General features: G+C 62.6%; 59 protein-coding genes, 4 tRNA genes, 2 rRNA genes and 1 pseudogene (1 of these 66 running past the window's edge). 62 read left to right on the forward strand and 4 right to left on the reverse strand.

The window, feature by feature from the left end; all coding sequences use genetic code 11:
- The 53 genes and pseudogenes from CFB35_RS01250 to dsbD all read left to right on the forward strand — a co-directional run.
- Positions 1-239 (forward strand): 23S ribosomal RNA (locus CFB35_RS01250); the annotation flags it as partial.
- A 227-nt stretch (positions 240-466) separates the two neighbouring features.
- Positions 467-579, forward strand: a 5S ribosomal RNA gene (gene rrf / locus CFB35_RS01255).
- A gap of 608 nt (positions 580-1187) precedes the next feature.
- Positions 1188-1674, forward strand: a pseudogene (locus CFB35_RS01260) (transposase); the annotation flags it as partial.
- A 42-nt stretch (positions 1675-1716) separates the two neighbouring features.
- Positions 1717-2187, forward strand: a complete 471-nt coding sequence (locus CFB35_RS01265) for an N-acetyltransferase (protein WP_081066464.1) — start codon at positions 1717-1719, stop codon at positions 2185-2187.
- Between the two features lie 591 nt (positions 2188-2778).
- Positions 2779-2864, forward strand: a tRNA-Tyr gene (locus CFB35_RS01270).
- A gap of 43 nt (positions 2865-2907) precedes the next feature.
- A tRNA-Gly gene (locus CFB35_RS01275) sits at positions 2908-2981 on the forward strand.
- 22 nt (positions 2982-3003) lie between these two features.
- Positions 3004-3078: transfer RNA gene (locus CFB35_RS01280), tRNA-Thr, on the forward strand.
- A 66-nt stretch (positions 3079-3144) separates the two neighbouring features.
- The gene (tuf, locus tag CFB35_RS01285) at positions 3145-4335 is read left to right on the forward strand and encodes an elongation factor Tu (protein ID WP_034209732.1); all 1191 of its coding nucleotides are present in this window, start codon (positions 3145-3147) and stop codon (positions 4333-4335) included.
- Positions 4336-4394: 59 nt separating this feature from the next.
- A tRNA-Trp gene (locus CFB35_RS01290) sits at positions 4395-4470 on the forward strand.
- A gap of 42 nt (positions 4471-4512) precedes the next feature.
- Entirely contained in the window at positions 4513-4893 is a 381-nt protein-coding gene (secE, locus tag CFB35_RS01295; RefSeq protein WP_006482892.1) for a preprotein translocase subunit SecE, read from the forward strand.
- 1 nt (position 4894) lies between these two features.
- Positions 4895-5452 carry a transcription termination/antitermination protein NusG gene (nusG, locus tag CFB35_RS01300; RefSeq protein WP_006400672.1) on the forward strand — a complete coding sequence of 186 codons (558 nt, stop codon included), beginning with the start codon at positions 4895-4897 and terminating at the stop codon, positions 5450-5452.
- Positions 5453-5593: 141 nt separating this feature from the next.
- Positions 5594-6025 carry a 50S ribosomal protein L11 gene (gene rplK, locus CFB35_RS01305; protein ID WP_006477201.1) on the forward strand — a complete coding sequence of 144 codons (432 nt, stop codon included), beginning with the start codon at positions 5594-5596 and terminating at the stop codon, positions 6023-6025.
- Positions 6026-6724, forward strand: a complete 699-nt coding sequence (gene rplA / locus CFB35_RS01310) for a 50S ribosomal protein L1 (protein WP_006482906.1) — start codon at positions 6026-6028, stop codon at positions 6722-6724.
- Positions 6725-7031: 307 nt separating this feature from the next.
- On the forward strand, positions 7032-7529 hold the full coding sequence (gene rplJ, locus CFB35_RS01315; RefSeq protein WP_006482916.1) for a 50S ribosomal protein L10: 498 nt from the start codon (positions 7032-7034) through the stop codon (positions 7527-7529).
- 63 nt (positions 7530-7592) lie between these two features.
- Positions 7593-7967 carry a 50S ribosomal protein L7/L12 gene (gene rplL, locus CFB35_RS01320; RefSeq protein ID WP_006482911.1) on the forward strand — a complete coding sequence of 125 codons (375 nt, stop codon included), beginning with the start codon at positions 7593-7595 and terminating at the stop codon, positions 7965-7967.
- A 381-nt stretch (positions 7968-8348) separates the two neighbouring features.
- Positions 8349-12455 carry a DNA-directed RNA polymerase subunit beta gene (gene rpoB, locus CFB35_RS01325; protein WP_034209726.1) on the forward strand — a complete coding sequence of 1369 codons (4107 nt, stop codon included), beginning with the start codon at positions 8349-8351 and terminating at the stop codon, positions 12453-12455.
- Between the two features lie 21 nt (positions 12456-12476).
- On the forward strand, positions 12477-16718 hold the full coding sequence (gene rpoC, locus CFB35_RS01330; RefSeq protein ID WP_060009381.1) for a DNA-directed RNA polymerase subunit beta': 4242 nt from the start codon (positions 12477-12479) through the stop codon (positions 16716-16718).
- A gap of 277 nt (positions 16719-16995) precedes the next feature.
- Positions 16996-18843, forward strand: a complete 1848-nt coding sequence (recQ, locus tag CFB35_RS01335; protein WP_060315563.1) for a DNA helicase RecQ — start codon at positions 16996-16998, stop codon at positions 18841-18843.
- A gap of 225 nt (positions 18844-19068) precedes the next feature.
- Positions 19069-19449, forward strand: a complete 381-nt coding sequence (gene rpsL, locus CFB35_RS01345; RefSeq protein ID WP_006400662.1) for a 30S ribosomal protein S12 — start codon at positions 19069-19071, stop codon at positions 19447-19449.
- A 172-nt stretch (positions 19450-19621) separates the two neighbouring features.
- Positions 19622-20092, forward strand: a complete 471-nt coding sequence (gene rpsG, locus CFB35_RS01350) for a 30S ribosomal protein S7 (protein WP_006477195.1) — start codon at positions 19622-19624, stop codon at positions 20090-20092.
- 123 nt (positions 20093-20215) lie between these two features.
- Positions 20216-22318 carry an elongation factor G gene (gene fusA / locus CFB35_RS01355; RefSeq protein WP_059535572.1) on the forward strand — a complete coding sequence of 701 codons (2103 nt, stop codon included), beginning with the start codon at positions 20216-20218 and terminating at the stop codon, positions 22316-22318.
- Positions 22319-22360: 42 nt separating this feature from the next.
- Complete coding sequence (gene tuf, locus CFB35_RS01360) at positions 22361-23551, forward strand: elongation factor Tu (RefSeq protein ID WP_034209732.1); 1191 nt, start codon at positions 22361-22363, stop codon at positions 23549-23551.
- A gap of 287 nt (positions 23552-23838) precedes the next feature.
- Positions 23839-24150, forward strand: coding sequence for a 30S ribosomal protein S10 (gene rpsJ, locus CFB35_RS01365; RefSeq protein WP_004199280.1), 312 nt, complete (start codon positions 23839-23841; stop codon positions 24148-24150).
- 178 nt (positions 24151-24328) lie between these two features.
- Complete coding sequence (rplC, locus tag CFB35_RS01370) at positions 24329-24979, forward strand: 50S ribosomal protein L3 (protein WP_006482922.1); 651 nt, start codon at positions 24329-24331, stop codon at positions 24977-24979.
- Complete coding sequence (gene rplD, locus CFB35_RS01375) at positions 24979-25599, forward strand: 50S ribosomal protein L4 (RefSeq protein ID WP_006477192.1); 621 nt, start codon at positions 24979-24981, stop codon at positions 25597-25599. The genes rplC and rplD overlap by 1 nt, the downstream gene beginning before the upstream one ends.
- Positions 25596-25910, forward strand: coding sequence for a 50S ribosomal protein L23 (gene rplW / locus CFB35_RS01380; protein WP_004199275.1), 315 nt, complete (start codon positions 25596-25598; stop codon positions 25908-25910). Before rplD ends, rplW begins: the two co-directional genes overlap by 4 nt.
- Positions 25911-25912: 2 nt before the next feature.
- Positions 25913-26740, forward strand: coding sequence for a 50S ribosomal protein L2 (gene rplB / locus CFB35_RS01385; protein WP_034209733.1), 828 nt, complete (start codon positions 25913-25915; stop codon positions 26738-26740).
- 10 nt (positions 26741-26750) lie between these two features.
- A complete protein-coding gene (rpsS, locus tag CFB35_RS01390; protein WP_004199273.1) occupies positions 26751-27026 on the forward strand; it encodes a 30S ribosomal protein S19 in 276 nt (91 codons plus the stop codon).
- 12 nt (positions 27027-27038) lie between these two features.
- Positions 27039-27368 carry a 50S ribosomal protein L22 gene (rplV, locus tag CFB35_RS01395; RefSeq protein WP_004199272.1) on the forward strand — a complete coding sequence of 110 codons (330 nt, stop codon included), beginning with the start codon at positions 27039-27041 and terminating at the stop codon, positions 27366-27368.
- Between the two features lie 11 nt (positions 27369-27379).
- The gene (gene rpsC / locus CFB35_RS01400) at positions 27380-28180 is read left to right on the forward strand and encodes a 30S ribosomal protein S3 (protein WP_006482899.1); all 801 of its coding nucleotides are present in this window, start codon (positions 27380-27382) and stop codon (positions 28178-28180) included.
- A gap of 2 nt (positions 28181-28182) precedes the next feature.
- Positions 28183-28599, forward strand: coding sequence for a 50S ribosomal protein L16 (rplP, locus tag CFB35_RS01405; protein WP_006482873.1), 417 nt, complete (start codon positions 28183-28185; stop codon positions 28597-28599).
- A gap of 9 nt (positions 28600-28608) precedes the next feature.
- Positions 28609-28803, forward strand: coding sequence for a 50S ribosomal protein L29 (gene rpmC, locus CFB35_RS01410; protein ID WP_006400652.1), 195 nt, complete (start codon positions 28609-28611; stop codon positions 28801-28803).
- Positions 28800-29072, forward strand: a complete 273-nt coding sequence (rpsQ, locus tag CFB35_RS01415) for a 30S ribosomal protein S17 (protein WP_006477189.1) — start codon at positions 28800-28802, stop codon at positions 29070-29072. The genes rpmC and rpsQ overlap by 4 nt, the downstream gene beginning before the upstream one ends.
- 309 nt (positions 29073-29381) lie before the next feature.
- Positions 29382-29750: a 50S ribosomal protein L14 gene (rplN, locus tag CFB35_RS01420; RefSeq protein ID WP_006482918.1), complete on the forward strand. Its 369-nt coding sequence runs from the start codon at positions 29382-29384 to the stop codon at positions 29748-29750.
- A gap of 9 nt (positions 29751-29759) precedes the next feature.
- Positions 29760-30068, forward strand: coding sequence for a 50S ribosomal protein L24 (rplX, locus tag CFB35_RS01425; RefSeq protein ID WP_006477187.1), 309 nt, complete (start codon positions 29760-29762; stop codon positions 30066-30068).
- A gap of 16 nt (positions 30069-30084) precedes the next feature.
- Complete coding sequence (gene rplE / locus CFB35_RS01430; RefSeq protein ID WP_006482882.1) at positions 30085-30624, forward strand: 50S ribosomal protein L5; 540 nt, start codon at positions 30085-30087, stop codon at positions 30622-30624.
- Between the two features lie 7 nt (positions 30625-30631).
- A complete protein-coding gene (gene rpsN, locus CFB35_RS01435) occupies positions 30632-30937 on the forward strand; it encodes a 30S ribosomal protein S14 (protein WP_006482884.1) in 306 nt (101 codons plus the stop codon).
- Positions 30938-30951: 14 nt separating this feature from the next.
- Entirely contained in the window at positions 30952-31347 is a 396-nt protein-coding gene (gene rpsH, locus CFB35_RS01440; RefSeq protein WP_006477185.1) for a 30S ribosomal protein S8, read from the forward strand.
- An 18-nt stretch (positions 31348-31365) separates the two neighbouring features.
- Entirely contained in the window at positions 31366-31896 is a 531-nt protein-coding gene (gene rplF, locus CFB35_RS01445; RefSeq protein WP_006477184.1) for a 50S ribosomal protein L6, read from the forward strand.
- Between the two features lie 12 nt (positions 31897-31908).
- Positions 31909-32274 (forward strand): 50S ribosomal protein L18, encoded by a 366-nt coding sequence (rplR, locus tag CFB35_RS01450; RefSeq protein WP_006477183.1) that lies wholly within the window; start codon positions 31909-31911, stop codon positions 32272-32274.
- A 14-nt stretch (positions 32275-32288) separates the two neighbouring features.
- Entirely contained in the window at positions 32289-32807 is a 519-nt protein-coding gene (gene rpsE, locus CFB35_RS01455; protein WP_006482895.1) for a 30S ribosomal protein S5, read from the forward strand.
- A gap of 15 nt (positions 32808-32822) precedes the next feature.
- Complete coding sequence (gene rpmD, locus CFB35_RS01460) at positions 32823-33005, forward strand: 50S ribosomal protein L30 (protein WP_006400644.1); 183 nt, start codon at positions 32823-32825, stop codon at positions 33003-33005.
- Between the two features lie 26 nt (positions 33006-33031).
- Positions 33032-33466, forward strand: coding sequence for a 50S ribosomal protein L15 (gene rplO, locus CFB35_RS01465; RefSeq protein ID WP_006482880.1), 435 nt, complete (start codon positions 33032-33034; stop codon positions 33464-33466).
- A 42-nt stretch (positions 33467-33508) separates the two neighbouring features.
- Positions 33509-34858, forward strand: coding sequence for a preprotein translocase subunit SecY (gene secY / locus CFB35_RS01470; protein ID WP_006482915.1), 1350 nt, complete (start codon positions 33509-33511; stop codon positions 34856-34858).
- Between the two features lie 7 nt (positions 34859-34865).
- Positions 34866-35084: a translation initiation factor IF-1 gene (gene infA / locus CFB35_RS01475; protein ID WP_004521905.1), complete on the forward strand. Its 219-nt coding sequence runs from the start codon at positions 34866-34868 to the stop codon at positions 35082-35084.
- 20 nt (positions 35085-35104) lie between these two features.
- On the forward strand, positions 35105-35221 hold the full coding sequence (rpmJ, locus tag CFB35_RS01480) for a 50S ribosomal protein L36 (protein ID WP_004199844.1): 117 nt from the start codon (positions 35105-35107) through the stop codon (positions 35219-35221).
- Between the two features lie 38 nt (positions 35222-35259).
- A complete protein-coding gene (rpsM, locus tag CFB35_RS01485) occupies positions 35260-35625 on the forward strand; it encodes a 30S ribosomal protein S13 (RefSeq protein WP_006400641.1) in 366 nt (121 codons plus the stop codon).
- 28 nt (positions 35626-35653) lie between these two features.
- A complete protein-coding gene (rpsK, locus tag CFB35_RS01490; RefSeq protein WP_004197937.1) occupies positions 35654-36055 on the forward strand; it encodes a 30S ribosomal protein S11 in 402 nt (133 codons plus the stop codon).
- A 154-nt stretch (positions 36056-36209) separates the two neighbouring features.
- The gene (rpsD, locus tag CFB35_RS01495) at positions 36210-36833 is read left to right on the forward strand and encodes a 30S ribosomal protein S4 (protein WP_059577365.1); all 624 of its coding nucleotides are present in this window, start codon (positions 36210-36212) and stop codon (positions 36831-36833) included.
- Between the two features lie 124 nt (positions 36834-36957).
- The gene (locus CFB35_RS01500; RefSeq protein ID WP_006477176.1) at positions 36958-37935 is read left to right on the forward strand and encodes a DNA-directed RNA polymerase subunit alpha; all 978 of its coding nucleotides are present in this window, start codon (positions 36958-36960) and stop codon (positions 37933-37935) included.
- A gap of 149 nt (positions 37936-38084) precedes the next feature.
- Complete coding sequence (gene rplQ, locus CFB35_RS01505) at positions 38085-38480, forward strand: 50S ribosomal protein L17 (RefSeq protein WP_006477175.1); 396 nt, start codon at positions 38085-38087, stop codon at positions 38478-38480.
- A 201-nt stretch (positions 38481-38681) separates the two neighbouring features.
- Positions 38682-39008, forward strand: a complete 327-nt coding sequence (gene cutA, locus CFB35_RS01510) for a divalent-cation tolerance protein CutA (protein WP_059640232.1) — start codon at positions 38682-38684, stop codon at positions 39006-39008.
- On the forward strand, positions 39001-40848 hold the full coding sequence (gene dsbD / locus CFB35_RS01515) for a protein-disulfide reductase DsbD (RefSeq protein ID WP_060009382.1): 1848 nt from the start codon (positions 39001-39003) through the stop codon (positions 40846-40848). Before cutA ends, dsbD begins: the two co-directional genes overlap by 8 nt.
- A 131-nt stretch (positions 40849-40979) precedes the next feature.
- Here dsbD and hemB read toward each other — a convergent pair whose 3' ends face one another.
- Positions 40980-41978: a porphobilinogen synthase gene (hemB, locus tag CFB35_RS01520; protein WP_050013164.1), complete on the reverse strand. Its 999-nt coding sequence runs from the start codon at positions 41976-41978 to the stop codon at positions 40980-40982.
- A gap of 253 nt (positions 41979-42231) precedes the next feature.
- Positions 42232-42891 (reverse strand): ribosome biogenesis GTP-binding protein YihA/YsxC, encoded by a 660-nt coding sequence (yihA, locus tag CFB35_RS01525; protein WP_059577356.1) that lies wholly within the window; start codon positions 42889-42891, stop codon positions 42232-42234.
- A gap of 214 nt (positions 42892-43105) precedes the next feature.
- Between yihA and CFB35_RS01530 the strand changes: the two genes are divergently transcribed.
- The 5 genes from CFB35_RS01530 (at position 43106) to msrQ (ending at position 49248) form a co-directional block, all read left to right on the forward strand.
- The gene (locus CFB35_RS01530) at positions 43106-43759 is read left to right on the forward strand and encodes a cytochrome c (RefSeq protein WP_059609112.1); all 654 of its coding nucleotides are present in this window, start codon (positions 43106-43108) and stop codon (positions 43757-43759) included.
- 218 nt (positions 43760-43977) lie between these two features.
- Positions 43978-46191, forward strand: coding sequence for a cytochrome c biogenesis protein ResB (locus CFB35_RS01535; RefSeq protein ID WP_059577348.1), 2214 nt, complete (start codon positions 43978-43980; stop codon positions 46189-46191).
- Positions 46192-46195: 4 nt separating this feature from the next.
- Positions 46196-47386: a c-type cytochrome biogenesis protein CcsB gene (gene ccsB, locus CFB35_RS01540; protein ID WP_059577345.1), complete on the forward strand. Its 1191-nt coding sequence runs from the start codon at positions 46196-46198 to the stop codon at positions 47384-47386.
- A gap of 159 nt (positions 47387-47545) precedes the next feature.
- Positions 47546-48541: a protein-methionine-sulfoxide reductase catalytic subunit MsrP gene (msrP, locus tag CFB35_RS01545; protein WP_059577410.1), complete on the forward strand. Its 996-nt coding sequence runs from the start codon at positions 47546-47548 to the stop codon at positions 48539-48541.
- Positions 48542-48561: 20 nt separating this feature from the next.
- Positions 48562-49248 carry a protein-methionine-sulfoxide reductase heme-binding subunit MsrQ gene (gene msrQ, locus CFB35_RS01550; RefSeq protein ID WP_059577342.1) on the forward strand — a complete coding sequence of 229 codons (687 nt, stop codon included), beginning with the start codon at positions 48562-48564 and terminating at the stop codon, positions 49246-49248.
- 81 nt (positions 49249-49329) lie between these two features.
- On the opposite strand, the gene CFB35_RS01555 is transcribed toward msrQ, so the two are convergent.
- Positions 49330-49608, reverse strand: coding sequence for a lipoprotein (locus CFB35_RS01555; RefSeq protein WP_081066463.1), 279 nt, complete (start codon positions 49606-49608; stop codon positions 49330-49332).
- Between the two features lie 36 nt (positions 49609-49644).
- On the opposite strand from CFB35_RS01555, the gene cyaY reads away from it, so the two are divergent.
- Complete coding sequence (cyaY, locus tag CFB35_RS01560; protein ID WP_059577339.1) at positions 49645-49971, forward strand: iron donor protein CyaY; 327 nt, start codon at positions 49645-49647, stop codon at positions 49969-49971.
- An 80-nt stretch (positions 49972-50051) separates the two neighbouring features.
- Here the strand turns inward: cyaY and CFB35_RS01565 are convergent, their stop codons facing one another.
- Positions 50052-52445, reverse strand: a complete 2394-nt coding sequence (locus CFB35_RS01565; RefSeq protein ID WP_059577336.1) for a penicillin-binding protein 1A — start codon at positions 52443-52445, stop codon at positions 50052-50054.
- 220 nt (positions 52446-52665) lie between these two features.
- Here CFB35_RS01565 and CFB35_RS01570 point away from each other — a divergent pair, with 220 nt between their 5' ends.
- The 3 genes in view from CFB35_RS01570 to CFB35_RS01580 are tightly spaced (each overlapping or abutting the next) and all read left to right on the forward strand, a layout consistent with a single transcriptional unit that may run on beyond the window.
- Positions 52666-53589: a hypothetical protein gene (locus tag CFB35_RS01570; RefSeq protein ID WP_059577333.1), complete on the forward strand. Its 924-nt coding sequence runs from the start codon at positions 52666-52668 to the stop codon at positions 53587-53589.
- Positions 53589-54242 (forward strand): hypothetical protein, encoded by a 654-nt coding sequence (locus CFB35_RS01575; protein ID WP_060009385.1) that lies wholly within the window; start codon positions 53589-53591, stop codon positions 54240-54242. Before CFB35_RS01570 ends, CFB35_RS01575 begins: the two co-directional genes overlap by 1 nt.
- Positions 54239-54698 carry the 5' portion of a hypothetical protein gene (locus tag CFB35_RS01580; protein WP_059577329.1) on the forward strand. 407 nt of this gene lie beyond the right edge of the window, so 460 of the gene's 867 nt are visible here — the first part of the coding sequence; it begins with the start codon at positions 54239-54241; its stop codon lies beyond the right edge, outside the window. The genes CFB35_RS01575 and CFB35_RS01580 overlap by 4 nt, the downstream gene beginning before the upstream one ends.

Raw genomic sequence — 54698 nt, forward strand, 5'->3', positions numbered from 1 at the left:
CCGGAGTGGACGAACCTCTGGTGTACCGGTTGTCACGCCAGTGGCATCGCCGGGTAGCTATGTTCGGAAGAGATAACCGCTGAAAGCATCTAAGCGGGAAACTCGCCTTAAGATGAGATATCCCTGGAGGCTTGACCTCCTTGAAGGGTCGTTCGAGACCAGGACGTTGATAGGTCGGGTGTGTAAGCGCAGTAATGCGTTCAGCTAACCGATACTAATTGCCCGTAAGGCTTGATCCTATAACAAGTCTGCCTTGTCGATGATCGTTAGTGCTTCAGCACTTACGAGCATCCCACGCAGAGCGTCGAGCAGCGAAGCTGATCGATGCGGCGCGCCGGTTGAAGTACCGGTGACCTGCGTAGCAAGACGAGACAAGTTGAATTCTCGTGTGTGATACACACAACCTAAATTACTGCTTCTTCCCAGATTGGTTCTGTTGGCGACGCCAGCAGAACAACCCCCTTTGCCTGATGACCATAGCGAGTCGGTCCCACCCCTTCCCATCCCGAACAGGACCGTGAAACGACTCTACGCCGATGATAGTGCGGATTCCCGTGTGAAAGTAGGTAATCGTCAGGCTCCCTAAGCCAGAAACCCCCGCCCGACAAGGCGGGGGTTTTTGCATTTCGGCCGGCGAAAACAACGTCTCCATGGCAATGGCAAGAGCGGACAGGATGTCGCCGCTCCCGGCTCCCTTGCCGCATGTTCCTCGCGACTGTACTGCTCCGCCACAAGAGCCGCGACATTATTATCAAACGCCATTTTCGATCCAGCTCGCCGCATCTCGCCCTAAAGAGCCCTATCGGGGCGCGGCGCACGCTTGGCTTGCGGCAAGAAGCGAATCGACCCACGGGCCCGCTGTGCCGTGCGCGTATTGCGTGTCTGACAGGATCAACAATCGGCGCGATTCTTTTCGACGGTCGCTCGTTGGACCGTCCCGTACCGAGTAAATTTCTTCGATGAGCGAATAGGCGCTGTCGCCTACGCGGCCACCCATCGCAGGGATGTGTTCCCGTGTCGGCGCGTGCCGTATTCGGATCGCCGATCAGAGAGCTCCGCAAGGGAAGGTCGGCGTACCATGCTTCGCTCTTGAATCGCCGCTTCAGCTCAAGTTGCCGGGCAGCGCGCGTCGGATGTCGATGCACCGGCGCCATATATCGGCTTTATAACGACTTCGTAAGCGCGAGGTGGGAGTGGCTACGCAGCCGATGATCAATTTGATGCGCGACGCGCTGCTCGAGTCGGACGTGATCTACGGCGACGAGACAACCTTCCAAGTGCTGAAGGAGCCAGGACACAGGCGAAGAGTTATCTGTGGGCGCAGGTCAACGGCGCTAGGCCACAGTACGGATGTTCTCGTACTCGCAGGGCCGCGGCGCCCAGCACGCGCAGAAGCTCTATGCCGGCGTGCAGCCTGGCACCGTGCTGATGATTGACGGGTACGAGCTCTATAACGGCATCGCCCACGATCATCAACTCGTGCATCTGGGTTACTGTTCGTTGACACGGTTGCCCAGTGCGCAAGCCAGCGCCAACCTGTACTCTCTCGTCGAAACGTACAACGCGAACGGCATCAATCCGTATCGATATCTCGTCTGGCTATTTGCCAGGCTGCCGTTGGCCGAGACTGTCGATGACTACGCCGAGCTACTGCCTTGGAAATTATTGCCCTGACCTAAACTGAGCGATCGTACCGCTTACGAGCTTACATCCCTGATGAATGACAGTCTGGTGAACAGGGTCGCGCTGGTCCCCTTCGAAGAAAGCGCAACTGAAACGCAGGAGCTCTTCGCGCAATATGAGGCTGCGCTGCGCGATCACATCGATTCCGCGTTCGGTTGGGATGATGAGTTTCAACGGCGTCGATTTATAGAGTCTTACACTCGCTCTGATATACGATTGGTCAGAGTTGGCGCCAATACAGCAGGTTACGCGGTCGTCAGGATGCTAGACGACGCTATTCACCTGTCGCTTCTGATACTGAAACCAAGCTTCCAGCGACAGGGGATTGGAAAAGACGTTCTGACATCGCTGATGTCAGAGGCCGCGCGGACCGGAAAGGCCATCACACTGTCTTGCCTCCGCTCAAATTCGGAGGCTGTTGCGTTCTACGAATCGATGAAATTTCAAGTCACGTCTACCGAGGAACACTTCGTAAACTATCGATTTCCAAAACCTACCAAGTAGTTTCATCCGACGAAGCTGACTCCGGGTCGTGCGCACCTGCTGCGTTATTAGATGACCGCTTACGGTGCAACCACAAAAAGTGTCGTTCCAGAGAGGCGGGTGCATGGAGGTCTTTACCTGGGGTAGGCGGGCGACTCGAGACGGCCTCATGCCTTGTGGTGAAGCCGGCGAACGCAGCAGTAGTCGAAACCGGCGACGGAGCCGACAGCAATCGTCAGAAGGGGTGCGTCGTCGTCGGCTGCAGAGCCTTTATTTCACTCCGGAGGCACCGCGCCCAACCTCCAGGAGCAACCACCAGCCGGCTCGCCAAACTCGCCCGGCACGAAATTTGCGGAAAATTTGCGTCTACCCGCTTGGCATTGTGCGAAAGAGGCCGTATGATGGCGGTCTTTCGTTTTTAGCGCAGATGCAGATCGGCGCTGAAGGCGGAGTCTGACGAAGATGTGGTGCCGGTCGGCAACATCTCGCGCTTGCCTTAGCCGGGCAAGGGCGGCGATCGGCGGGAAGCAGAGGTCGGGAAGAAAGTGAAAATAATCTTCCGGATATGCTTGACAGGAGTGCGATGCACCCCCATAATCGTCAGTTCTCTACGGAGGGGTGCCCGAGTGGCTAAAGGGGGCAGACTGTAAATCTGTTGGCTTACGCCTACGTTGGTTCGAATCCAACCTCCTCCACCAAGATATCAGCGCAGTGAGCGGCAAGGAATCGTTAGTGGCCCGTGCGGGTGTAGCTCAATGGTAGAGCAGAAGCCTTCCAAGCTTACGACGAGGGTTCGATTCCCTTCACCCGCTCCAGACCGCTAAGTTGAAGCGTAGCGCCCATGTGGCTCAGTGGTAGAGCACTCCCTTGGTAAGGGAGAGGTCGGCAGTTCGATCCTGCCCATGGGCACCAGCAGTAAAAAGTCAGTGTCTTGTTTGCGCGCGGCGCAACCTGTGAAATTCCTTTTGGGAGTTGAAAATGGCCAAGGAAAAGTTTGAGCGGACCAAGCCGCACGTGAACGTTGGTACGATTGGTCACGTTGACCACGGCAAGACGACGCTGACGGCAGCGATCACGACGGTTCTGACGAAGAAGTTCGGCGGCGAAGCGAAGGCGTACGACCAGATCGACGCGGCACCGGAAGAAAAGGCGCGCGGCATCACGATCAACACGGCACACGTCGAGTACGAAACGGCTAACCGCCACTACGCACACGTCGACTGCCCGGGCCACGCTGACTACGTGAAGAACATGATCACGGGCGCGGCGCAGATGGACGGCGCGATCCTGGTTTGCTCGGCAGCAGACGGCCCGATGCCGCAAACGCGTGAGCACATCCTGCTGGCGCGTCAGGTTGGCGTTCCGTACATCATCGTGTTCCTGAACAAGTGCGACATGGTTGACGACGCGGAACTGCTCGAGCTGGTCGAGATGGAAGTTCGCGAACTGCTGTCGAAGTACGACTTCCCGGGCGACGACACGCCGATCGTGAAGGGTTCGGCGAAGCTGGCGCTGGAAGGCGACACGGGTGAGCTGGGCGAAGTGGCGATCATGAACCTGGCAGACGCACTGGACACGTACATCCCGACGCCGGAGCGTGCGGTTGACGGCGCGTTCCTGATGCCGGTGGAAGACGTGTTCTCGATCTCGGGCCGCGGTACGGTGGTGACGGGTCGTGTCGAGCGCGGCATCATCAAGGTCGGCGAGGAAATCGAAATCGTCGGTATCAAGCCGACGGTGAAGACGACCTGCACGGGCGTGGAAATGTTCCGCAAGCTGCTGGACCAAGGTCAGGCAGGCGACAACGTGGGTATCCTGCTGCGCGGCACGAAGCGTGAAGACGTGGAGCGTGGCCAGGTTCTGGCGAAGCCGGGTTCGATCACGCCGCACACGCACTTCACGGCTGAAGTGTACGTGCTGAGCAAGGATGAAGGCGGCCGTCACACGCCGTTCTTCAACAACTACCGTCCGCAGTTCTACTTCCGTACGACGGACGTGACGGGCTCGATCGAGCTGCCGAAGGACAAGGAAATGGTGATGCCGGGCGACAACGTGTCGATCACGGTGAAGCTGATCGCTCCGATCGCGATGGAAGAAGGTCTGCGCTTCGCGATTCGCGAAGGCGGCCGTACCGTCGGCGCCGGCGTCGTCGCCAAGATCATCGAGTAAGCCAGTTATTCGTTGATCGACAGTTTTGGGGCTGGCAGCAGCCGGCCCCAACATGGTTTAGGGGTATAGCTCAACTGGCAGAGCGTCGGTCTCCAAAACCGAAGGTTGGGGGTTCGATTCCCTCTGCCCCTGCCAAAAATCGCCACGTGTCCCACGTGGCATTTGTTTTAAGGTGTTATGGCGAATCCATCCGTCGAAACTGTAAATACCTCCGGCGATAAGCTGATGCTGGCCCTGGGCGTATTGCTGGTGTTGGCCGGATTCGTGGGCTTCTTCTGGCTGGCCAATCAGCAGTGGTATGTCCGCGGTGCCGCGTTGGCGGTAGGTATCATCGCCGGCGTGGCCGTCGGGCTGATGTCCGCCCCTGGCAAGAGCCTCATCGCGTTTGCCAAGGATTCGTACAAGGAAGTCCGGAAGGTCGTATGGCCCACCCGCAAGGAAGCAACGCAAACCACACTCGTCGTGTTCGGTTTCGTGCTCGTGATGGCGATTTTCCTCTGGTTGAGCGACAAATCGATCGAATGGGTGATTTTCTCGGCGATTCTGGGTTGGAAATGATATGAGCGATACTCCGGCATCCCCGAGCGGAAAGCGTTGGTACGTCGTGCACGCCTACTCCGGTATGGAGAAGAGCGTGCAACGCGCGCTTCAAGAGCGCATCGAACGTGCTGGCATGCAGGACAAATTCGGTCAGATCCTGGTTCCGACCGAAGAAGTGGTCGAAGTCAAAGGCGGCCACAAGGCTGTGACCGAACGTCGTTTCTTCCCTGGCTACGTGCTGGTGGAAATGGAAATGACGGACGAAACGTGGCACCTCGTGAAGAACACCGCGAAGGTCACTGGTTTCGTCGGCGGTGCGCGTAACCGCCCGACCCCGATTTCCCCGAAGGAAGTCGAGAAGATCATGTCGCAGATGCAGGAAGGCGTCGAAAAGCCGCGCCCGAAGACCCTGTTCGAAGTCGGCGAGATGGTGCGTGTCAAGGAAGGCCCGTTCACGGACTTCAACGGCACCGTCGAAGAAGTCAACTACGAGAAATCGCGCGTGCGTGTGTCGGTCACCATCTTTGGCCGCTCGACCCCCGTCGAACTCGAGTTCGGTCAGGTCGAAAAAGTTTGATCCCGATTCGGTGGGCAGCCTCGGCTGCCCACCTTCGCGCTTACGGCCCGCGTCATGGCCGTTGAGGAGCGTCAGTAGCCAGCGGCGAAAGCGCGTTATCACTCACCGAACGCCTTCTCCGGCGTTCCAATGAGGTTTCAAATGGCAAAGAAGATTATCGGCTTTATCAAGCTGCAGATCCCTGCAGGTAAAGCCAACCCGTCGCCGCCGGTTGGTCCGGCACTGGGCCAGCGCGGCCTGAACATCATGGAGTTCTGCAAGGCGTTCAACGCGCAGACTCAAGGCATGGAGCCGGGTCTGCCGGTGCCGGTGGTCATCACGGCATTCGCTGACAAGAGCTTCACGTTCGTGATGAAGACGCCGCCGGCGACCGTCCTGATCAAGAAGGCGGCGAAGGTGGACAAGGGCTCGAGCAAGCCGCACACCGACAAGGTCGGTTCGATCACGCGCGCTCAAGCCGAAGAAATCGCGAAGACCAAGATGCCGGACCTTACGGCAGCTGATCTGGACGCAGCCGTTCGCACCATCGCTGGTAGCGCACGCTCGATGGGTATCACTGTGGAGGGCGTGTAAATGGCTAAGATCTCCAAGCGCCGTCAGGCATTTGCCGCCAAGGTCGACCGTCAGAAGCTGTACGCGATCGAAGACGCACTGAGCCTCGTGAAGGAATGCGCGAGCGCGAAGTTCGACGAGTCGATCGACGTCGCAGTCCAGCTCGGCATCGATGCGAAGAAGTCGGACCAGGTCGTTCGTGGTTCGGTCGTTCTCCCGGCAGGTACGGGCAAGTCGGTTCGCGTTGCCGTGTTCGCGCAAGGCGAAAAGGCCGAGCAAGCTCGTGCAGCCGGCGCGGAAATCGTCGGTATGGAAGACCTGGCCGAGCAGATCAAGGCTGGCCAGATGGACTTCGACATCGTGATCGCTTCGCCGGACACGATGCGTATCGTCGGTACGCTCGGCCAGATCCTCGGCCCGCGCGGCCTGATGCCGAACCCGAAGGTCGGTACGGTCACGCCGGACGTCGCAACCGCCGTCAAGAACGCGAAGGCTGGTCAGGTGCAATTCCGTGTCGACAAGGCCGGTATCATCCATGCGACCATCGGCCGTGCATCGTTCGAGCCGACCGCGCTGCGTTCGAACCTGTCCGCGCTGATCGAAGCGCTGCAGAAGGCAAAGCCGGCAACGAGCAAGGGCGTGTACCTGCGCAAGATCGCACTGTCGAGCACGATGGGCGTCGGCGTGCGCGTCGACCAGGCTACGCTGGCAGCACAGTAAGCAAGTATTCGGGCCGCTTCGCTCGCGAAGCGGTCCACATGGGCTTTGGGCGGTTGTTCGTGCAGCAGGGCGGGCAACCGGTTATCAAAGACCGTTGGTGGGGCGCAGCAGTCAGGTGATCCCTTAATTCAAGCCAACGCAGATGGCGAACCCGAAAAAGTTTTGCAGTGGTGAAGCCGCAGGCCGCGAAGCGATTCGCGGCATGAGGTGGAAATACTCCTAACGAGGTCGGACGCCGTTGTTGAACGAGGTACGTGAGGTTTCGCCATACCGGCAAGGCCGAACGTATCGTTTCTGGAGGCTAACCGTGCCGCTTAATAGAGAAGACAAGCAAGCCGTCGTCGCTGAGGTTTCCGCGCAAGTCGCGAAGGCCCAGACCGTTGTGCTGGCTGAGTATCGTGGAATTGCGGTTGGCGATCTGACCAAGCTGCGCGCGCAAGCGCGTGAGCAAAAGGTTTACCTGCGCGTGTTGAAGAACACGCTGGCGCGTCGCGCTGTCGAAGGTACGCCGTTTGCTCCGCTGGCAGAGCAGATGACTGGTCCGCTGATCTACGGCATCTCGGAAGATGCAATTGCCGCTGCTAAGGTCGTCAACGACTTCAGCAAGAGCAATGACAAGTTGGTCATCAAGGCTGGTTCGTTCGATGGCAAGGTGATGGACAAGGCTGGCGTGCAAGCGCTGGCAAGCATCCCGAGCCGCGAAGAACTGCTCTCGAAGCTGCTGTTCGTTATGCAAGCGCCTGTTTCGGGCTTCGCGCGTGCTCTGGCCGCGCTGGCCGAGAAGAAGCAAGCGGAAGCTGCGTAAGCGAACGTGCATCAGCGTCATTGATCGCTGGCTGTATCCGAATTCAATTTAGGAGTATTTCAAATGGCAATCGCAAAAGAAGACATCCTGGCAGCAGTCGAAGGGATGACCGTTCTGGAACTGAACGAACTGGTCAAGGCATTCGAAGAGAAGTTTGGCGTGTCGGCAGCTGCAGTGGCAGTCGCTGGCCCGGCAGGCGGCGGCGCTGCTGCTGCTGCAGAAGAGAAGACCGAATTCACGGTCGTCCTGGCTGAAGCCGGCGCCAACAAGGTTTCGGTCATCAAGGCCGTTCGCGAACTGACGGGCCTGGGCCTGAAGGAAGCGAAGGACCTGGTTGACGGTGCACCGAAGCCCATCAAGGAAGGCGTCGACAAGGCTGCTGCTGAAGAAGCCAAGAAGAAGCTGGAAGAAGCTGGCGCGAAGGTCGAAGTCAAGTAAGTTTCGGCGCGCTGTGCGAAGGCTGGCGGTATTTTCACCGCCGGCCTTTTTGTGCTTTGTGGGGACGTTATTCTGGCACTCATTCGGGAGCCCGAATAATCGGCCCCAGAAGCCAAAGAAAACCGCCTGATCGTTGTGATGCATCACTCACGATTGGCGGTTCTCTTTGTCTTCTGAAGCGACTGCAGAAGGCAAGTTTGGTCGGGTAGCGGGCAACACAGGCATCCGCTGCCGTCAGCCAGCGGTTGGTAGCGGCCAACCACCAAGCTTCTCGGCTCGTTCAAGCCGTCGAACGGCCATCGGGTCTCAGTCGGTGAACACTCGGGTTTGAAACGTCCAGGTATTCCGCCTCGATAGCACCCGCCGTGATTCGGAGATCGTATGCAATATTCCTTCACCGAGAAGAAGCGCATTCGCAAGAGTTTCGCGAAGCGCCCCATCGTTCACCAAGTTCCGTTCTTGCTGGCTACTCAGCTTGAATCATTCAGCACGTTTCTGCAAGCCGATGTGCCCGCGACGCAACGTAAGCCCGAGGGTTTGCAGGCCGCGTTCACGTCGGTATTTCCCATTGTTTCGCACAACGGTTTCGCGCGCCTCGAGTTCGTGAGCTATGCGCTGTCGTCGCCGGCATTCAACATCAAGGAATGCCAGCAGCGCGGCCTGACGTACTGCTCCGCGCTGCGCGCGAAGGTCCGCCTCGTCATCCTCGACAAGGAATCGCCGAACAAGCCGGTCGTCAAGGAAGTGAAGGAGCAGGAAGTGTACATGGGCGAAATTCCGCTCATGACGCCGACGGGCTCGTTCGTCATCAACGGCACCGAGCGTGTCATCGTCTCGCAGCTGCACCGTTCGCCGGGCGTGTTCTTCGAACACGACAAGGGCAAGACGCACAGCTCGGGCAAGCTGCTGTTCTCGGCACGGATCATTCCGTACCGCGGCTCGTGGCTCGACTTCGAATTCGATCCGAAGGACATCCTGTATTTCCGCGTCGACCGTCGCCGCAAGATGCCGGTCACGATCCTGCTGAAGGCCATCGGCCTGACGCCGGAACAGATCCTCGCGAACTTCTTCGTGTTCGACAACTTCACGCTGATGGACGAAGGCGCGCAACTCGAGTTCGTGCCCGAGCGCCTGCGTGGCGAAGTCGCGCGCTTCGACATCACGGATCGCGACGGCAAGGTCATCGTCCAGAAGGACAAGCGGATCAACGCGAAGCACATTCGCGACCTCGAAGCCGCGAAGACCAAGTTCATCTCGGTGCCGGAAGACTATCTGCTCGGCCGCGTGCTGGCGAAGAACGTCGTCGACGGCGACACCGGCGAAGTGATCGCGAGCGCGAACGACGAAGTCACGGAAAGCGTGCTCGAGAAGCTGCGCGAAGCGGGCATCAAGGACATCCAGACGCTTTACACGAACGATCTGGACCAGGGTCCGTACATCTCGTCGACGCTGCGTGTCGACGAAACGACCGACAAGACGGCCGCGCGCATCGCGATCTACCGCATGATGCGTCCGGGCGAGCCGCCGACCGAAGAAGCGGTCGAGGCGCTGTTCAACCGGCTGTTCTACAGCGAAGAAGCGTACGACCTGTCGAAGGTCGGCCGCATGAAGTTCAACCGCCGCGTGGGCCGCGACGAGATCGTCGGCCCGATGACGCTGCAGGACGACGACATCCTCGCGACGATCAAGATCCTCGTCGAGCTGCGTAACGGCAAGGGCGAAGTGGACGACATCGACCACCTCGGCAACCGTCGCGTGCGTTGCGTCGGCGAACTGGCGGAAAACCAGTTCCGCGCCGGTCTCGTGCGTGTCGAGCGCGCGGTCAAGGAACGCCTCGGCCAGGCCGAAAGCGAAAACCTGATGCCGCACGACCTGATCAACTCGAAGCCGATTTCGTCGGCGATCCGCGAGTTCTTCGGTTCGTCGCAGCTGTCGCAGTTCATGGACCAGACCAACCCGCTGTCGGAAATCACGCACAAGCGCCGTGTTTCCGCACTGGGCCCGGGCGGTCTGACGCGCGAGCGTGCAGGCTTCGAAGTCCGTGACGTGCACCCGACCCACTACGGCCGCGTGTGCCCGATCGAGACGCCGGAAGGTCCGAACATCGGCCTGATCAACTCGCTCGCACTGTATGCGCACCTGAACGAGTACGGCTTCCTCGAGACGCCGTACCGCAAGGTCGTGGACGGCAAGGTGACCGATCAGATCGACTACCTGTCGGCGATCGAGGAAGGTCGCTACATGATCGCCCAGGCGAACGCCGCGATCGACGAAGACGGCCGACTGATCGACGAACTCGTGTCGTCGCGCGAAGCCGGCGAAACGATGATGGTCACGCCGGACCGGATCCAGTACATGGACGTCGCGCCGTCGCAGATCGTGTCGGTGGCAGCGTCGCTGATCCCGTTCCTCGAGCACGACGACGCGAACCGCGCACTGATGGGTTCGAACATGCAGCGTCAGGCCGTGCCGTGTCTGCGTCCGGAAAAGCCGGTCGTCGGTACGGGCATCGAGCGCACCTGCGCGGTCGACTCGGGTACGACGGTTCAGGCGTTCCGCGGCGGTGTGGTCGACTACGTCGACGCAGGCCGTATCGTGATTCGCGTGAACGACGACGAAGCGGTCGCGGGTGAAGTCGGTGTCGACATCTACAACCTGATCAAGTACACGCGTTCGAACCAGAACACGAACATCAACCAGCGTCCGATCGTGAAGATGGGCGACAAGGTCTCGCGCGGCGACGTGCTGGCCGACGGCGCCTCGACGGACCTGGGCGAGCTCGCGCTCGGCCAGAACATGCTGATCGCGTTCATGCCGTGGAACGGCTACAACTTCGAGGATTCGATCCTGATCTCGGAGAAGGTCGTCGCGGACGATCGCTACACGTCGATCCACATCGAAGAGCTGAACGTCGTTGCACGCGACACGAAGCTCGGGCCGGAAGAAATCACGCGCGACATCTCGAACCTGGCGGAAGTCCAGCTCGGCCGTCTCGACGAATCGGGCATCGTGTACATCGGTGCGGAAGTCGAAGCAGGCGACGTGCTGGTCGGCAAGGTCACGCCGAAGGGCGAGACCCAGCTGACGCCGGAAGAGAAGCTGCTGCGCGCGATCTTCGGCGAGAAGGCTTCGGACGTGAAGGACACGTCGCTGCGCGTGCCGTCGGGCATGAGCGGGACGGTGATCGACGTCCAGGTGTTCACGCGTGAAGGCATCCAGCGCGATAAGCGTGCGCAACAGATCATCGACGACGAACTGAAGCGCTACCGTCTCGACCTGAACGACCAGCTGCGCATCGTGGAAGGCGACGCGTTCCAGCGTCTCGCGCGCATGCTCGTGGGCAAGGTCGCGAACGGCGGTCCGAAGAAGCTCGCGAAGGGCACGAAGATCGACCAGGCTTACCTGGAAGACCTCGACCATTACCACTGGTTCGACATCCGCCTCGCGGACGACGAAGCGGCGGCGCAGCTCGAAGCGATCAAGAACTCGATCGAAGAGAAGCGTCACCAGTTCGACCTCGCGTTCGAAGAGAAGCGCAAGAAGCTCACGCAAGGCGACGAACTGCCGCCGGGCGTGCTGAAGATGGTCAAGGTGTACCTCGCGGTGAAGCGCCGTCTGCAGCCTGGCGACAAGATGGCGGGCCGTCACGGTAACAAGGGTGTCGTGTCGAAGATCGTCCCGATCGAAGACATGCCGTACATGGCCGACGGCCGTCCGGCAGACGTCGTGCTGAACCCGCTCGGCGTGCCGTCGCGGATGAACGTGGGTCAGGTTCTGGAAGTGCACCTCGGCTGGGCCGCGAAGGGCCTCGGCTGGCGTATCGGCGAAATGCTGCAGCGTCAGGCGAAGATCGAGGAACTGCGCGCGTTCCTGACGAAGATCTACAACGAGTCGGGCCGCCAGGAAGATCTGGAAAGCTTCACCGACGACGAGATCCTCGAACTCGCGAAGAACCTGCGCGAAGGCGTGCCGTTCGCGACGCCGGTGTTCGACGGTGCAACCGAGGAAGAAATGGGCAAGATGCTCGACCTCGCGTTCCCGGACGACATCGCCGAACAGCTCGGCATGAACCCGTCGAAGAACCAGGTCCGCCTGTACGACGGCCGCACGGGTGAAATGTTCGAACGTCGCGTGACGCTCGGCTACATGCACTACCTGAAGCTGCACCACCTGGTCGACGACAAGATGCACGCGCGTTCGACCGGCCCGTACTCGCTCGTCACGCAGCAGCCGCTGGGCGGTAAGGCGCAGTTCGGTGGCCAGCGTTTCGGTGAAATGGAAGTGTGGGCACTCGAAGCGTACGGCGCGTCCTACGTGCTGCAGGAAATGCTGACGGTGAAGTCGGACGACGTGACCGGCCGGACGAAGGTGTACGAAAACCTCGTCAAGGGCGATCACGTGATCGATGCAGGCATGCCGGAATCCTTCAACGTGCTCGTGAAGGAAATCCGCTCGCTCGGTATCGATATCGATCTCGACCGCAATTAATCGGACTACGGAGAGAAAGCAATGAAAGCTCTGCTCGATCTATTCAAGCAAGTCCAACAGGAAGAAGTTTTCGACGCGATCAAGATCGGTCTGGCCTCGCCCGACAAGATCCGTTCGTGGTCGTTCGGCGAAGTGAAGAAGCCGGAGACCATCAACTACCGTACGTTCAAGCCGGAACGCGATGGTCTGTTCTGCGCGAAGATCTTCGGGCCGATCAAGGACTACGAGTGCCTGTGCGGCAAGTACAAGCGTCTGAAGCACCGCGGCGTGATCTGCGAGAAGTGCGGCGTCGAAGTGACGCTGGCGAAGGTGCGTCGCGAACGGATGGGCCACATCGAGCTGGCCTCGCCGGTCGCGCACATCTGGTTCCTGAAGTCGCTGCCGTCGCGTCTGGGCATGGTGCTCGACATGACGCTGCGCGACATCGAACGCGTGCTGTACTTCGAAGCCTATGTGGTCATCGAACCGGGCATGACGCCGCTGAAGGCGCGGCAGATCATGACCGAAGAGGATTACTACAACAAGGTCGAGGAATACGGCGACGAATTCCGTGCCGAAATGGGCGCGGAAGGCGTGCGTGAACTGCTGCGCGCGATCAACATCGACGAGCAGGTCGAGACGCTGCGCACCGAGCTGAAGAACACCGGCTCGGAAGCGAAGATCAAGAAGTACGCGAAGCGCCTGAAGGTCCTCGAGGCATTCCAGCGCTCGGGCATCAAGCCCGAGTGGATGATTCTCGAAGTGCTGCCGGTGCTGCCGCCGGAACTGCGTCCGCTCGTGCCGCTGGACGGCGGCCGTTTCGCGACGTCGGACCTGAACGACCTGTATCGCCGCGTGATCAACCGAAACAACCGGTTGAAGCGTCTGCTCGAGCTGAAGGCGCCTGAAATCATCGTCCGCAACGAAAAGCGGATGCTGCAGGAAGCCGTCGACTCGCTGCTCGACAACGGTCGTCGCGGCAAGGCGATGACGGGCGCGAACAAGCGTCCGCTGAAGTCGCTCGCCGACATGATCAAGGGCAAGGGCGGTCGTTTCCGTCAGAACTTGCTGGGCAAGCGCGTCGACTACTCGGGCCGTTCGGTCATCGTGGTCGGCCCGACGCTGAAGCTGCACCAGTGCGGTCTGCCGAAGCTGATGGCGCTCGAGCTGTTCAAGCCGTTCATCTTCAACAAGCTGGAAGTGATGGGCGTCGCCACGACCATCAAGGCTGCGAAGAAGGAAGTCGAGAACCAGACGCCGGTGGTGTGGGACATCCTCGAAGAGGTGATCCGCGAGCACCCGGTGATGCTGAACCGTGCGCCGACGCTGCACCGTCTCGGTATCCAGGCGTTCGAGCCGGTGCTGATCGAAGGCAAGGCGATCCAGCTGCACCCGCTCGTCTGCGCGGCGTTCAACGCCGACTTCGACGGCGACCAGATGGCCGTTCACGTGCCGCTGTCGCTCGAAGCGCAGATGGAAGCGCGCACGCTGATGCTCGCGTCGAACAACGTGCTGTTCCCGGCCAACGGCGATCCGTCGATCGTGCCGTCGCAGGATATCGTGCTGGGTCTGTACTACGCGACCCGCGAAGCGATCAACGGCAAGGGCGAAGGCCTGTCGTTTACCGGCGTGTCGGAAGTGATCCGCGCGTACGAGAACAAGGAAGTCGAGCTGGCCTCGCGCGTCAACGTCCGGATCACCGAAATGGTCCGCAACGAAGACACGTCGGAAGGCGCGCCGGAATTCGTGCCGAAGATCACGCTGTACGCGACGACCGTCGGTCGCGCGATCCTGTCGGAGATCCTGCCGCACGGCCTGCCGTTCTCGGTGCTGAACAAGCCGCTGAAGAAGAAGGAAATCTCGCGCCTGATCAACACGGCGTTCCGCAAGTGCGGTCTGCGTGCGACGGTCGTGTTCGCCGACCAGCTGATGCAGTCGGGTTTCCGTCTCGCGACGCGTGCCGGCATCTCGATCTGCGTGGACGACATGCTCGTGCCGCCGCAGAAGGAAACGATCGTCGGCGACGCCGCGAAGAAGGTGAAGGAGTACGACCGCCAGTACATGTCGGGTCTCGTCACCGCGCAGGAACGCTACAACAACGTGGTCGACATCTGGTCGGCAACGTCGGAAGCGGTCGGCAAGGCGATGATGGAGCAGCTGTCGACGGAGCCGGTGATCGATCGCGACGGCAACGAGACGCGCCAGGAGTCGTTCAACTCGATCTACATGATGGCCGACTCGGGCGCCCGGGGTTCGGCGGTTCAGATTCGTCAGCTGGCCGGCATGCGTGGCCTGATGGCGAAGCCGGACGGCTCGATTATCGAGACGCCGATTACCGCGAACTTCCGCGAAGGTCTGAACGTGTTGCAGTACTTCATCTCGACCCACGGTGCACGTAAGGGTCTGGCTGATACGGCACTGAAGACCGCGAACTCGGGTTACCTGACGCGTCGTCTCGTCGACGTCACGCAGGATCTGGTCGTGGTGGAAGACGATTGCGGCACGTCGAACGGCGTGGCGATGAAGGCGCTCGTCGAAGGCGGTGAAGTCGTCGAAGCGCTGCGTGACCGTATCCTCGGCCGCGTCGCGGTGGCGGACGTCGTGAACCCGGAAACGCAGGAAACGCTGTACGAATCGGGCACGCTGCTCGACGAAACGGCGGTCGAGGAAATCGAACGCCTCGGCATCGACGAAGTGCGCGTGCGCACGCCGCTGACCTGCGAAACGCGTTACGGTCTGTGCGCAGCCTGCTACGGCCGCGACCTTGGCCGCGGCTCGCTCGTGAACGTCGGCGAAGCGGTCGGCGTGATCGCCGCGCAGTCGATCGGCGAGCCGGGCACGCAGCTGACGATGCGTACGTTTCACATCGGTGGCGCGGCGTCGCGTGCGGCAGTGGCCTCGTCGGTCGAAGCGAAGAGCAACGGTATCGTCCGCTTCACGGCGACGATGCGCTACGTCACGAACGCGAAGGGCGAGCAGATCGTCATTTCCCGTTCGGGCGAGGCGATGATCACCGACGACTTCGGTCGCGAGCGCGAGCGTCACAAAGTGCCGTACGGCGCGACGCTGCTGCAGCTCGACGGCGCGATCATCAAGGCCGGCACGCAGCTCGCCACGTGGGATCCGCTGACGCGCCCGATCATCACCGAGTACGGTGGTACGGTGAAGTTCGAGAACGTCGAGGAAGGCGTGACCGTCGCGAAGCAGATCGACGACGTGACGGGCCTGTCGACGCTGGTCGTGATCGACGTGAAGCGCCGCGGTTCGCAGGCGTCGAAGAGCGTGCGTCCGCAGGTGAAGCTGCTCGACGCGAACGGCGAGGAAGTGAAGATTCCGGGCACGGAGCACGCAGTGCAGATCGGCTTCCAGGTCGGCGCACTGATCACCGTGAAGGATGGCCAGCAGGTGCAGGTCGGTGAAGTGCTCGCACGTATCCCGACGGAAGCGCAGAAGACGCGTGACATTACCGGCGGTCTGCCGCGGGTGGCGGAACTGTTCGAAGCGCGTTCGCCGAAGGATGCCGGCATTCTCGCGGAAGTCACCGGTACGACATCGTTCGGCAAGGACACGAAGGGCAAGCAGCGTCTCGTCATCACGGACCTCGAGGGCAACCAGCACGAGTTCCTGATCGCGAAGGAAAAGCAGGTTCTGGTTCACGACGCCCAGGTCGTCAACAAGGGCGAAATGATCGTGGACGGTCCGGCCGATCCGCACGACATCCTGCGTCTGCAGGGTATCGAGGCGCTGTCGCGCTACATCGTCGACGAAGTGCAGGACGTGTACCGTCTGCAGGGCGTGAAGATCAACGACAAGCACATCGAGGTGATCGTTCGCCAGATGCTGCGTCGTGTGCAGATCACCGACAACGGCGATACGCGCTTCATCCCGGGCGAACAGGTCGAGCGTTCCGACATGCTGGACGAGAACGATCGCATGATCGCCGAGGGCAAGCGCCCGGCTTCGTACGACAACGTGCTGCTCGGTATCACGAAGGCTTCGCTGTCGACCGACTCGTTCATCTCCGCGGCATCGTTCCAGGAAACGACCCGCGTGCTGACCGAAGCGGCGATCATGGGCAAGCGCGACGATCTGCGCGGCCTGAAGGAAAACGTGATCGTCGGCCGTCTGATTCCGGCCGGTACGGGTCTCGCGTTCCACAAGGCACGCAAGGCGAAGGAATCGTCGGATCGCGAGCGTTTCGACCAGATCGCAGCGGAAGAGGCATTCGACTTCGGCACGCCGAGCGCGCCGGCGGAAGAGCCGCAACACCCGGCAGCCGAGTAAGCGCGGGGCGGCGAAAGCCGCGTTGCCTTGCTATCATCGCTGTCACCGAAACCGCCCGGTTCTGCCGGGCGGTTTTTTTTCGTCCTTCGTTCACGCGCATGACGTGCCTGTGCCGCGCCGGCGCATGCCTCGCGGTCGCCTTCGGCATGGCGGCGACAGGCTCGTGATGCACGTGAAAGAACCCTGACCGAATGGCCAACATCCTGCGATTCGCCACGCGTCGCGCGAGCGGGTTGTTAAAATTGCGGTCATCGCTCAGCCGTCCCTGGTCTCATTCATGTCCCGCGCCCTCGAAATACTCGACGAAGTCTTTGGTTATTCCGCCTTTCGCGGCCAGCAGGGCGAGATCGTCGAGCACGTCGCCGGCGGCGGCGATTGCCTCGTGCTGATGCCCACGGGCGGCGGCAAGTCGCTGTGCTACCAGATCCCCGCGCTGCTGCGCCGCGAGGCCGGGCAGGGCGCCGGCATCGTCGTGTCGCCGCTGATCGCGCTGATGCAGGATCAGGTCGCCGCGTTGAGCGAAGTCGGCGTGCGCGCGGCCTACCTGAATTCGACACTGTCGGGCGCCGAGGCGGCAGCCACCGAGCGCGCGCTGCGCGAAGGTGAAATCGACCTGCTGTACGTCGCGCCGGAGCGGTTGATGACGGGGCGCTTCCTCGACCTGCTCGAGCGCGCGAAGATCGGGCTGTTCGCGATCGACGAAGCGCACTGCGTGTCGCAATGGGGGCACGATTTCCGTCCGGAATACATCCAGCTGTCGGTGCTGCACGAGCGCTTCCCGTCGGTGCCGCGCATCGCGCTGACCGCCACGGCCGACGCGATCACGCGCGACGAGATCATCCATCGGCTCGCGCTCGATGACGCACGCGTGTTCGTGTCGAGCTTCGACCGCCCGAACATCCGCTACCGGATCGTCGAAAAGGACAACGCGCGCTCGCAACTGCTCGACTTCATCCGCGCCGAACACACGAATGCCGACGGCACGACGGATGCGGGCGTCGTCTACTGCCTGTCGCGCCGCAAGGTCGAGGAAACGGCCGAATGGCTGAAGGCGCAGGGCGTGCGCGCGCTGCCGTATCACGCGGGGATGGAGTTCGAGGTGCGGCAGAAGCACCAGGAAATGTTCCAGCGCGAGGAGGGCATCGTGATGTGCGCGACGATCGCGTTCGGCATGGGTATCGACAAGCCCGACGTGCGCTTCGTTGCCCACCTCGATTTGCCGAAGAGCGTCGAAGGCTACTATCAGGAGACCGGCCGCGCGGGCCGCGACGGGATGCCCGCGAACGCGTGGATGGCGTATGGCCTCGGCGACGTCGTCCAGCAGCGCAAGATGATCGACGAGTCGGATGCGGACGACGCGCACAAGCGCGTGCAGACGTCGAAGCTCGACGCGCTGCTCGGATTGTGCGAGACGATCTCGTGTCGCCGCGTGCGGCTGCTGAACTACTTCGGCGAGGCGAGCCAGCCGTGCGGCAACTGCGACACGTGCCTGGAGCCGCCCGATTCATGGGACGCGACGCGCGAGGCGCAGATGGCGCTGTCGTGCGTGTTCCGCGCGCAGCGCGCGAGCGGCTTCAACTTCGGCGCGAGCCATCTGATCGAGATCCTGCGCGGCGGCCGCACCGAGAAGGTGCTGCAGCGCGGCCATGACCAGTTGAGCACGTTCGGTATCGGCGCGTCGCTGTCCGAGCCCGAGTGGCGCGCGATTTTCCGGCAACTGGTCGCGTACGGCTACCTGGCGGTCGACCATGGCGGCTTCGGCGCGCTGGTGCTCACCGAGGCCGCGAAGCCGGTGCTGAAGAACGAGGAAAAGGTCACGCTGCGCCGCTACGTGAAGCCGCAGCGCACGCGCCAGTCGTCGAGCCGCAGCGGCACGCGGGTCGACCCGACGGCCGGCATGGGCGCGCGTGAGCGCGCACGCTGGGACGCGCTGCGTGCGTGGCGCGCGGAAACCGCGAAGACGGACGGCGTGCCGGCCTACGTGATCTTCCACGACGCGACGCTCGCCGAAATCGCGCGCAACGCGCCGGAGACGATCGACGACCTGCGTCACATTCCCGGCATGGGCGTGCGCAAGCTCGAGCGCTTCGGCGACGAGATCATCGACGTCGTCGAATCGGCTTGACACTGGGTCCCGACCCCTTCCATAGACTGCGCGGTCGGCCGGCAAATCACGCAAGCCGTTGACTTCGTTGGTATTTCCGGAATATCATGTTGGGTTCCGGTATTCGGAGGCCGCGTCGCGTTCGAAAGTTCGCGCCCGATCCGCCGGTTCGGAAGTCAACTGTGCGTCGATTCTCGCTTTGCCCGAAATCGATGTGCAGATTTTGTTCAATTTCAGGAATAAACAATGCCAACCATCAACCAACTGGTTCGCAAAGGCCGTCAGTCGGAAACGACGAAGAGCAAGAGCCCGGCCCTGCAGGACTGCCCCCAGCGTCGCGGCGTGTGCACCCGTGTGTACACGACGACGCCGAAGAAGCCGAACTCGGCACTCCGTAAGGTCGCCAAGGTTCGTCTGACGAACGGCTTCGAAGTGATTTCGTACATCGGCGGTGAAGGCCACAACCTGCAGGAACACTCGGTTGTGCTGATCCGCGGCGGCCGTGTGAAGGACTTGCCGGGTGTGCGTTACCACATGGTTCGCGGCTCGCTGGATACCCAGGGCGTCAAGGACCGTAAGCAAGCGCGCTCGAAGTACGGCGCGAAGCGTGCAAAGGCTGCCAAGTAAGCAGTTTTTGATCAGGGATCGCCGCAGGGCGGTCGAGGCGGGAGTGCCGGATTGCCGGTGCTGTCGAGTAAGTGGTCACCCGGCCAAGCTGGTTAGTCGTGAAGATGTGATCGGGTTTGTTGGTGGCCGCGGAGCTGAATCCAGCTCCAACTGAACAAGTAAAGGAAGAATCATGCCGCGTCGTCGCGAAGTCCCCAAGCGGGAAGTGTTGCCGGATCCGAAGTTCGGCAACGTTGATGTTGCCAAGTTCATGAACATGCTGATGCTGTCCGGCAAGAAGTCGGTCGCAGAGCGCATCGTTTATGGCGCATTCGAACAAATCCAGACCAAGGGTGGCAAGGACCCGCTGGAAGTGTTCACGGTTGCGCTCAACAACGTGAAGCCGGTGGTCGAAGTGAAGAGCCGTCGCGTTGGTGGTGCCAACTATCAAGTTCCGGTCGAAGTGCGCCCGTCGCGTCGTATGGCATTGGCGATGCGCTGGCTGCGTGAGGCTGCGAAGAAGCGCAGCGAGAAGTCGATGGCCCTGCGCCTGGCAGGTGAACTCTCCGAAGCGGCCGAAGGCCGTGGCGGCGCGATGAAGAAGCGCGACGAAGTTCACCGCATGGCAGAAGCCAACCGCGCGTTCTCGCATTTCCGTTTCTAAGCGCCTGGCTGGGCTGTTTGCGGAAATAAATTCCGGGCGGGTGCGCTTTTCAGGCGCCTCGCCCGTTTGTGTTGAGGCGTGATGCGGCAAGGCTGCATCACGTCATCCCAGTAGAGGATCAAAGTGGCTCGCAAGACTCCTATCGAGCGCTACCGCAATATCGGTATTAGCGCTCACATCGACGCCGGCAAGACGACGACGACCGAGCGCATTCTGTTTTACACCGGTGTGAACCACAAGATCGGTGAAGTCCACGACGGCGCAGCCACGATGGACTGGATGGAGCAGGAACAGGAACGTGGCATCACGATCACGTCCGCCGCTACCACGGCCTTCTGGAAGGGCATGGGCGGCAACTATCCGGAACACCGCATCAACATCATCGACACCCCGGGCCACGTCGACTTCACGATCGAAGTGGAGCGTTCGATGCGCGTGCTCGACGGCGCGTGCATGGTGTACTGCGCAGTGGGCGGCGTGCAGCCGCAGTCGGAAACGGTGTGGCGTCAGGCGAACAAGTACAAGGTGCCGCGTCTCGCGTTCGTCAACAAGATGGACCGTACCGGCGCGAACTTCTTCAAGGTCTACGACCAGCTCCGTCTGCGCCTGAAGGCGAACCCGGTTCCGGTCGTGGTGCCGATCGGCTCGGAAGAAAACTTCAAGGGCGTGGTCGACCTGATCAAGATGAAGGCGATCATTTGGGACGAGGCGTCGCAAGGCACGAAGTTCGACTACGTCGACATCCCGGCCGAACTCGCCGAGACCTGCAAGGAATGGCGCGAAAAGATGGTCGAAGTGGCTGCCGAAGCCAGCGAAGACCTGATGAACAAGTACCTGGAAGAAGGCGATCTGCCGGAAGCCGACATCGTCAAGGCGCTGCGTGATCGTACGATCGCATGCGAAATCCAGCCGATGCTGTGCGGTACCGCGTTCAAGAACAAGGGCGTGCAGCGTATGCTCGACGCCGTGATCGACTTCCTGCCGTCGCCGGTCGACATCCCGCCGGTCAAGGGCGAGCTCGAGAACGGTGAAGAAGCAGAGCGCAAGGCGTCGGACGACGAGAAGTTCTCGTCGCTCGCGTTCAAGATCATGACCGACCCGTTCGTCGGCCAGCTGATCTTCTTCCGTGTGTACTCGGGCGTCGTCAACTCGGGCGACACGCTGCTGAACTCGACCAAGGGCAAGAAGGAACGCCTCGGCCGTATTCTGCAGATGCACGCGAACCAGCGTGAAGAAATCAAGGAAGTCCGCGCAGGCGACATCGCCGCGGCGGTCGGCCTGAAGGAAGCCACCACGGGCGACACGCTGTGCGACCCGGCGAACCCGATCGTTCTCGAACGCATGGTGTTCCCGGAGCCGGTGATTTCGCAGGCGGTCGAGCCGAAGACCAAGGCCGACCAGGAAAAGATGGGCCTCGCACTGAACCGTCTGGCTCAGGAAGACCCGTCGTTCCGCGTGCAGACCGACGAAGAGTCGGGCCAGACCATCATTTCGGGCATGGGCGAGCTCCACCTCGAAATTCTGGTCGACCGGATGAAGCGTGAATTCGGCGTGGAAGCGACCGTCGGCAAGCCGCAGGTTGCGTACCGCGAAACGATCCGTTCGACGGCGAAGGATGTCGACGGCAAGTTCGTCAAGCAGTCGGGTGGTCGCGGCCAGTACGGTCACGCGGTCATCACGCTCGAGCCGAACGAACAAGGCAAGGGCTACGAGTTCTTCGACGAGATCAAGGGTGGTGTGATTCCGCGTGAATACATCCCGGCGGTCGACAAGGGTATCCAGGACACGCTGAAGTCGGGCGTGCTGGCCGGCTTCCCGGTCGTCGACGTGAAGGTTCACCTGACGTTCGGTTCGTACCACGACGTTGACTCGAACGAAAACGCGTTCCGCATGGCCGGTTCGATGGCGTTCAAGGAAGCGATGCGCAAGGCGAACCCGGTCGTCCTCGAGCCGATGATGGCTGTCGAAGTCGAGACGCCGGAAGACTACATGGGCAACGTGATGGGCGACCTGTCGGGCCGTCGCGGTATCGTCCAGGGCATGGAAGACATGGTTGGCGGCGGCAAGATCGTGCGCGCCGAAGTGCCGCTGTCGGAAATGTTCGGCTATTCGACTTCGCTGCGCTCGCTGACGCAAGGTCGTGCAACGTACACGATGGAGTTCAAGCACTACGCTGAAGCTCCGCGCAACGTTGCCGAAGCGATCATCAGCGCGAAGTCGAAGTAAATCTGTAGCTCTCAATCGATTATTTTTTGAAAGAAGAGAATCATGGCAAAAGAAAAGTTTGAGCGGACCAAGCCGCACGTGAACGTTGGTACGATTGGTCACGTTGACCACGGCAAGACGACGCTGACGGCAGCGATCACGACGGTTCTGACGAAGAAGTTCGGCGGCGAAGCGAAGGCGTACGACCAGATCGACGCGGCACCGGAAGAAAAGGCGCGCGGCATCACGATCAACACGGCACACGTCGAGTACGAAACGGCTAACCGCCACTACGCACACGTCGACTGCCCGGGCCACGCTGACTACGTGAAGAACATGATCACGGGCGCGGCGCAGATGGACGGCGCGATCCTGGTTTGCTCGGCAGCAGACGGCCCGATGCCGCAAACGCGTGAGCACATCCTGCTGGCGCGTCAGGTTGGCGTTCCGTACATCATCGTGTTCCTGAACAAGTGCGACATGGTTGACGACGCGGAACTGCTCGAGCTGGTCGAGATGGAAGTTCGCGAACTGCTGTCGAAGTACGACTTCCCGGGCGACGACACGCCGATCGTGAAGGGTTCGGCGAAGCTGGCGCTGGAAGGCGACACGGGTGAGCTGGGCGAAGTGGCGATCATGAACCTGGCAGACGCACTGGACACGTACATCCCGACGCCGGAGCGTGCGGTTGACGGCGCGTTCCTGATGCCGGTGGAAGACGTGTTCTCGATCTCGGGCCGCGGTACGGTGGTGACGGGTCGTGTCGAGCGCGGCATCATCAAGGTCGGCGAGGAAATCGAAATCGTCGGTATCAAGCCGACGGTGAAGACGACCTGCACGGGCGTGGAAATGTTCCGCAAGCTGCTGGACCAAGGTCAGGCAGGCGACAACGTGGGTATCCTGCTGCGCGGCACGAAGCGTGAAGACGTGGAGCGTGGCCAGGTTCTGGCGAAGCCGGGTTCGATCACGCCGCACACGCACTTCACGGCTGAAGTGTACGTGCTGAGCAAGGATGAAGGCGGCCGTCACACGCCGTTCTTCAACAACTACCGTCCGCAGTTCTACTTCCGTACGACGGACGTGACGGGCTCGATCGAGCTGCCGAAGGACAAGGAAATGGTGATGCCGGGCGACAACGTGTCGATCACGGTGAAGCTGATCGCTCCGATCGCGATGGAAGAAGGTCTGCGCTTCGCGATTCGCGAAGGCGGCCGTACCGTCGGCGCCGGCGTCGTCGCCAAGATCATCGAGTAATATCGACGATCCGCGGATCCCTCCGGGGTCCGCGATTCCGCGGTAAGCAACTGCGTACCGCCGAAACCGGGTGTCCAGTTCGATCTGGCACCCGGTTTTTCTTTGTGGCGTACGAAGCGCAGCATCGACAAACGCGCACCACCACCGCGAATTTTCGTGTAGAATCGCGGGCTTAGCAGTGGAAGTACCGTCCGGAACCTGATGCTTCGCTCCCCGCTGGCGTCATGTTTCACGTTCTTTTAGTGTCCGGCGATGCAACATCGCCTCGCTCTTTTCAAGGAATTGTCATGCAGCAACAGAAAATCCGCATTCGCCTGAAGGCTTTCGACTATCGTCTGATCGATCAATCGGCCGCCGAAATCGTCGATACCGCGAAGCGGACTGGCGCAATCGTCCGTGGCCCGGTGCCGCTGCCGACGCGCATTCAGCGTTTTGACATCCTGCGTTCGCCGCACGTCAACAAGACGTCGCGCGATCAGCTCGAAATCCGTACCCACCAGCGCCTGATGGACATCGTCGATCCGACGGACAAGACCGTCGACGCGCTGATGAAGCTCGATCTGCCGGCTGGCGTCGACGTGGAAATCAAGCTGCAGTAAGGCTTCCAGCGCCGCCCGGCGTGTCGGGTGGCGCTAAGTCTTTGTATTGCTTGCGGAAATCGCAGAGTCGGGCTATACTGCTTGGCTTTTCGCGTATTCGCGTAAAAAAGCTGGGCCTTGCGTGCCCGGCATTTTGTAAATCAGCCCCGACCAATCGCAGTCGGGAATGGAGAAAATGATGAGCCTTGGACTCGTAGGTCGCAAGGTTGGCATGACCCGTATCTTCACGGCGGAAGGGGATTCGATTCCCGTCACCGTGCTGGACGTGTCGGACAACCGCGTGACGCAGATCAAGACTGTTGAAACCGACGGCTACACGGCCGTGCAGGTTGCATTCGGCTCCCGCCGCGCATCGCGCGTGACGAAGCCGCTGGCAGGTCATCTCGCCAAAGCCGGTGTCGAAGCCGGTGAAATCCTCAAGGAATTCCGCATTGACGCGGCCAAGGCAGCCGAGCTGTCGAATGGCGCCGTGGTCGGTGCAGATCTTTTCGAAGTGGGCCAGAAGGTCGACGTGCAAGGCGTGTCGATCGGTAAGGGCTACGCCGGTACGATCAAGCGTTACAACTTCTCCTCCGGCCGTGCCACGCACGGTAACTCGCGCTCGCACAACGTGCCGGGCTCGATCGGTATGGCGCAGGATCCGGGTCGTGTTTTCCCGGGTAAACGCATGACGGGTCACATGGGTGACGTGACGGTGACGGTGCAGAACCTCGAAATCGCTCGTATCGACGCAGAGCGCAAGCTGCTGCTCGTGAAGGGTGCGATTCCGGGCGCGAAGGGCGGCAAGGTCTTCGTGACGCCGGCCGTCAAGACCAAGGGGGCGAAATAATGGAACTCAAGCTCCTGAACGAAAATGGTCAGGAAGGTGCAGTGGTCAACGCATCGGACGTCGTGTTCGGTCGTGACTACAACGAAGCGCTGATCCACCAGGTCGTCGTCGCTTACCAGGCGAATGCTCGCCAGGGTAACCGCGCACAGAAGGACCGTGAGCAAGTCAAGCACACGACCAAGAAGCCGTGGCGCCAGAAGGGTACGGGCCGCGCTCGTGCCGGTATGTCGTCGAGCCCGCTGTGGCGTGGCGGTGGTCGTATCTTCCCGAATTCGCCGGAAGAAAACTTCTCGCACAAGGTCAACAAGAAGATGCATCGCGCAGGTCTCTGCTCGATCTTCTCGCAGCTGGCCCGTGAAGGCCGTCTGTCGGTCGTCGAGGACATCATCCTCGAAGCGCCGAAGACCAAGCTGCTGGCCGACAAATTCAAGACCATGGGTCTCGACTCCGTTCTGATCATCACGGACACGGTCGACGAGAACCTGTACCTGGCTTCGCGCAACCTGCCGCACGTGGCGATTGTCGAGCCGCGCTACGCTGACCCGCTGTCGCTGATCTACTTCAAGAAAGTGCTGGTCACGAAGGCTGCGGTCGCCCAGATCGAGGAGTTGCTGTCATGAGCGAGATTCGCAAGAACGATCATCGTTTGATGCAGGTCCTGCTCGCACCGGTGATCTCGGAAAAGGCGACGCTGGTTGCCGACAAGAACGAGCAAGTCGTGTTCGAAGTCGCACCGGATGCCACGAAGCAGGAAGTGAAGGCGGCTGTCGAGCTGCTGTTCAAGGTTGAAGTTGATTCGGTCAACGTGCTGGTTCAGAAGGGCAAGCAAAAGCGCTTCGGCCGTTCGATGGGCCGCCGCAAGGACGTGAAGAAGGCGTACGTTTGCCTGAAGCCCGGCCAGGAAATCAACTTTGAAGCGGAGGCCAAGTAATCATGGCAATCGTGAAAGTTAAGCCGACATCGCCGGGTCGCCGCGCGATGGTCAAGGTGGTCAACAAGAACCTGCACCAGGGCAAGCCGTACGCGGCACTGCTCGACTCGCAGAGCTCGACCGCCGGCCGTAACAACAACGGTCGTATCACCACGCGTCACAAGGGTGGTGGTCACAAGCAGCACTACCGTATCGTCGATTTCCGTCGCACGAAGGATGGCATCCCGGCAAAGGTCGAGCGTCTCGAGTACGACCCGAACCGTAGCGCGAACATCGCGCTGGTGCTCTACGCAGACGGCGAACGTCGCTACATCATCGCCCCGAAGGGCCTGACCGTCGGCCAACAGCTGATGTCGGGTTCGGAAGCGCCGATCCGTGCAGGCAACACGCTGCCGATCCGCAACATTCCGGTCGGTACGACGATCCACTGCATCGAGATGCTGCCGGGCAAGGGCGCGCAAATGGCGCGTTCGGCTGGCACGTCGGCCATGCTGCTGGCACGTGAAGGCGTCTACGCGCAGGTTCGTCTGCGTTCGGGCGAAATCCGCCGCGTGCACATCGAGTGCCGTGCAACGATCGGTGAAGTCGGCAACGAAGAGCATAGCCTGCGCCAGATCGGCAAGGCTGGCGCGAACCGCTGGCGCGGTATCCGCCCGACGGTGCGTGGCGTTGCGATGAACCCGGTTGATCACCCGCACGGTGGTGGTGAGGGCAAGACGGCTGCAGGTCGCGACCCGGTGAGCCCGTGGGGTACGCCGGCTAAGGGTTACCGCACCCGCAGCAACAAGCGCACGACGACGATGATCGTCCAGCGCCGTCACAAGCGTTAAGGAGTAGGCAATGGCACGTTCTGTAAAAAAAGGTCCGTTCTGCGACGCCCATTTGCTGAAGAAAGTTGAGGCGGCTGCAGCTTCGCGCGACAAAAAGCCGATCAAGACCTGGTCGCGTCGCTCGACGATTCTGCCGGATTTCATCGGCCTGACGATCGCTGTTCACAACGGCCGTCAACACGTTCCGGTGTACATCTCGGAAAACATGGTCGGCCACAAGCTTGGCGAGTTCGCACTGACCCGTACGTTCAAGGGTCACGCGGCCGACAAGAAGGCCAAGAAATAAGGGGCAATCAAGATGGAAGTGAAAGCAATTCATCGCGGTGCCCGCATCTCGGCGCAGAAAACGCGCCTTGTGGCTGACCAGATCCGCGGTTTGCCGGTCGACAAGGCGCTGAACGTCCTGACGTTCTCGCCGAAGAAGGCGGCTGGCATCGTGAAGAAGGTTGTGCTGTCGGCAATCGCGAATGCGGAGCACAACGAAGGCGCTGATATCGACGAGCTCAAGATCAAGAGCATCTACGTCGACAAGGCTGCATCGCTCAAGCGTTTCACCGCGCGCGCCAAGGGCCGCGGTAACCGCATCGAGAAGCAATCCTGTCACATCACTGTGACGGTCGGGAATTAAGGAGCCATACGATGGGACAGAAAATTCATCCGACTGGCTTCCGCCTGGCTGTCAGCCGCAATTGGGCTTCGCGTTGGTACGCGAACAACAACAATTTCGCGGCGATGCTGCAGGAAGACATCGGTGTTCGTGAATACCTGAAGAAGAAGCTGAAGAACGCTTCGGTCGGTCGGGTCGTCATCGAGCGTCCGGCGAAGAACGCGCGCATCACGATTTACAGCTCGCGTCCGGGCGTGGTCATCGGCAAGAAGGGCGAGGATATCGAACAGCTGAAGACGGAACTGCAGCGCCGCATGGGCGTGCCGGTTCACGTCAACATCGAGGAAATCCGCAAGCCGGAAACCGATGCTCAGCTGATCGCCGACTCGATCACGCAACAGCTCGAGCGCCGGATCATGTTCCGTCGCGCGATGAAGCGTGCGATGCAGAACGCGATGCGTCTGGGTGCCCAAGGCATCAAGATCATGAGCGCAGGCCGTCTGAACGGTATCGAAATCGCTCGTACGGAGTGGTATCGCGAAGGTCGCGTGCCGCTTCACACGCTGCGTGCTGATATCGACTACGCGACTTCGGAAGCGAAGACGACTTACGGGATCATCGGCGTCAAGGTGTGGGTCTACAAGGGCGATACGCTCGGCCGCAACGACGCACCGGTGGTGGAAGAAGTAGCCGAAGACAAGCGTCCGCGTCGCAATGCGCGTCCGGGCGACCGTCGTCCGCGCCGTGACGGCGAAGGCGGCGCTCCGGGTGCTCGTCGTGGCGCACCGCGCCGTGGCGCCGGCAAGCCCGAAGACGGCAAGACTGGAGAATAACGATGCTGCAACCGAAACGCAGAAAGTATCGTAAAGAGCAGAAGGGTCGTAACACCGGCAAGGCGACGCGCGGCAACGCAGTGTCGTTCGGTGAATTCGGCCTGAAGGCGATCGGTCGCGGTCGTTTGACCGCACGTCAGATTGAAGCGGCGCGTCGTGCAATGACGCGTCACATCAAGCGTGGCGGCCGCATCTGGATCCGGATCTTCCCGGACAAGCCGATTTCGCAGAAGCCGGCCGAAGTGCGTATGGGTAACGGTAAGGGTAACCCGGAGTACTACGTCGCCGAGATTCAGCCGGGCAAGATGCTCTATGAAATGGACGGCGTAACCGAAGAACTGGCACGCGAAGCGTTCCGTCTGGCTGCAGCCAAGCTGCCGCTGAAGACGGCATTCATCGTGCGCCAGCTCGGCGCCTAAGGAGAAAACATGAAGGCTTCCGAACTTCTCCAGAAAGACCAGGCCGCGCTCAACAAGGAGCTGGCGGACCTGCTGAAGGCGCAATTCGGCCTGCGCATGCAACTCGCGACCCAGCAGCTCACGAACACGAGCCAGCTGAAGAAGGTTCGTCGCGACATCGCACGTGTGCGGACCGTCATGACTCAGAAGGCGAACCAGAAATGAACGATAGCGTGAAAACCTCGCTGAAGCGGACGCTGGTCGGTCGGGTCGTCAGCAACAAGATGGACAAGACCGTCACCGTGCTGATCGAGCACCGCGTCAAGCACCCGATCTACGGCAAGTATGTCGTGCGTTCGAAGAAGTACCACGCGCACGATGAAGCGAACACCTACAACGAAGGCGATCTCGTCGAAATCCAGGAAACGCGTCCTGTTTCGAAGACGAAGGCCTGGACGGTGTCGCGCCTCGTCGAAGCCGCTCGTGTCATCTAAGCGGGCAGCGCAGTAGGCAGTAACGGGCACTTCGTCACGAAGTGCTTGAAATCGCAAAGTTTTTGCTTGCGTGACCGGGATTATTTGTTATAATCCCGGTCTTCCCTCTTTATGGGAGCCCCGTCGCGGGCGAAGTTGGTGGGGGAAGCGGACTGGCGCCTGCCTGTCCGAAAGATTCACCGAATTGCGATGGCGGGTTTCGTTTGCCGTCGCTGCTGTTCCAACCCAAGCAGCCGATTGGCTGACGGGACCAAGACTGACCGAATGCATCATGGTGGTGCATCCGGATTAAGTTGGGAAAGACAAACCATGATCCAGACCGAATCTCGGCTCGAAGTAGCCGACAACACGGGTGCACGTGAAGTCCTGTGCATCAAGGTGCTCGGCGGCTCGAAGCGTCGTTATGCCGGCATTGGCGACATCATCAAGGTGAGCGTCAAAGAGGCAACGCCGCGCGGGCGCGTGAAGAAAGGCGAAATTTACAACGCCGTGGTGGTCCGCACCGCCAAGGGCGTGCGCCGTCAAGACGGCTCGCTGATCAAGTTCGACGGCAACGCCGCTGTGCTTTTGAATAACAAGCTCGAGCCGATCGGCACCCGTATCTTCGGGCCGGTGACGCGTGAGCTGCGTAGCGAACGATTCATGAAGATCGTTTCGCTGGCGCCGGAAGTGCTGTAAGGAGTCGCGATGAACAAGATTCGCAAAGGTGACGAAGTCATCGTCGTCACTGGCAAGGACAAGGGCAAGCGCGGCGTCGTGCTGGCTGTCGGTGCTGAACATGTGACGGTTGAAGGTATCAACCTCGTCAAGAAGCATGTGAAGCCGAACCCGATGAAGGGTACGACGGGCGGCGTGGAAGCGAAGACGATGCCCCTGCATATTTCGAACGTCGCACTGGTCGACGCGAATGGCAAGGCGTCGCGTGTTGGCATCAAGGTCGAGGAAGGCAAGAAGGTTCGCTTCCTGAAGACGACCGGTGCCGTACTGAGCGCCTGACGCAGCGGAGTAAAAAATGGCTCGTTTTCAAGAGTTTTACAAAGAAAAGGTTGTGCCCGGCCTGATCGAGAAGTTCGGTTACAAGTCGGTCATGGAAGTGCCGCGCATCACCAAGATCACGCTGAACATGGGTCTTGGCGAAGCGATCGCTGACAAGAAGATCATCGAGAACGCCGTTGGCGACCTCACGAAGATCGCCGGCCAGAAGCCGGTCGTCACGAAGGCCCGCAAGGCAATCGCTGGCTTCAAGATCCGCCAGGGTTACCCGATCGGCGCGATGGTGACGCTGCGTGGCCGCGCGATGTACGAATTCCTCGACCGTTTCGTGACGGTTGCCCTGCCCCGCGTGCGTGACTTCCGCGGTGTGTCGGGTCGTGCTTTCGATGGCCGTGGCAACTACAACATCGGTGTGAAAGAGCAGATCATTTTCCCCGAAATCGATTACGACAAGATCGACGCACTGCGTGGGCTGAACATCAGCATCACGACGACTGCGAAGACCGACGACGAAGCAAAGGCTCTGCTCGCCAGCTTCAAGTTCCCGTTCAGAAACTGAGGTTACCGTGGCTAAACTGGCACTGATCGAACGTGAAAAGAAGCGCGCCCGCCTGGTCGCGAAGTTCGCAGCAAAGCGCGAAGCGCTGAAGGCGATCGTCGAAGACCAAAGCAAGTCGGAAGAAGAGCGCTACGAAGCACGCCTGGAGCTGCAGCAACTGCCCCGCAACGCAAACCCGACCCGCCAGCGCAACCGCTGCGCGATCACGGGCCGTCCGCGTGGCACGTTCCGTAAATTCGGCCTCGCGCGTAACAAGATTCGTGAAATCGCATTCCGTGGCGAGATTCCTGGCCTGACCAAGGCGAGCTGGTAATAGGAGAAACGTAAATGAGCATGAGTGATCCTATCGCCGATATGCTGACTCGCATCCGCAACGCGCAGATGGTCGAGAAGGTATCGGTCGCGATGCCCTCGTCGAAGGTCAAGGTTGCAATCGCGCAAGTCCTGAAGGACGAAGGTTATATCGACGATTTCGCCGTGAAGGCGGAAGGTGCGAAGTCCGAACTGAATATCGCGCTGAAGTACTACGCAGGTCGCCCGGTCATCGAACGCCTCGAGCGCGTGTCGAAGCCTGGTCTGCGCGTGTACCGCGGCCGTAACGACATTCCGCAGGTCATGAACGGCCTCGGTGTGGCAATCGTGTCGACGCCGAAGGGCGTGATGACCGACCGCAAGGCGCGCGCTACCGGCGTCGGCGGCGAAGTCATCTGCTACGTCGCTTAAAGCCGAGGAGAGAGAAACATGTCTCGAGTAGGTAAGAGCCCGATCGCGCTGCAAGGCGCGGAAGTCAAGCTGGCCGACGGTGCGATCACCGTCAAGGGCCCGCTGGGCACCATCACGCAAGCGATCAATCCGCTCGTGAACGTGGCGAACAACGACGGCACGCTGAATCTGTCGCCGGTCGACGAAAGCCGCGAAGCAAATGCACTGTCGGGCACGATGCGCGCGATCATCGCGAATGCCGTGCACGGCGTGACCAAGGGTTTCGAGCGCAAGCTGACGCTGGTTGGCGTCGGTTACCGTGCGCAAGCGCAAGGCGACAAGCTGAACCTGTCGCTGGGTTTCTCGCACCCGGTGGTGCACCAGATGCCGGAAGGCGTCAAGGCTGAAACCCCGACGCAAACCGAAATCGTGATCAAGGGGATCAACAAGCAACAAGTCGGTCAAGTGGCTGCGGAAGTCCGCGGTTACCGTCCGCCGGAGCCCTACAAGGGCAAGGGCGTGCGTTATGCCGACGAGGTTGTGATCCTCAAAGAAACGAAGAAGAAGTAAGGGTGCGCAATCATGGATAAGACTCAATCTCGCCTGCGCCGCGCTCGCCAGACGCGTATCAAGATCGCTGAGCTGCAGGTCGCGCGTCTCGCCGTGCATCGCACGAACACGCACATCTACGCTCAAGTGTTCTCGCCCTGCGGCACCAAGGTGCTCGCCAGCGCGTCGACGCTCGAAGCTGAAGTGCGCGCTGAACTGGCCGACAAGTCGGGCAAGGGCGGCAACGTGAATGCCGCGACGCTGATCGGCAAGCGTATTGCCGAGAAGGCAAAGGCTGCCGGCATCGAATCCGTCGCCTTCGATCGCTCGGGCTTCCGCTACCACGGCCGCGTCAAGGCGCTGGCTGAGGCAGCTCGCGAAGCTGGGCTCAAGTTCTAAGGAAGGAATTCGTCATGGCAAAGATGCAAGCGAAAGTTCAGGCTGACGAGCGCGACGACGGCCTTCGCGAAAAGATGATTTCGGTCAACCGCGTGACCAAGGTCGTGAAGGGTGGCCGTATTCTCGGCTTCGCCGCACTGACCGTGGTCGGCGACGGCGATGGCCGCATCGGTATGGGCAAGGGCAAGGCGAAGGAAGTGCCGGTCGCTGTCCAGAAGGCAATGGAACAAGCTCGCCGCAACATGTTCAAGGTGCCGCTCAAGAACGGCACGCTGCAACACGAAGTGCACGGCAAGCACGGCGCATCGGCCGTCCTCCTCGCTCCGGCGAAGGCAGGTACGGGCGTGATCGCCGGTGGCCCGATGCGCGCAGTGTTCGACGTGATGGGCGTTCAGAACGTCGTGGCGAAGAGCCACGGTTCGACGAACCCGTACAACCTCGTTCGCGCCACGCTGGACGGCCTGCGCAAGCAGTCGACCCCGGCAGACATCGCGGCGAAGCGCGGCAAGTCCGTCGAAGAAATTTTGGGCTAAGCCCGGGTGGTCACCATGTCTGAAAAAACTGTCAAGGTTCAGCTCGTCAAGAGCCTGATCGGGACCCGCGAATCGCACCGCGCGACCGTGCGTGGCCTGGGCCTGCGCCGACTCAACTCGGTTAGCGAGCTGCAGGACACGCCGGCGGTCCGCGGCATGATCAACAAGGTCTCGTACCTCGTTAAGGTCATCGCGTAAGCGGCCCTACGGATCAAGGAGTTGATATGGAATTGAATAACCTGAAGCCGGCCGCTGGCGCCAAGCACGCCAAGCGTCGCGTCGGTCGTGGCATCGGTTCGGGCCTCGGCAAGACGGCTGGCCGTGGTCACAAGGGTCAGAAATCGCGTTCGGGCGGCTTCCACAAAGTCGGTTTCGAAGGCGGTCAGATGCCGCTGCAACGTCGTCTGCCGAAGCGCGGCTTCACGTCGCTGACGAAGGAATTCGTCGGTGAAGTGCGCCTGGGCGACCTCGAGAAGCTGCCGGTCGACGAAATCGATCTGCTCGCACTGAAGCAAGCCGGCCTGGTCGGCGAGCTGACGAAGAGCGCAAAGATCATCGCGACGGGCGAACTGAAGCGCAAGATCGTCGTGAAGGGTCTCGGTGCCACCAAGGGTGCGCGCGCTGCGATCGAAGCGGCTGGCGGTTCGTTCGCCGAGTGACACGCGTAGCGCGTCGTCACTTGCATTCATCGGAGAAGGTACTTGGCTAACAGCCCGAGTCTTGCAAAACCCGGTCGAAGCACGGCGAAATTCGGCGATCTGCGCCGGCGAGCGATGTTCCTGCTCCTGGCGCTGATCGTCTATCGCATCGGCGCGCACATTCCCGTGCCGGGCATCGATCCGGATCAACTGGCCAAGCTGTTCCAGAGCCAGGCGGGCGGCATCCTGGGCATGTTCAACATGTTCTCGGGTGGCGCACTTTCCCGCTTCACGATCTTTGCGCTGGGGATCATGCCGTACATCTCGGCGTCGATCATCATGCAGTTGCTGGCGATCGTTTCGCCGCAGCTCGAGGCGCTGAAGAAGGAAGGGCAGGCAGGGCAACGGAAGATCACGCAGTACACGCGGTATTTCACCGTGGTGCTCGCGACCTTCCAGGCGTTCGGTATCGCGGCTGCGCTGGAAAATCAGCCGGGCCTCGTCACCGATCCCGGCATGCTGTTCCGTCTGACGACGGTCGTGACGCTGGTAACGGGCACGATGTTCCTGATGTGGCTCGGCGAGCAGATTACCGAGCGTGGTCTGGGCAACGGTATCTCGATCATCATCTTCGGCGGGATCGCAGCAGGGTTCCCGAATGCCGTGGGTGGGTTGTTCGAACTGGTGCGTACGGGTTCGATGAGCATCATTTCGGCGATCATCATCGTCGTTCTGATCGCCGCGGTGACTTACCTGGTCGTGTTCATCGAACGCGGTCAGCGCAAGATCCTCGTGAACTACGCGAAGCGCCAGGTCGGCAACAAGATCTACGGTGGGCAGTCGTCGCATCTGCCGCTGAAGCTGAACATGTCGGGCGTGATTCCGCCGATCTTCGCATCGTCGATCATTCTGTTCCCGGCAACGATTCTCGGCTGGTTCAGTACCGGTCAGCCGACGGGAAGCTGGATTTCCAATACGTTGCATAACGTTGCGGAAGCGCTGAAGCCGGGCCAGCCGGTGTATGTGCTGCTGTACACGCTGGCGATCGTGTTTTTCTGCTTCTTCTACACCGCACTGGTGTTCAACAGCAGGGAGACCGCGGATAACCTGAAGAAGAGCGGCGCGTTTGTTCCGGGCATCCGTCCGGGCGATCAGACCGCGCGATATATCGACCGCATCCTCACGCGTCTGACGCTGGCCGGTGCGATCTACATCGTCTTCGTGTGTCTGCTGCCGGAATTCCTGGTGCTGCGCTGGAACGTGCCGTTTTATTTTGGTGGAACGTCGCTGCTGATCATTGTCGTCGTCACGATGGACTTTATGGCGCAGGTGCAGTCGTACGTTATGTCGCAACAGTATGAGTCGCTGCTCAAGAAGGCAAACTTCAAGGGCGGCAACATCCCGATGCGTTGAAAGGACTATGGCCAAAGACGATGTAATCCAGATGCAGGGTGAGGTGATTGAAAACCTCCCGAATGCGACCTTCCGCGTGAAGCTGGAAAACGGCCATGTCGTGTTGGGGCATATTTCCGGGAAGATGCGGATGCACTACATCCGCATCCTGCCGGGCGACAAGGTGACGGTTGAATTGACGCCTTACGATCTGTCTCGTGCGCGGATCGTGTTCCGGGCGAAGTGATTTGAAAAAAGGGTATTATCATGAAAGTGATGGCATCGGTTAAGCGCATTTGCCGCAATTGCAAGATCATCAAGCGCAAAGGCGTCGTTCGCGTGATCTGCAGCTCGGATCCGCGCCACAAGCAGCGCCAAGGCTGACCGCGCGTTTGTTTGCGCTTTTTGTTTGAGGAAAAACAATGGCTCGTATCGCAGGGGTTAACATCCCGAATCACCAGCATACCGAGATCGGCCTGACGGCTATCTTCGGTATCGGCCGCACCCGTTCGCGCAGCATCTGCGTGGCAGCTGGCGTCGATTTTTCGAAGAAGGTCAAGGATCTGACCGACGCAGACCTGGAAAAGCTGCGTGAAGAAGTAGGCAAGTTTGTCGTCGAAGGCGATCTGCGCCGTGAAGTGACGATGAACATCAAGCGCCTGATGGACCTCGGTTGCTACCGCGGCGTCCGTCATCGCAAGGGCCTGCCGATGCGCGGTCAGCGTACGCGTACGAACGCACGTACCCGCAAGGGTCCGCGTCGTGCAGCGCAAGCGCTGAAGAAGTAAGCGGAACTGACAGTTACAGGAAAACGTAATGGCTAAGGCTTCGAACACCGCGGCGCAACGCGTTCGCAAGAAGGTTAAGAAGAACGTCGCTGAAGGCGTGGTTCACGTTCACGCGTCGTTCAACAACACGATCATCACGATCACCGATCGCCAAGGCAACGCTCTGGCATGGGCGACGTCGGGCGGTCAGGGCTTCAAGGGCTCGCGCAAATCGACGCCGTTCGCTGCTCAGGTCGCAGCCGAGTCGGCTGGCCGCGTCGCGATGGAATACGGCGTGAAGAATCTGGAAGTGCGGATCAAGGGCCCGGGCCCGGGTCGCGAGTCGGCAGTGCGCGCACTGCACGGCCTCGGCATCAAGATCACCGCGATTTCGGACGTCACCCCGATTCCGCACAACGGCTGCCGCCCGCCGAAGCGTCGTCGTATCTAAGGATGTGCTGGCACGCTCGTGCTAGCGCATTGCCTGTCGCCGCTCAGCGTCGACGGGCGTTGCTTTTTTGATTGACTAAGCCCACCGTTCGCCCCAAAGGGAGCGGACTAGCGCGGATTCCGATCCGCGTGACTGATTGATAAAGGAATGCAAAGTGGCACGTTATATCGGCCCCAAAGCCAAGCTGTCCCGCCGTGAAGGCACCGACCTGTTCCTGAAGAGCGCGCGCCGCTCGCTCGCCGACAAGTGCAAGCTCGACAGCAAGCCGGGTCAGCACGGCCGTACCTCGGGCGCACGTACGTCCGACTACGGTACGCAGCTGCGCGAAAAGCAGAAGGTCAAGCGTATCTACGGCGTGCTGGAACGTCAGTTCCGTCGTTACTTCGCTGAAGCCGATCGCCGCAAGGGCAACACGGGTGAAAACCTGCTGCAACTGCTCGAATCGCGCCTCGACAACGTCGTGTATCGCATGGGTTTCGGCTCGACCCGCGCTGAAGCGCGTCAGCTGGTGAGCCACAAGTCGATCACCGTGAACGGCGTCGTCGCAAACGTCCCGTCGCAGCAAGTGAAGGCGGGTGACGTCATCGCGATCCGCGAAAAGGCGAAGAAGCAGGCGCGTATCGTCGAAGCGCTGTCGCTGGCCGAGCAAGGCGGCATGCCGAGCTGGGTTGCAGTCGATGCGAAGAAGTTCGAAGGCACGTTCAAGCAAATGCCGGAACGCGCTGAAATCGCAGGCGACATCAACGAAAGCCTGATCGTCGAATTGTATTCGCGTTAATCCGATTGACGGCCGAGGTACCCCGATTGCGTTGCGCAAGGAGGGGCCTCGGCTGTTTATTTTCTGGTTGTTACCGGTCAGCCTTATCGGTGTAACGAGCCGAGGGTATTGAAAAGGAAAGCCCATGCAAACCAGTTTGCTGAAACCCAAGATCATCGCCGTGGAATCGCTGGGCGAGAACCACGCGAGGGTGGTCATGGAACCGTTTGAACGCGGTTACGGCCACACCTTGGGCAATGCGCTTCGCCGCGTGCTGCTGTCGTCGATGGTGGGCTACGCGCCGACCGAAGTCACGATCGCGGGCGTGGTGCACGAGTACTCGACGCTGGATGGCGTGCAGGAAGACGTCGTCAACCTGCTGCTGAACCTGAAGGGCGTGGTGTTCAAGCTGCATAACCGTGACGAAGTGACGGTTACGCTGCGCAAGGAAGGCGAAGGCGTCGTGACGGCCGGCGATATCGAGCTGGCTCACGATTGCGAAGTCATCAATCCGAATCACGTGATTGCGCACCTGTCGAAGGGTGGCAAGCTCGACGTTCAGATCAAGATCGAAAAGGGTCGCGGCTATGTGCCCGGCAACGTCCGTCGCTACGGCGAAGACACGGCCAAGATCATCGGCCGCATCGTCCTCGACGCATCGTTCTCGCCGGTTCGCCGCGTGAGCTACGCTGTCGAGAGCGCACGTGTCGAGCAGCGTACCGACCTCGACAAGCTCGTGATGAACATCGAGACGAGCGGCGTGATCACGCCGGAAGAAGCGATCCGCCAGTCGGCCCGCATCCTGGTCGACCAGTTGTCCGTGTTCGCGGCGCTGGAAGGCACGGAAACGGCAGCCGAAGCGCCGTCGCGTGCACCGCAGATCGATCCGATCCTGCTGCGTCCGGTGGACGATCTCGAGCTGACGGTTCGTTCGGCGAACTGCCTGAAGGCCGAGAACATCTACTACATCGGCGATCTGATCCAGCGCACGGAAAACGAGCTGCTGAAGACGCCGAACCTCGGTCGCAAGTCGCTCAACGAGATCAAGGAAGTGCTCGCTTCGCGCGGTCTCACGCTGGGCATGAAGCTCGAGAACTGGCCGCCGGCTGGTCTCGACAAGTAAGCCCGGTTGTAGCCTCGCTATAGCTGTAGTTGGCAAGGATGCGGATTTTCCTTTAAAATCCGCATCTTGCTTTTTTTCGTTACCGGCCCGTGCACCCTCCGAGGTGCGATAGAAGAGCTGGATCAAAACTTTGAATCAAGGAAACTGAAATGCGCCATCGTCATGGTCTGCGGAAACTGAATCGCACGAGCAGCCACCGTCTGGCTATGCTCCGTAACATGTCCAACTCGCTGATCGAGCACGAAGTCATCAAGACGACGCTGCCGAAGGCGAAGGAACTCCGTAAAGTCGTCGAGCCGCTGATCACGCTCGGCAAGAAGCCGTCGCTGGCAAACCGTCGCCTGGCGTTCAACCGCCTGCGCGATCGTGACTCGGTCGCGAAGCTGTTCGACGTCCTCGGCCCGCGTTTCGCGAACCGCCCGGGCGGCTACCTGCGCGTGCTGAAGTTCGGCTTCCGCGTGGGCGACAACGCACCGATGGCACTGGTCGAACTGCTCGACCGTCCGGAAGTCGACGAAACGGAAAACGTGCAAGAAGCTGAGTAAGCTTCCGGTACGCAGCAGTATCTGAAAGGGGCCGAGCAATTGCTTGGCCCTTTTTGTTTTCGAGATGCCGGCTGCGATCGATTGTCGCAGGCCGGTGCCGGCAGCGTCGCGCGGGCTGCGCTACGATACGGGCAACCGGCGCGGTTCCTGAACGGGTAACGGGCGCCGGCAGGAGCCGGCACACCAGCGAGGAGAGCGCGGATGATAGTGGTGCTGATGCTGACGACGGTCCCCGATGCGGCGACGGCCGCGGCGCTCGCCGACGGCGCGCTCGACGCGCGGCTTGCGGCGTGCGTGTCGGAGCTCGGCACGATCAAGTCGCGCTATCACTGGCAGGGCAAGGTCGAAACGGCTGACGAGATCCAGTTGCTGTTCAAGACGAGCCCCATCCGGGCGCTCGAACTGGAGCGATTTATTCTCGCGCATCACCCGTACGAGACGCCCGAAATCGTCTCGTGGCAGACGACGGCATCGGCCGCGTATGGCCAATGGGTGACCAGCGAAACTCAACGTCAATTTCATGTTTAACGGTATGGCGCTTTCGGTGCGCGTGCGCGCGCTGCGGTTTCTTGCGGTCCTGTTGTCGTTCGTGCTCGTGCTGGGCGGCCTGTCCGTCGCGCGCGCGGCCGACGATTTCCTCGATCCGTCGGTTGCGTTCAAGTTCAGCGCGAGCGAATCGCCGGGACAGGTCGACGTCCGCTTCAAGATCGCCAACGGCTACTACATGTACCGCGAGCGCTTCGCGTTCGCGGTGAAGAGCGGCCAGGCGACGCTCGGCGAGCCGCAGTACCCGGCCGGCCACGTGAAGTTCGACCAGACGTTCCAGAAGGACGTCGAGACCTATCGTGACGAAGTGGTCGTTCACGTGCCGGTGAAGCAGGCGGCCGGGCCGTTCGAACTCGCGGTGACGTCGCAAGGGTGCGCGGACGAAGGGATCTGCTATCCGCCGGCCGAGCACGTGGTGAAGGTCGACGGCGCCGCGCTCGGCGCCGCATCGTCATCCAGCGACACGGCTGCCGCGGGTAGCTGGTTCGACAAGGTCACGAGCGCCGATTTCGCGCAGTCGCTGCTCGAAGGCCACGGCTTCTTCACGATCGTCGCGCTCTACTTCGTCGCGGGTGTCGTGCTGAGCCTGCTGCCGTGTTCGTACCCGATGATTCCGATCGTGTCCGCGATCATCATCGGCCAGGGCACGCGCGCGACGCACGCACGCGGCTTCGCGCTGTCGCTGACTTACGTGCTCGGCATGGCGCTGGTCTACACGGTACTCGGCATCGCCGCCGCGCTGGTCGGTCAGAGCCTCGGCGCGTGGTTGCAGAACCCGTGGGTGCTCGGCGCATTCGGCGTGCTGCTGACCGCGTTCGCGGTGTCGCTGATCTCGGGCAGGGACATCGCACTGCCGGCGCGCTGGCAGAACGGCGCGGCCGACGCATCGAGCGCGCGCCAGGGCGGCCACTTCGTCGCGGTCGCGGCGATGGGTGCGTTGTCGGCGCTGGTCGTCGGCGCGTGCATGACGGCGCCGTTGTTCGCCGTGCTCGCGTTCATCGCGCACACGGGCAATGCGTTGCTCGGCGGTGCCGCGCTGTTCGCGATGGGGCTGGGGCTCGGCGTGCCGCTGCTGGTCGTCGGCGTCGGGGCCGGCACGGTGCTGCCGCGCGCGGGCGCGTGGATGGACGGCGTGAAGGTGTTCTTCGGCATCGTGCTGCTCGCAGCCGCGCTGTGGATCGTATGGCCGGTGTTGGCGGGCGGGCTGAAGATGGTGCTCGCGGCGTTGTGGCTGCTGATCGCGGCTGCGGCGCTCGGACTGTTCACGCCGAATGCCGGCGCTGCGTCGATCTGGCGCCGCCTGGGCCGCGGCTTGGGGGCCGCGCTCGCGATCTGGGCCGCGACGCTGCTCGTCGGCCTGGCCGCGGGCTCGAGCGATCCCGTCAAGCCGCTGGCCGTGCTGGCGGCGCGTACGGTGGCGTCCGGCGGCGCGGCGACGGCCGGCGTGGCTGCCGCGCAGGATGGCCCTGCGTTCGCGCCGGTGCGCTCCATTGGCGAACTGGATGCGCTGCTCAAGACATCGGGCCAGCCCGTGATGCTCGACTTCTACGCCGACTGGTGCGTGAGCTGCAAGGAGATGGAACATCTGACGTTCACCGACGCGCGCGTGCAGGCGCGGCTCGCGCGGCTTCACCTCGTGCGCGCGGACGTCACCGCGAACAACGCGGACGATCAGGCGCTCCTCAAGCGCTTCAACCTGTTCGGGCCGCCGGGCATCATCTTCTTCGATCGCAACGGCAACGAGATCGGCCGCGTGGTCGGCTATCAGGCGGCCGACACCTTCTTGCGCAGCCTCGACCGGGCAGCCGTTCCGACGGTATGACGATGACCCGCCGGAGGCGAACCGCGGAAGAGACGATTCGGGCCGGCTGACAACCGCGATCGACGGTAAACAAAAAACGGCGGAACACCGGGGTGTTCCGCCGTTTTTTGCAGGTGCGTGCCGGTGCGCGATCAGCGTTGCGCTTTCAGCAGACGCGCGGCATCGAGCGCGAAGTACGTGAGCACGCCGTCGGCGCCCGCGCGCTTGAACGCGAGCAGCGATTCGAGCACGACCTTGTCGTGGTCGAGCCACCCGTTCATCGCGGCCGCCTTCAGCATCGCGTACTCGCCGCTCACCTGGTACACGTAGGTCGGGAAGCGGAACTCGTCCTTTACGCGGCGCACGATGTCGAGATACGGCATGCCGGGCTTGACCATCACCATGTCGGCGCCTTCGTCGATGTCGAGGCGCACTTCGCGCAGCGCTTCGTCGCTGTTCGCCGGATCCATCTGGTAGGTCATCTTGTTGCCCTTGCCCAGATTGGACGCCGAACCGACCGCGTCGCGGAACGGGCCGTAGAACGCCGACGCGAACTTCGCCGAGTAGGCCATGATCCGCGTATGGATATGGCCGTCGCTTTCCAGCATCTCGCGGATCGCGCCGATGCGGCCGTCCATCATGTCCGACGGCGCGACGATGTCGACGCCGGCTTCAGCCTGCGCGCGAGCCTGGTCGACCAGGATCTCGATCGTGTCGTCGTTGATCACGTAGGCGTTCTCGTCGAGCACACCGTCCTGGCCGTGGCTCGTGTACGGATCGAGCGCGACGTCGGTCAGCACGCCGAGTTCGGGGAAGTGCTTCTTCAGCTCGCGCACCGCGCGCGGGATCAGGCCCTCCGGATTGGCCGCCTCGCGGCCGTCCGGCGTCTTCAGCGACGGCTCGATGGCCGGGAACAGCGACAGCACGGGCACGCCGAGTTCGACGCATTGCTCGGCGACGTGCATCAGCAGATCGACCGACACGCGTTCGACGCCGGGCATCGACGGGATGGGCTGGCGTTCGTTGGTGCCTTCGACGACGAACACCGGGTAGATCAGGTCGTCGGTGGTCAGGCGGTTTTCGCGCATCAGGCGGCGGGAGAAGTCGTCGCGGCGCATCCGGCGCGGACGATGAAGCGGATGGAAGCTCATGGCGATTTGGCAGAAATCAGGGCAAGAAGAACCTTACGGAACCCTTAGGTCATTTTCGAGATCGTTGGTATATGATAGCGATCGAGCGGCCCGCGTTGCGTGCAGCTCCCCGCTTCTCCTCCCTGAGCGGGTGCCTGTCGTTTTTCGATTAGGCTGTTTGACCCGCCGTTCAACGGCGGGTTTTTTTATGAGCCGGCCGAATTCGCAGGTGCCGTCAGGTGCGCACGGCCGATCCCAGCCGCGCGTTGCCCGCTCATTGTGCTACAGGCTCGCCTTTTTCGTCGGCGACGGACGGCCGCAGCCAGCTCTCGATCAGTTCATGAGCCTCGTCGAGCCCCGTGCGCTTCAGCGCCGAGAACAGCTGGACCGTCAGCTTGCCCTTCACACCCTGGTCGCGATACGCGTCGAGCCCCTTTTGCGTGTTGCGCAGCGCGTTGATGCTTTCCTGGCGCGTCAATTTGTCGCACTTCGTCAGCAGCGTGTGGATCGGCTTGCCGGTCGGTGCGAACCACTCGATCATCCGGCGATCGAGCTCGGTGAGCGGGCGGCGCGAATCCATCATCAGGATCAGACCGCGGAGCTGCGAGCGCGTCGCGAGATAGGACGACAGCAGCATCTCCCAGTGCGCCTTCGCGGCGCCGGGCACTTCCGCATAGCCGTAGCCGGGCAGGTCGACGAGATTCGCGACGGGCTCGGCGGCCGGGCCGACGGAGAAGTAGTTGATATGCTGCGTGCGGCCGGGCGTCTTCGACGCGAAGGCCAGCCGCTTCTGGTTGCACAGCACGTTGATCGCCGTCGACTTGCCGGCATTCGAGCGGCCCGCGAACGCGATTTCCGGCTGGACCGTCGGCGGCAGGTCGCGCAGATGGTTGACGGTCGTGTAGAAGCGGGCTTGATGGAGCAGAAAGGCCATGGGAACCGGAAGGACGGGCGGCGCGAGCCGCTTGGTGGAGGCGGGGTAGCCCCGATAGGCGCGGGAGCTTTCAGCACGATATTGTACAATACGGCGGTTTTACCGAAGGCCACCGGGCGCCTGCCTCGCGCTTTTATGTGGCTTCTGCGGTAGACTGAACGCCGTCGTTTTTTGCAGAACCTCAAATTCCCACAAGACGAAACAGGGTGTGCGAATGAATCGACTGTGCAAGTCTCTGATGGTGCTTCAGGTTGCAGCAGGGTTCGTAGGTTTCGTAGCGGAGGCAAACGCGGCAGATGCGGCCAAACCGGATCTGGACCGCGGCAAGGCGATTGCCGGGCAGGTTTGCGCGTCGTGTCACGGCGCCGACGGCAACAGCGCGTCGGGCAGTTTCCCGAAGCTTGCCGGCCAGCATCCCGAATATCTGGTCAAGCAGTTGAACGACTTCAAGGCGCAGCCGGGCGCGAAGGGGCCGGCGCGTAACAACGCGGTGATGGTCGGATTCGCGAGCGCGTTGAGCGCGGACGACATGCGCAATGTCGCCGCGTACTACGGGTCGCAGACGACGAAGCTCGGTACCGCGCGCGATGCGGCGGCCGTGCCGATCGGCCAGAAGATCTATCGCGGCGGCATCGCGGAAAAGGGTGTCCCCGCCTGCGCGAGCTGCCACGGGCCGACGGGGCAGGGGATCCCGGTCCAGTACCCGCGTCTGTCGGGGCAATGGGCCGATTACACGGTCGCGCAGTTGACCGCGTTCCAGCAGGGTGCCGGCGCGCGCAACAACAACGAGGCGATGCATCAGATCGCGTCGCGGCTGTCGGATACCGAGATCAAGGCCGTCGCGGATTACATCGCGGGCCTGCGTTGAGCGGTCCGCCGCGAATGGAATGACCGGGCGCCCGAAGGGCGGCCGGAGTCAGAACAAGAAAAGGGTGGGGCGCCGCGTCGTTGCGGTGGCCTCGCCCTTCTTTTTTGTCGGCACTCGCCGGGCCGAGCCGGAATGGAAGGGCATGCAGGCGATCGGGGCTGCGCCCCCGAAGCGAACATAGTAAGCGTGGGGGCCGTGTCCCCTTAGTCGGAGTTTGAATGAGCGTTACCACGTCGGGGTTGCAGTCGAAGTCGAGTCACGGTGCGTCGAAACGCGCGGTCGAGCTGCTGAGCTCGATGCGCTTCGCGATCGCGCTGCTGGTGGTGTTGTCGATCGCGAGCATCATCGGCACGGTCCTGACCCAGGACGATCCGTATCCGAACTACGTGAACCAGTTCGGGCCGTTCTGGGCGGACATCTTCCGCTCGCTCGGCCTGTACAACGTGTACAGCGCGTGGTGGTTCATGCTGATCCTGATCTTCCTCGTCGTGTCGATCTCGCTGTGCGTGATCCGCAACGCGCCGAAGATGCTCGCCGACGCGAAGAGCTGGAAGGACAAGGTCCGCGAAGGCAGCCTGCGCGCATTCCACCACAAGGCCGAGTACACGGCGTCCGGCACGCGCGCGAGCGTCGCGGCGACGCTCGCCACGTTCGTCGCGAAGGCCGGCTACAAGCACGTCGTGCGTGAAACCGACGGCGCGACGCTGATCTCCGCGAAGCGCGGCGCGATGACCAAGTGGGGCTACATCTCCGCGCACCTCGCGATCGTCGTGATCTGTATCGGCGGCCTGCTCGACAGCAACCTGCCGATCAAATTCCAGATGCTGATGTTCGGCAAGAGCCCGGTCAACACGAGCGCGACGATCAGCGAGATCTCGCCCGACCATCGGCTGTCCGCGTCGAACCCGACGTTCCGCGGCTATGCGTGGGTGCCGGAGGGCCAGTTCGTGTCGACCGCGATCCTGAACCAGCCGAGCGGCTCGCTGATCCAGGACCTGCCGTTCTCGATCCAGCTCGACAAGTTCATCGTCGATTACTACACGACGGGCATGCCGAAGCTGTTCGCGAGCGACATCGTCGTGATCGATCGCGAGACGGGCCGGAAGATCCCGGCGCGGGTCGAGGTCAACAAGCCGTTTACGTACAAGGGCGTGTCGATCTACCAGTCGAGCTTCCAGGATGGCGGCTCGCAGATGCAGATGACGGCCTATCCGATGACGGGCAGCCGTGCGGCGACCGTCCCCGTGAAGGGCACGATCGGCAGTTCGGCGCCGCTGCAGGTCCCGGGCGCCGACGGCGAGACGATCGAGTTCTCCGACTTCCGCGCGATCAACGTCGAGAACATGGCCGACGCGAACGGCAAGCCGGACGTACGCGGCGTCGCGACGACCAGCTCGCTGAAGGAAGTGTTCGACGAGCGGCTCGGCTCGGGCGCGAAGACGTCGAAGCCGACGCAGCTTCACAACATCGGCCCGTCGGTGCAGTACAAGATCCGCGGCAAGGACGGCCAGGCGCGCGAATTCAACAACTACATGCTGCCCGTCGACATGAACGGCGAGCGCGTGTTCCTCGCCGGCGTGCGCGCGAGCCCGAACGATCCGTTCCGCTACATGCGGATCCCGGCCGACAGCCAGGACTCGATCGGCGAATGGATGCGCCTGCGCGCCGCGCTCGAGGATCCGGCCGTGCGCACCGAAGCCGCCGCGCGCTTCGCGCAGCGCTCGCTGCCGGGCGACGCGTCGCTGCGTGGCCGTCTGCAGGACAGTGCATCGAAGGTGCTGACCCTTTTTGCGGCGAGCGACGACAGCGTCGGCCGCGGGGCGGACGGCCAGCCCGTCGGCGGCTTCCAGGCGGTGGCGACGTTCATCGACCGCTCGGTGCCGAAGGGCGAGCAGGAGAAGGCCGCGAGCCTGCTGCTGCGGATGCTCGAGGGCTCGATGTGGGAGGTGTGGCAGATCGCGCGCGAGCGTGCCGGCGAGCCGGCCGCGCAGCAGGGCACCGACACGATCCGCTTCGTGCAGAACGCGATCAACGCGCTATCCGACAGCTTCCTGTATGGATCGCCGGTCTATTTGCAGCTCGACTCGTTCAAGCAGGTGCAAGCTTCGGTATTTCAGTTGACGCGCGCGCCCGGCAAGAATCTGGTGTATCTTGGCAGCCTGCTGCTGGTCGCCGGCATCTTCTCGATGTTCTACGTACGCGAGCGGCGACTCTGGTTCTGGCTGAAGGACGCCGGTTCGGGCGTCGATGTGGTGATGGCAATGTCCACGGCCCGCAAGACCTTCGATTTCGAGAAAGAATTCGTGCAGACGCGCGACGCGGCCGGCGCCGCCTTGCGCGCCGCACCGCGCGACGCCGCGCCCGCCGGTGCGGCTTCGACGGCCCGCCCGCCTGCCGGCGGCGGTTCCGATTCCGAGAATTCCACCCGGTAAGATCATGGATCTCACGCAAGTTTCCTCTTCCCGTACGGCGTCGGCTCCGGCGTCGGCATCGTCGCCGCTGTTCGACGACCGTCCGTTCCTCGCGCGCCTGTCGCTGTTCGACTGGCTGTTCGCCCTGGCGCTGGTGGCGGGCGCGGGCTATGCGCTCGTGCACTACAACGCGCACATGGATTATTACGACAAGGCGGTGATGATCGGCACCGTGCCGGCGCTCGTCGCGCTCGGCTGGCGCTGGAAGCCCGCGCGGCTGATGATGGCGTCGATCGCCGTGCTGTCGCTGCTGTCGATCCAGATCTACCAGGGCGATCTCGCGCGCGCCGATTCGGCGTTCTTCCTCAAGTACTTCCTGTCGAGCCAGTCGGCGATCCTGTGGATGAGCGCGCTGTTCGTGCTCGCGACGATCTTCTACTGGATCGGCCTGCTGGCGCGCTCGGAAACGGGCGCCGCGATCGGCCAGAAGCTCACGTGGGTCGCCGTGCTGATGGGCTTCACGGGGCTGATGGTGCGCTGGTACGAGTCCTACCTGATCGGGGCGGACGTCGGGCATATCCCCGTGTCGAACCTCTATGAAGTGTTCGTCCTGTTCAGCCTGATCACCGCGCTGCTTTATCTGTACTACGAAGGCCACTACGGCACGCGTTCGCTCGGCGCGTTCGTGCTGCTGGTCATCAGCGCGGCGGTCGGCTTCCTGATGTGGTACTCGGTCGCGCGCGACGCGCAGCAGATCCAGCCGCTCGTGCCGGCCCTGCAAAGCTGGTGGATGAAGATCCACGTGCCGGCGAACTTCATCGGCTACGGCAGCTTCGCGCTGTCGGCGATGGTGTCGGTCGCGTACCTGATGAAGGAACGCGGCATCCTCGCCGATCGCCTGCCGACGCTGGAAGTGCTCGATGACGTGATGTACAAGTCGATCGCGGTCGGTTTCGCGTTTTTCACGATCGCGACGATTCTCGGCGCGCTGTGGGCGGCCGAAGCGTGGGGCGGCTACTGGAGCTGGGACCCGAAGGAAACCTGGGCGCTGATCGTGTGGCTGAACTACGCGGCGTGGCTGCACATGCGGCTGATGAAAGGCCTGCGCGGCGCGGTGGCCGCGTGGTGGGCGCTCACCGGCCTGCTGGTCACGACGTTCGCGTTCCTCGGCGTCAACATGTTCCTGTCTGGCCTGCACAGCTACGGCAAGCTGTAAGATTTTCGCCGTTCGTCCGACTATCAAACCGCCGGTGCACCGCGTGCCCGGCGGTTTTCTTTTGTAACGAGCGGGCGATCGAGGCGTCGAACGGCGCGCGACGGGCCGGGTCGAACGCTGATGAAGCATGCGCGCCGCGCATGCGGGAGGAACTGGACGATGTGGATCAAACGCCCTTTGCGTAACGTACTGACCGGCGCGGACATCGCGCCGAGCGAGATCACGCCGCGCGCGGTATTCGAGAACCGGCGGCGCGTATTGCAGGCGGCCGGATTCGCGGCCGCCGGCGGCCTGTTCGGCGCGAGCGGCGCGGCGCTTGCCGCGTATGCGTCCCCCGACGCGCGGGCGGCGAAGCTCGCGGCAAAAACGAACCCGAAATTCGTCGCGATCGACAAGGTCACGCCGTTCAAGGACATCACGTCCTATAACAACTTCTACGAATTCGGCACCGACAAGAGCGACCCGGCGCAGAACGCGGGCACGCTGCGGCCGCGTCCGTGGCGTGTGAGTGTCGAGGGCGAGGTGCAGCATCCGAAGGTATTCGATCTCGACGAGCTGTTGAAGCTCGCGCCGCTCGAGGAGCGCGTGTACCGGCTGCGCTGCGTCGAGGGCTGGTCGATGGTGATCCCGTGGATCGGCGTGCCGCTGTCCGAGCTGATCCGGCGCGTGCAGCCGACCGGCAACGCGAAATACGTGCAGTTCGTCACGCTGGCCGATCCGTCGCAGATGCCGGGCCTGTCGACGCCCGTGCTCGACTGGCCGTACTCGGAAGGGCTGCGCATGGACGAGGCGATGAATCCGCTGACGCTGCTGACGATGGGCGTCTACGGGCAGGTGTTGCCGAACCAGAACGGTGCGCCGGTGCGAATCGTCGTGCCGTGGAAGTACGGGTTCAAGAGCGCGAAATCGCTCGTGAAGATCCGCTTCGTCGACAAGCAGCCGAAGACGAGCTGGAACACATACGCCGCGAACGAGTACGGCTTTTATTCGAACGTGAACCCGAACGTCGATCATCCGCGCTGGAGCCAGGCGACCGAGCGGCGCATCGGCGAGGACGGTTTCTTCACGCCGAAGCGCAAGACGCTGATGTTCAACGGCTACGGCGACCTGGTCGCATCGATGTATCAGGGCATGGACCTGAAGAAGAACTTCTGAGTGCGACGGTGAGAAACGACATGCCTCCTTCGACGCTCACGCCCGCGCGCGCGGCAAGCGCCGGGCCCGATGCACGCACGGCGCGGGCCGGCGCGGTCCGTCCCGCCGCGTCGCGCTGGCTCGCACCGGCCAAGGTGCTGGTGTTCGCGGCCGGCCTCTATCCGCTCGCGCGCCTCGTGCTGCTCGGGCTGACCGACCGGCTCGGCGCGAACCCGCTCGAGTTCATCACGCGCTCGACGGGCTTGTGGACGCTCGTCCTGTTGTGCATCACGCTTGCCGTCACGCCGCTGAGGCGCATGACGGGCTTCGCACCGCTGCTGCGCTTTCGCCGGATGATCGGGCTGTTCGCGTTCTTTTACGCGACGCTGCATTTCACGACCTACCTGTGGTTCGACAAGTGGTTCGACGTCGTCGAGATCCTCAAGGACGTCGGCAAGCGCCCGTTCATCACGGTCGGCTTCGCGGCGTTCGTGCTGCTGATTCCGCTCGCCGCGACGTCGCCGCGCGCGATGGTGCGCCGGCTCGGTCGCCATTGGGCGACGCTGCACAAAGCGATCTACGCGATCGCGCTGTTCGGCGTGCTGCATTTCTGGTGGATGCGTGCCGGCAAGCACGATCTCGCGCAGCCGAAGCTCTACGCGGCGATCGTCGCCGTGCTGCTCGGCTGGCGGCTGGTTGCGTGGGGATGGCGGCGCGTGCGTGCGTGATGGTGCGGCCCGGAAAAACAAAAGGCGATGACCGGGAAGTCATCGCCTTGTTGCGAGCGCCGCGCGGGCGGCATCGCGTCGTTACTTCGTGGCGGCCGGGCCCGATGCCGGGGCTGGCATGGTCGATGCGCTGCTCGACAACTCGGGCGACAGCGTGAGCGGCGAGCCGGACGTATCGGGCGTCTCATCGGACGACGCGTTTTCGTCGGTCGGTTTCACATCCGACGGCGGCGTGTTCTGCTGCTGGATCGGCTTGGGCATCGGAGGCACGGTGGGCAGATAGAGCGCGCCGCTTTGACCGCAGCCGGCAAGAATCGCCAAAGCCGCTACAATCGCGCTCATCCGGAAAACGACTCGCATGATCGTCCCTGAACAATTTAACCGATAGAGTTTAGCATGTCCGATACTGAATACCTGGCCCGTGCCGAGGCCGTGCTGGCGGCCGTCGAGCGTACCGTGGACGTCGCGAACGACGGCGATCACGACATCGATCTGGAGCGCAACGGCAGCGTGCTGACGCTGACGTTCGAGAACGGCTCGAAGATCATCGTCAACCTGCAGCCGCCGATGAAGGAAGTGTGGATCGCGGCGAAGGCGGGCGGATTTCACTACCGTTTCGTCGACGGCGCGTGGCGCGATACGCGCACGGGTACCGAGTTCTTCTCGGCGCTCACCGAATACGCGACCCAGCAGGCCGGCCTGCCGATCACGTTTAGCGCGTGACGGCCGGGGCGCTGCGCTCCGAACGCCGTACCAAAAGAAAAAGCGCCCGCGGGCGCTTTTTTCATGGCCGTGGCCGCGCGTCAGTGGCCGCGGAACAGGTTCATGATGTCCTGCTTTTCCTGTTCGTCGACGTGCGGCACCGCTTCGTCGACGTCCTGCGCGGCCGGCGCCTGCGGCACGCCGACCGTCGACACGAAGCCGTGACCGGGCGTGAACTCGGTGAAGTACAGTTCGCCGCCGAGCGATTCCACGCCTTCAGGCACCGTCGGCTTGAACTCCGGCACGCCCTTCAGCGCCGCACCCATGTAGTCGATCCAGACCGGCAGCGACAGGCCGCCGCCGGTTTCGCGATCGCCGAGGCTGCGCGGATTGTCGTAGCCGATCCATGCGATCGCGGCGAGCGTGTGCTGGTAGCCGGCGAACCACGCGTCGTGCGAGTCGTTCGTCGTGCCGGTCTTGCCCGCGAGATCGGTGCGCTTCAGCACGTTGGTCCGCGCGCCCGTGCCGCGCTGCGCGACGCTCTGCAGCAGGCTGTTCATCACGTAGGCGTTGCGCGCATCGATCGCGCGCGGCGCATTTTGCTCGGCGACGAGCGGCTGCGCACGCGCGACGATCGCGCCGTTCGGATCGGTGACTTCGGCGATCAGGTACGGATTGACGCGGTAGCCGCCGTTCGCGAAGACCGAGTACGCGCCGGCCATCTGCAGCGGCGTGACCTGGCCGGCGCCGAGCGCCATCGGCAGGTAGGCCGGATGGCGCTCGGCGTCGAAGCCGAAGCGCGTGATGTATTGCTGCGCGTATTTCGTGCCGATGTGGTTCAGGATCCGGATCGACACGAGGTTGCGCGAGCGCTGCAGCGCGGTGCGCATCGACATCGGGCCCTCGAAGCCGCCGCCGTAGTTCTTCGGCTCCCACGGCTGGCCGCCCGTTTCCGCGGCGCTGAAATACAGCGGGCCGTCGTTGATCACGGTGGCCGGCCCGAGGCCCTTGTCGAGCGACGCCGAGTAGATGAACGGCTTGAACGACGAACCGGGCTGCCGCCACGCCTGCGTGACGTGGTTGAACTTGTTCTTGTTGTAGTCGAAGCCGCCGACGAGCGAGCGGATCGCCCCGTCCTGCGGGACGATCGACAGGAACGCGCCTTCGACCTGCGGCAACTGCGTGATCGACCACTTGCCGGCATCGCTCTTCACCACGCGGACGATCGCGCCGGGGCGGATGCGGCGGTTCGGCTGCGCGTTGGCGGACAGCGCGCTCGACGCGAAGCGCAGGTTGTCGCCGTCGATCGTCGCATTGCTGCCGTCGATGAACGCGACCGTGATCTGGCGCGGGCTCGCGGCCGTCACGACCGCGGCGATCAGCTCGCCGTTGTCGGGGTGCTCGAGCAGCGCGTCGTCGATCGCCTGTTCGCGATCGTCGGCACCGGCCGGCAGCTCGATGAAGCCCTCCGGCCCGCGATAGCCGTGGCGGCGCTCGTAATCCATGATGCCCTTGCGCAGCGCGGTGTATGCGACCTGCTGGTCCGCGGAATCGATCGTCGTGACGACGTTGAAGCCGCGCGTGTAGGTTTCCTCGCGATACTGCGCGTACATCATCTGTCTGACCATTTCGGCGACGTACTCGGCGTGCACGCTGAAATCGCGGCCCGGCCCCTTGACGACGAGCGGCTGCGCGGACGCTTCGTCGTACTGCTCTCGCGTGATGAAGTTCAGCTCGAGCATCCGCTCGAGGATGTATTCCTGGCGCACCTTCGCGCGCTTCGGGTTGACGACCGGGTTGTACGCGGACGGCGCCTTCGGCAGCCCCGCGAGCATCGCGGCTTCCGCGAGCGTGATGTCCTTCAGGTCCTTGCCGAAATAGACCCGCGCGGCGCTCGCGAAGCCGTACGCGCGCTGGCCGAGATAGATCTGATTCATGTAGACCTCGAGAATCTGATCCTTCGTCAGCGCGCGCTCGATCCGGTACGCGAGCAGCATCTCGTAGATCTTGCGCGTGTAGGTCTTCTCGCTCGACAGGAAGAAGTTGCGCGCGACCTGCATCGTGATCGTGCTCGCGCCCTGCGACGCGTGGCCGTTCGTCAGCGCGACGAAGCCGGCGCGGATGATGCCGGTGAGGTCGACGCCGCCGTGATCGTAGAAGCGCGCGTCCTCGATCGCGAGGATCGCCTTCTTCAGCGAGTCGGGCACGTCCTTGAAATGGACGACGTCGCGGCGCTCCTCGCCGAATTCGCCGATCAGCACGTGATCGGACGTATAGATGCGCAGCGGCACCTTCGGGCGGTAGTCGGTCAGCGCGTCGAGCGACGGCATGTTCGGCCAGGCCACGACGAGCGCGTAGCCGAGCACGAGGCCGCCGGCCACGACGAGGGCCACGCACATCGCGGCGAAGCCGAGCAGGACTTTGAGCCACCAGGGCCGCTTCTTCGGCTCCGGAGCGGGAGGCGGGGACGTAGGAGTCGTGGATTGCATAGGCATACCGGAAAACAGTCCCGCGATTATAGCTGCCCGGTAAGACCGGTCCTGACGCGGGGGGCGCCCGTCGGAAAGCCGCGGGTCGGCGTGCCGTCAGCATAGTCCGTGCACGGCCGCCGCGAGCCCATTCTGGCCGTTTGGCCGACTGTCGGCCGCGCGCGCCGCTTTGCAGAATCGGGTCTCGGAAACGCGGCGTGGGCCGCGACGATCTCGGGAGGCTGGGATGGCAGGACGATGGGTGGCGCGGTTTGTACAGGGCAGGCACCGGTCGACGGGAATCGACGTCGGCGCGCACGAGGTGAGGGTCGCCGTGGTGAGCGGGCGCGGCAGGGGCACGGAGGTGTGCGTCGAGGGGCTCGAGCGGGAACCGGTCGGGCTGGCGGATGGGCCGGAAGACGCGCGCTGGGCAGCGGTCGCGCGATCGCTGGCGGCGGCCGTGTCGCGGCTGTCGGCGTCCGATGTGCGGTGCGACGCGCGCGGCGTGATGGCGCTGCACGATGACGAGATGCGCACCGCGACGCTCGATCTGGCCGGGCGCGGCGACATCGCGGACGCCGCGCGGCAGGCCGCCGAACGCCTCTCGGGGCTGGCGCCGGACAGTCTCGCGTTCGACTGGCGGCACTACGGCGGCGTGCGGTCCGGCGAGATCGCGGTGGCGGTGGCGCCGCTGGCGCTGCTCGAGCGGCGGATCGACGTGGCCGCGCAGGCCGGTATCGACCTGACGGTGATCGACGGCGAGTCGGCCGCCGTGCTGCGTGCGTTGCGCTATGCCGCGCAGTTCGAACCCGATGCGCAGCGCGCCTATGCCGTGCTGTGGTTCTGCGACGCAGGCGTGCGCGGCTGGCGGATCGAGGGCCCGTCGGCCATCCCGGTGCTGACGCTGTCCGGCACGTTGCCGGAAGCGCTTCCCGACGCGTTGCGCCGGCGCGCGCTCGGGGCCGTCCATTGCGTACTCGTCGCCGGGGACGAGCGATGTATCGCCCGCTTCGATACGTCCGTCGCAGAGATTGGCGATGTGCTCGGCACGGCTGTGGTTCCGTTCGACTGCACGGGTTGGGACGGGCAGCCGTGCGTGCGCGCCGGCGTGCGGGGCGGCCCGGCGTTTGCCGTCGCGTTCGGGCTGGCGTTGCGCGGGGTGTGGGAATGATGGCCGGTCACGTGGCGGCAAACGAGGGCGCGGGGGGGGCGGCCGGGCAGGCGGTACAGGCGGTACTCGGCGACTTCAATCTGCTGCCGTACCGCGAGCGGTTGGCGCAGGCGTTGCGGCGCCGCCGGGCCGCGCAGTTCAGTGTGGCGATGCTGCTCGGCGTGCTCGGCGCCGGGCTGTGGACGGGCGCTGCCGTGCTGTCGCGGTGGCGCGTGGACGCCGAGCGCGCCGGCGTGGAGGCGCGGCTGCGGCAGTTGCAGCCACAGGTGGCTGCCGCGACGCGCGCCGCCCATGCCGCCGCCGCCGTCGCGCGGCGCGACGCGCAGGCGGCGGCGCTGGCCGCGCCCTACCGGCGCGTGGCGGGGTTGCTGACGACCCTGAAGCAGGTGCGTGCCGATCATGTCCGGCTCGACGCGCTGCGCATGACGTCCACCGGCGCCGTGCTCGATGCGCGCGCCGCGAGTTACCGGGCGGCTGCGCGGTGGCTCGCCGCGATGGCGCGCGAGCAGCGCGACTGGCGGATCGATATAGACACGTTGAAGCCGGCGTCGGATGGGCCGGCTTCGGCGGCCGGGATGTCTTTTCGGTTCTCCGTGCAGTTGCGCTGGCACGACGCGACGTCGTCGCGGAGGGTATCGGGAGGGGGCGCATGACGGCGCTCGTGCATTGGCCGGCGCCGCTCGGAGGCGCCGCGCCGGGCCGCATGTCGCGCGTGTCGCCGGCGGCCGTGCATGCCGCCGGTTGCGTGCTGGCATTCGCGGCCGTGCTGGCGGGCGGCATTCATCTGGTAAATGCGGCCGACTTGAGCGGGCTTGCCCATAGTCGCGCGTTGCTTGCCGCGGCGCAGGCGCGTGCGGCCGACGCGCAACGCATGCTTGCATCCGCCGCACAACGGCGCGACGGGCATCATGCGTCGACGCGCGACGATCGTTTGCCACCGGCGCCGGAGTGGGCCGCGCTGATGCTGGAACTGGCCGATCTGGCCGCGTCCAGCGGGCTGCACGGCGTGTCGATCGAACCGCAGCGCGCCGATGGCGCGGCACCGGACGGCAGGCGCACCGTGCATATCGCCGCGGATGGCGGTTTCAGTGCGCTGCTGCATCTGGTTG

It is taken from the genome of Burkholderia sp. AU16482, from assembly GCF_002223285.1.
Classification (GTDB): Bacteria; Pseudomonadota; Gammaproteobacteria; order Burkholderiales; family Burkholderiaceae; genus Burkholderia; species Burkholderia semiarida.

What these genes read in the sequence shown, in the direction of transcription:
- CFB35_RS01265 (WP_081066464.1), top strand. Translation starts at nt 1,717, where the DNA reads ATGAATGACAGTCTGGTGAACAGGGTCGCGCTGGTCCCCTTCGAAGAA.
- tuf (WP_034209732.1), top strand. Translation starts at nt 3,145, where the DNA reads ATGGCCAAGGAAAAGTTTGAGCGGACCAAGCCGCACGTGAACGTTGGT.
- secE (WP_006482892.1), top strand. Translation starts at nt 4,513, where the DNA reads ATGGCGAATCCATCCGTCGAAACTGTAAATACCTCCGGCGATAAGCTG.
- nusG (WP_006400672.1), top strand. Translation starts at nt 4,895, where the DNA reads ATGAGCGATACTCCGGCATCCCCGAGCGGAAAGCGTTGGTACGTCGTG.
- rplK (WP_006477201.1), top strand. Translation starts at nt 5,594, where the DNA reads ATGGCAAAGAAGATTATCGGCTTTATCAAGCTGCAGATCCCTGCAGGT.
- rplA (WP_006482906.1), top strand. Translation starts at nt 6,026, where the DNA reads ATGGCTAAGATCTCCAAGCGCCGTCAGGCATTTGCCGCCAAGGTCGAC.
- rplL (WP_006482911.1), top strand. Translation starts at nt 7,593, where the DNA reads ATGGCAATCGCAAAAGAAGACATCCTGGCAGCAGTCGAAGGGATGACC.
- rpoB (WP_034209726.1), top strand. Translation starts at nt 8,349, where the DNA reads ATGCAATATTCCTTCACCGAGAAGAAGCGCATTCGCAAGAGTTTCGCG.
- rpoC (WP_060009381.1), top strand. Translation starts at nt 12,477, where the DNA reads ATGAAAGCTCTGCTCGATCTATTCAAGCAAGTCCAACAGGAAGAAGTT.
- recQ (WP_060315563.1), top strand. Translation starts at nt 16,996, where the DNA reads ATGTCCCGCGCCCTCGAAATACTCGACGAAGTCTTTGGTTATTCCGCC.
- rpsL (WP_006400662.1), top strand. Translation starts at nt 19,069, where the DNA reads ATGCCAACCATCAACCAACTGGTTCGCAAAGGCCGTCAGTCGGAAACG.
- rpsG (WP_006477195.1), top strand. Translation starts at nt 19,622, where the DNA reads ATGCCGCGTCGTCGCGAAGTCCCCAAGCGGGAAGTGTTGCCGGATCCG.
- tuf (WP_034209732.1), top strand. Translation starts at nt 22,361, where the DNA reads ATGGCAAAAGAAAAGTTTGAGCGGACCAAGCCGCACGTGAACGTTGGT.
- rpsJ (WP_004199280.1), top strand. Translation starts at nt 23,839, where the DNA reads ATGCAGCAACAGAAAATCCGCATTCGCCTGAAGGCTTTCGACTATCGT.
- rplC (WP_006482922.1), top strand. Translation starts at nt 24,329, where the DNA reads ATGAGCCTTGGACTCGTAGGTCGCAAGGTTGGCATGACCCGTATCTTC.
- rplD (WP_006477192.1), top strand. Translation starts at nt 24,979, where the DNA reads ATGGAACTCAAGCTCCTGAACGAAAATGGTCAGGAAGGTGCAGTGGTC.
- rplW (WP_004199275.1), top strand. Translation starts at nt 25,596, where the DNA reads ATGAGCGAGATTCGCAAGAACGATCATCGTTTGATGCAGGTCCTGCTC.
- rplB (WP_034209733.1), top strand. Translation starts at nt 25,913, where the DNA reads ATGGCAATCGTGAAAGTTAAGCCGACATCGCCGGGTCGCCGCGCGATG.
- rpsS (WP_004199273.1), top strand. Translation starts at nt 26,751, where the DNA reads ATGGCACGTTCTGTAAAAAAAGGTCCGTTCTGCGACGCCCATTTGCTG.
- rplV (WP_004199272.1), top strand. Translation starts at nt 27,039, where the DNA reads ATGGAAGTGAAAGCAATTCATCGCGGTGCCCGCATCTCGGCGCAGAAA.
- rpsC (WP_006482899.1), top strand. Translation starts at nt 27,380, where the DNA reads ATGGGACAGAAAATTCATCCGACTGGCTTCCGCCTGGCTGTCAGCCGC.
- rplP (WP_006482873.1), top strand. Translation starts at nt 28,183, where the DNA reads ATGCTGCAACCGAAACGCAGAAAGTATCGTAAAGAGCAGAAGGGTCGT.
- rpmC (WP_006400652.1), top strand. Translation starts at nt 28,609, where the DNA reads ATGAAGGCTTCCGAACTTCTCCAGAAAGACCAGGCCGCGCTCAACAAG.
- rpsQ (WP_006477189.1), top strand. Translation starts at nt 28,800, where the DNA reads ATGAACGATAGCGTGAAAACCTCGCTGAAGCGGACGCTGGTCGGTCGG.
- rplN (WP_006482918.1), top strand. Translation starts at nt 29,382, where the DNA reads ATGATCCAGACCGAATCTCGGCTCGAAGTAGCCGACAACACGGGTGCA.
- rplX (WP_006477187.1), top strand. Translation starts at nt 29,760, where the DNA reads ATGAACAAGATTCGCAAAGGTGACGAAGTCATCGTCGTCACTGGCAAG.
- rplE (WP_006482882.1), top strand. Translation starts at nt 30,085, where the DNA reads ATGGCTCGTTTTCAAGAGTTTTACAAAGAAAAGGTTGTGCCCGGCCTG.
- rpsH (WP_006477185.1), top strand. Translation starts at nt 30,952, where the DNA reads ATGAGCATGAGTGATCCTATCGCCGATATGCTGACTCGCATCCGCAAC.
- rplF (WP_006477184.1), top strand. Translation starts at nt 31,366, where the DNA reads ATGTCTCGAGTAGGTAAGAGCCCGATCGCGCTGCAAGGCGCGGAAGTC.
- rplR (WP_006477183.1), top strand. Translation starts at nt 31,909, where the DNA reads ATGGATAAGACTCAATCTCGCCTGCGCCGCGCTCGCCAGACGCGTATC.
- rpsE (WP_006482895.1), top strand. Translation starts at nt 32,289, where the DNA reads ATGGCAAAGATGCAAGCGAAAGTTCAGGCTGACGAGCGCGACGACGGC.
- rpmD (WP_006400644.1), top strand. Translation starts at nt 32,823, where the DNA reads ATGTCTGAAAAAACTGTCAAGGTTCAGCTCGTCAAGAGCCTGATCGGG.
- rplO (WP_006482880.1), top strand. Translation starts at nt 33,032, where the DNA reads ATGGAATTGAATAACCTGAAGCCGGCCGCTGGCGCCAAGCACGCCAAG.
- infA (WP_004521905.1), top strand. Translation starts at nt 34,866, where the DNA reads ATGGCCAAAGACGATGTAATCCAGATGCAGGGTGAGGTGATTGAAAAC.
- rpmJ (WP_004199844.1), top strand. Translation starts at nt 35,105, where the DNA reads ATGAAAGTGATGGCATCGGTTAAGCGCATTTGCCGCAATTGCAAGATC.
- rpsM (WP_006400641.1), top strand. Translation starts at nt 35,260, where the DNA reads ATGGCTCGTATCGCAGGGGTTAACATCCCGAATCACCAGCATACCGAG.
- rpsK (WP_004197937.1), top strand. Translation starts at nt 35,654, where the DNA reads ATGGCTAAGGCTTCGAACACCGCGGCGCAACGCGTTCGCAAGAAGGTT.
- CFB35_RS01500 (WP_006477176.1), top strand. Translation starts at nt 36,958, where the DNA reads ATGCAAACCAGTTTGCTGAAACCCAAGATCATCGCCGTGGAATCGCTG.
- rplQ (WP_006477175.1), top strand. Translation starts at nt 38,085, where the DNA reads ATGCGCCATCGTCATGGTCTGCGGAAACTGAATCGCACGAGCAGCCAC.
- cutA (WP_059640232.1), top strand. Translation starts at nt 38,682, where the DNA reads ATGATAGTGGTGCTGATGCTGACGACGGTCCCCGATGCGGCGACGGCC.
- dsbD (WP_060009382.1), top strand. Translation starts at nt 39,001, where the DNA reads ATGTTTAACGGTATGGCGCTTTCGGTGCGCGTGCGCGCGCTGCGGTTT.
- hemB (WP_050013164.1), bottom strand. Translation starts at nt 41,978, where the DNA reads ATGAGCTTCCATCCGCTTCATCGTCCGCGCCGGATGCGCCGCGACGAC.
- yihA (WP_059577356.1), bottom strand. Translation starts at nt 42,891, where the DNA reads ATGGCCTTTCTGCTCCATCAAGCCCGCTTCTACACGACCGTCAACCAT.
- CFB35_RS01530 (WP_059609112.1), top strand. Translation starts at nt 43,106, where the DNA reads ATGAATCGACTGTGCAAGTCTCTGATGGTGCTTCAGGTTGCAGCAGGG.
- CFB35_RS01535 (WP_059577348.1), top strand. Translation starts at nt 43,978, where the DNA reads ATGAGCGTTACCACGTCGGGGTTGCAGTCGAAGTCGAGTCACGGTGCG.
- ccsB (WP_059577345.1), top strand. Translation starts at nt 46,196, where the DNA reads ATGGATCTCACGCAAGTTTCCTCTTCCCGTACGGCGTCGGCTCCGGCG.
- msrP (WP_059577410.1), top strand. Translation starts at nt 47,546, where the DNA reads ATGTGGATCAAACGCCCTTTGCGTAACGTACTGACCGGCGCGGACATC.
- msrQ (WP_059577342.1), top strand. Translation starts at nt 48,562, where the DNA reads ATGCCTCCTTCGACGCTCACGCCCGCGCGCGCGGCAAGCGCCGGGCCC.
- CFB35_RS01555 (WP_081066463.1), bottom strand. Translation starts at nt 49,608, where the DNA reads ATGCGAGTCGTTTTCCGGATGAGCGCGATTGTAGCGGCTTTGGCGATT.
- cyaY (WP_059577339.1), top strand. Translation starts at nt 49,645, where the DNA reads ATGTCCGATACTGAATACCTGGCCCGTGCCGAGGCCGTGCTGGCGGCC.
- CFB35_RS01565 (WP_059577336.1), bottom strand. Translation starts at nt 52,445, where the DNA reads ATGCCTATGCAATCCACGACTCCTACGTCCCCGCCTCCCGCTCCGGAG.
- CFB35_RS01570 (WP_059577333.1), top strand. Translation starts at nt 52,666, where the DNA reads ATGGCAGGACGATGGGTGGCGCGGTTTGTACAGGGCAGGCACCGGTCG.
- CFB35_RS01575 (WP_060009385.1), top strand. Translation starts at nt 53,589, where the DNA reads ATGGCCGGTCACGTGGCGGCAAACGAGGGCGCGGGGGGGGCGGCCGGG.